The following is a 56809-nucleotide window of genomic DNA, read 5'->3' on the forward strand; positions in this document are numbered from 1 at the left end:
AACGGATCCGGCCGGGGTGACCGGCGGCGGCACGGTCGCGATCGCGGCGAACGCCGCGCGCGTCGTGTGGAGCCCGGAGGGCACCGGCGTGCAGGTGTCGTCGAACAACGGCGGCTCGTGGACGGCGGCGTCGGGCGTTCCGAACGGTGCCCGCGTGGAGGCCGACCGGGTCGACCCGAACCGCTTCTACGCCTTCTCCGGCGGCACCTTCTATGTCAGTGTCAACGGCGGCACGAGCTTCACCGCCGCCGCGACCGGTCTGCCCGCGACCGGCGACGTTCGCTTCGGGGCCGTGCCGGGGATCTCGGGCGACGTGTGGCTGGCGGGTGGCACCGGTGCGGCCTACGGGCTGTGGCATTCGACCAACGCGGGTGCGAGCTTCACGCGAGTGTCCACTGTGGGCGAGGCCGACAACATCGGTTTCGGCAAGGCCGCGCCCGGCAAGACCTACCCGGCGCTGTACAGCAGTGCCGAGATCGGCGGCGTACGCGGCATCTTCCGCTCCGACGACGCCGGGGCGACCTGGACGCGCCTGAACGACGATCAGCACCAGTGGGGCTGGACGGGCGCGGCCATCACCGGTGACCCGCGCGTCTACGGCCGCGTCTACGTCAGTACCAACGGACGCGGGATCATCTACGGCGACGGCGACGGCGGCGGCACGACCGATCCGGACCCCGATCCCGACCCGGTCGGGAACTGCTCGGTCGCCTACGAGATCACCGGACAGTGGCAGGGCGGATTCCAGGGCCGTGTGGTTGTCAAGAACACCGGTACGACGGCGGTCAACGGCTGGACCCTCGGCTGGTCCTTCGGCGCGGGCCAGGTGGTGAGCCAGATGTGGGGTGCGACCGCCGCCCAGTCAGGTGCCGCGGTGACGGCCACCGGCGCATCCTGGAACGCCGTGATAGCACCGGGAACGACCCGTGAGGCGGGCTTCCTGGCGAGCTGGCAGGGGAGCAATCCCGAACCGGGCGCCTTCACCCTCAACGGTTCCGCCTGCGCGGTGACCTGAACCGGGAACCGGGTCCGTCCACGGTGGACGGGCCCGGTCAGGGCAGTTCGGGCAGCCCGGCGGCGTCCAGCGGCCACCCGGGGTTGTACGCGATCTCCCACAGATGTCCGTCGGGATCGGCGAAGTAGCCGGAATAGCCGCCCCACGCGGAGTGCTCCGGCGGCTTGGTGATCCGTCCGCCGGCGGCCTCCACGGCGGCGAAGGAGGCGTCGACCTCCTCGTCGGAGGCGACGTTGATCGCCAGCGCGACACCGCGGTAGGCGGGCGGCCCGCCCGGGTTGTCGACGGCGGCGTCACCGGCCAGCGCGTACACGCCCCACACGGCGAGGATCCCGCCGGCGGTGTTGAAAAACGACACCTCCCCGGGCACCGAGGCGCTGGACAGCGGCCAGCCGAGCGCGCGGTAGAACTCCGTCGACCGTTCGAGGTCGGCGACTCCCAGCGTCGCCAGGCTGATGCGGGCGGGTACGGGCATGGTGCGACACCTCCACGCCCGATCATCGCAGGGCCGCCGGGCGCGCGGGCCGAAACGCCGCGGCGGGCCGGTGGACCCCCGTCGGTCCCACCGGAGCCGCCGCGAGCGAAAACTATCCGGACCCGCGCACACAACCGCGCACATGCGCGAGGGGGCCCTCGCGCGACCCGGGTACCGTCCGAGGGACAAACGCCAGGGGGTGAGGGGATGCGCTTCCACCTGTTCGGTTCCATCGAGGTCCGCGTCGGCGACCGCCCGCTGCCCGTGGGCGGCCCGCGACAACGGGCCGTGCTCGGCGCCCTGCTGCTCACGCCCGGCGTGGTCGTGCCCACCGAGCAGCTCGTTCACCGGGTCTGGGACAACCCGCCGGGGTCGGCCGAGTCGAACGTCCGCACCTACATCGCCCGTCTCCGCAAGGTTCTCGGCGAGCGGCTGTCCACCGACGAGCACGGCTACCGGCTCACCGTCGGGCCCGGCGAACTCGACGCCGCGGTGTTCACCGAACTGGCCGACCGGGCCGAGCGCGCGACCGACTCCGCCGAACGGGCGAGGCTGTACGCCGAGGCCCTCGCACACGCCCGCGACGAACCGCTGCTCGGCGTCGAACTGGAGGCGGCGCTGCGCTCGGCCGCGCTGCGGCTGCGGGAACGGCGGCGCGCGGCCGTGTTCGGCGAGCTCGACGCGCGTCTGGCGGCGGGGGAGCACCACGAGATCACCGGACGGCTGCGGGCCCTGCTCACCGGCGATCCCGCCGACGAGCGGGCCACCGAACTGCTGATGCTCGCCCTGTTCCGCGCCGGACGCCAGATCGAGGCCCTCGACGCCTACACCGCCTTCCGAGCCCGGGCACATCCCGCACCGGGCCTGTCGGCCCTGCACAAACGGATCCTCAACCAGGACCGGACCCTGTCGCTCACACCGGGACGGGCCTCGGTGGAGGCCCACGGCCGCCTGCCCGCCGACCTGCCCGAGTTCACCGGCCGCACCCGGCTGATCGCCCGGGCGCGGGAACTCACCGGGGCCGCACCCGGCAACGCGCCCTTAATCCTTGTGTTCAGCGGCACGGCGGGCGCGGGGAAGACCGCGCTGGCCGTCCACATCGGACACCTGCTCGCCGCCGACGGCGCCGGTGCCGACGGGCACCTCCACGCCGACCTCAACGGCTTCACCGCCGACGCCGCCCCCGCCGACCCGCACACCGTGCTCGGCGCCCTCCTGGCCGTCCTCGGCGTCCCGGCCGCGCGCGTGCCCGGCGAACCCGCCTCCCGGGCGGCCCTCTACCGCGAGCACACCGCCGGGAAACGTCTCCTCCTGCTGCTCGACGACGCCTCCGGCGCCGCGCAGGTCGCACCGCTCGTACCCGCCGGATCCGGCACGATCGTGCTGGTCACCGGCCGCCGCAACCTCCTCCTCGACGGCGCCGCCGACCTCACCGTCGAACCCTTCACCGACGCCGAGGCGAACGCCCTGCTGGCCACGGCCGTCGGCGGCGAACGACTGCGCGCCGAGGACGCCGCCGCCCGCCGGATCACGCGCCACTGCGGCGGCCTGCCCCTCGCGCTCGCGCTGGCCGCGCGACGACTGCGAGCCCGTCCCGAGCGCAGCCTCGCCGGCCTCGCCGGAGGGCTCGAACACGGCGCCCTCGACGACGAACTGTCGGCGGTCTTCGACCTGTCCTACCGCGCCCTCGACCCGGGCCCGCGCAGGCTCTACCGGCTCCTCGGCCCGCCCGCCTGCGAGGACGTCACCGCCGAGACCGCCGCCGCGATCTGCGGCCGCACACCCGCCGAAGCCGACGGCGACCTGGAGGCCCTGCTCGACGACCACCTCCTCACCCAGACCCGCCCCGGCCGCTACCGCATGCATCGCCTCCTGCGCGCCCACGCCGACGCCCTCTGCGCCCGCGAGGACCCGCCCGCGACCGCCCGCTCCGCCGTCGGCCGCCTCCACACCTGGTACCTGCGACACGCGCTCGCCACCGGCGATCCCGCCTGGTTCGCGGCCGAGTACGCCAACCTCCGGGCCCTCACCCGCGCCGCCGGGCCGAACGGTCACCACACCTTCGCCCTCGCGCTCCCGCACGCCCTGCTCCCATGGCTCCGCGACCACCGGCCCGCCGACACCGCCTCACTCCTCGCGCTCGCCCGCCGGGCCGCACTGGCCCTCGGCGACCACGACGGGCTCGCCCGCAGCCTCGTCGAACTCGCCCGCGAACACGCCCGGACGGGACGCGCCGACATCGCCGCCGGACTCCTCGACGAGGCGGCGGCCCTGCGGCACGAGCGCGGAGACACCGCCGGTGCGGCGGAGGCACTCGCGGCGAAAGAGGAACTCGGCCGGGACTCGGCCGCGGTCGGCGGGGACGCCCGCTGATGGAGTTCCGCGTCCTCGGTCCCCTGACCGTCCTGTGCGACGAACGCGAACTCGCACTCGGCGGCCCCCGGCAACGGGCCGTGCTCGCCGCGCTTCTCCTGCGCCCCAACGAGTCCATCACCGCCGAACGGCTCGTCCCGCTGGTCTGGGACCACCCCGTCCCGGCCGCCGAGTCGAACCTGCGCACCTACCTCACGCGCCTCCGCAAGGCCCTCGCCTGCCCACCGGAGCCCGTCGCCCGGCTCGTCCGCGACGAGAACGGCTACCGGCTCACCGTCCACGATGGAGAGTGCGACCGCGAGGTCTTCGCGGGACTCGCCGAACGCGGCGACCGCGCCTTCCGCGAAGGCGACCACGCCACCGCCGCCGACCAGTACCAGCGCGCCCTGGCCCTGTTCCGCGGCGAACCGTTCGGCGGCGTCGCGGCCGAGTCGGCCCTCTCGGCGGCCGCCGTCGCCCTCACCGAACGCCACCGGACCGTCCTGGAACGCCGCATGGAGGCCGGACTCGCCCTCGGCGGCCACCGTGAACTGCTCGGCGAACTCCGCCGCCTGGCGGCCCGCTCACCCGAGCGCGAGACCCTGACCCGCCTGCTCATGCTGGCCCTTCACCGCGACGGCCGCCGCGACGAGGCCCTCGCCGCCTACACGGCGCACCGGGCGAGACTCGACACCGAACTGGGCGTCGAACCCGGCGCCGAACTGTCCACACTGCACGAACGCGTCCGGGACGGCGACCCGTCACTCGACCTGCCCCGGCACGCCGCGACCGGCCCGGTCTCCTCCTTCCGGCAACTCCCACCCGACATCGCCGACTTCACCGGCCGCGAGGCCGAACTCGCGCGGATCGCCCGCGCGGCAGGCGAAGGTGGCGACGGGCCGGTGATCGTGTTCCTCACCGGCATGGGCGGCGTCGGCAAGACCCGCCTGGCCGTGCGGGCCGCCTGGTCGCTGGCCGCCGAGTACCCCGACGGGCAGCTGTTCACCGACCTGCGCGGGCACGACCCCGAGCTTCCGCCCGCCGACCCGGGCGCTGTCCTCGAAGGCTTCCTCGACCTCCTCGGCGTCCACCGCACCGAGATCCCGCGCGGCCTCGACGCCCGCTCCCGGCTGTTCCGCGAGCGCCTCACCGGCAAGCGCGTCGTGCTGGTCCTCGACAACGCCGCCGACGCCGCGGCCGTGCGCCCGCTCCTGCCCGGCGCCGCCGGATGCCTCGTGCTGATCACGTCCCGCCGCGAGGCCGCCGTCGACGGGGCCGTCGCCGTGCCCGTCGGCATGTTCACCGAACGGGAGGCGCTGTCCCTGCTCGGCCGCATCCTCGGTGAGCAACGCGTCGGCGACGAGGCCGACGCCGCCGGGGAACTCGTCGGCCACTGCGGGCGTCTGCCGCTGGCCGTCGCGGTCGCCGCCCACCGCCTGCGCACCCGCCGGACCTGGCGGATGGCCGACCTCGTCGAACGCCTCGGCGGGCGCGGCCTCGGGGAGCTGGCCGTCGGCGACCGCTCGGTCGAGCGGGTGCTCGCGCTGTCCTACGAGGCGCTCGGGCACCGCGAGCGGAGAGTGCTGCGGCTGGTCGGCGCACAACCGGTCCAGGACGCCACGGCCGCCTCGACCGCCGCCCTGTGCGGACTCGACGTCGCCACCGCCGACGGGATTCTGCGTTCCCTGGCCGCCGAGCACCTCCTCGGCGTGATCGCGCCCGGACGGTACCGGCCGCACGACCTCGTGCGCGCCCACATGACCGCGCTGTCGGCGGTCGAGGACACCGCCGGGGACCGCTCGGCGGCCGTCGAGCGGTTGCTCGACTGGTACTCGCGGGCCGCCTACGAGATCGCCGGACGCATGGTCGTCTACCCGGTGCGACTCGTCCGGCCGATCCCGTCGACACCGGTCCCGGTGCCCGAGACGGCCTCCGTCGCCGACGGCGTCGCCTGGTTCGACGTCGAGTACGCCAACCTCTACGCCCTGATCCGCCACGCGGCGGCCGCCGGGCGCCCCGAGCACGCCGTCCAGCTCCCGTTCCTGCTGCGCGTTCACTACACCAACCGCGACCACACCGACGACTGGATCGCGGCCATGGAGATCGCCGTCGACGCCGCCCGCGCCCTCGGCGACCTCGCCGCCGAAGGCCACGCCCGCGTCATCCTCGGCATGATCAACCACAACCTCAGCCGCCTCCGCGCCTCCCGCGAACAGGTCACCATGGCCCTCGACCTGCACCGCCGGGGCGGCGACATCGAAGGCGAGGCCGGCGCGACGATGTCGCTCGGCCACCTCGACCGGGCCGAAGGCCGCTACCGGCAGGCGCTCCAGAACTACGAGCGGGCCCGCGCCCTGTACGTCGCCATCGGGGACCGCGCGTGGGAACTGTCGCTCAGCGGCGCCATGGGCGAGACCCTGCACCAGATGGGCCGCCTCGACCAGGCCATCGACGTGCTCACCGCCACCGCGGCCGTGCAGACCGACCTCGGGTTCGGGAGCGTGGCCTCGACCCTGACCAACCTCGGCGCCGCGCTGCGCGGCGCCGGCCGGGTCGCCGAGGCGGTCGAGACCCTGGAACGTGCGCTCGCCGGTTTCCGCGCCCGCAGCCTCACCCGCGGAGAGGCCGAGGCGCTCGTCCAGCTCGCCAAATGCCGCCGCGACCAGGGCGACACCGAAGCCGCCGGGGAACTCGCCAGGGAGGCGCTGCGGATCGCGCGCGGCCTCGGTGACCGGGCCAAGGAGGTCGACGCGGTGAAGGTCCTCGAAGACCTCACGACGGACGCCGGCGAGGCCTCCTGAGATTCTCCGGAACTTTCTCGCGCCGAAATGTCGAATGCCCGTCGAGGGCCGCGACCACCTGGTGAGCGGCCGGCGAGCGGCGCGCTCGGATACCGAGGAGCGATTCCATGAGCAAGGTGACCACCGACATCGGCATGTCCCTCGACGGCTTCGTCGCCGGCCCGAACCAGAGCGGGGAGAATCCGCTCGGCGAGGGGATCGGCGACAAGCTGCACGCGTGGATGTTCGAACAGGCCGAGGAGAACGCCGCGGAGATCGAGAAGATCACCGACGCGGGCGCGTTCATCATGGGCCGCAACATGTTCGGTCCCGACCGGGGTGACTGGGACCTGGACTGGACCGGCTGGTGGGGCGCCGAGCCGCCCTATCACGCGCCGGTGTTCGTCCTGGCCCACCGTGAGCGCCCGTCCATCACCATGGAGGGCGGGACCGTGTTCCACTTCGTCACCGACGGTGTTCACGCCGCGCTCGACCGGGCCCGCGAAGCCGCCGGTGACCGCGACATCTCCGTCGCCGGAGGCGCGCACACCGTCAACCAGTACCTCGCCGCCGGACTGATCGACGAGTTGCGCGTCCACCTCGCCCCGGTGGTGATCGGTGAGGGCGAACGCCTCCTGGTCGGTGTGGGCGACCCGAAACTCACCCCGGTCTCCGTCGGCGGCACCGACCTCGTCACGCACCTGGTCTACCGCGTCGGCCACTGAGGTGTCCGGGCCCGGCCGCGGCCGGGCCCGGATCGTCACGGTGACAAGGCCCGCGTACGCCGGGTCGTGTACCGATATGCCTCCGAGATGAAGGAACCGGCTGCCGGAATCGCGATCGTCAGGTCCGCGGCCTCCGCCGTGGCGTCCGATCGGCCTCCCGGCGGTCCAGCAAGCGCCCACACACTCAGTCCCGCATCCGCGGATCCTCCGAGGGGTCGGCGTACATGGGCGGCGGGCCGTGCTCGACGGCCTCGGGACGCAGCTCGTAGTGCCAGCGCTCGTTGCGGTAGATCTGGCACAGCCCGTACCCGGCGCCGTTCTCGGCGAGCCACGCGGCCGCTGTGGGCGGCCCGATGTCGACGGCGTGGCCGCGCACGTGGGCGGACTTCTCGGGCGTCGACACCCAGCGGGCGGCCTCCTCCGCCGACCCGTACCTGCCGACCGCCTCGCGAAGCAGCCGGCTCTGGTAGGCGGGGGAGCGCCAGCCGCTGTTGACGAAGAACTCCACGCCCTCACCGGCGGCGTCGGCCGCGGCCAGGCGCAGGGCCGCGAGCAACGGCGGATCGAGGTTGGCCACACCCGGAACCTCGTCGTCGAAGACCGTGGTGCGGTAGGGGACGGCGCCGTCGGCCACACCGAGCCCGCCCCGGTCCTGGATGCGGAGGAGCCGATAGCCGAGGGACTTGGCGACGACGTCGACGACATCGCGCAGCCCCGCTTCGAGAGGCCGGCGGAGCCGGTCGGGCATCACCTGCAGGACAGCTGGTCGAGTCATGTCCCCAGGGAACGCGGCCCGGTGTTGCCGGGGCGTATGTGCTTTTCGGTACGCCGACGATATGCCCCCGCTCGTACCATCGGGATCATGCGTGTGCTGGTAGTCGAGGACGAGCCCTACATGGCCGAGGCCATCCGTGACGGACTGCGGCTGGAGGCGATCGCCGCCGACATCGCCGGAGACGGCGACACCGCGCTGGAACTGCTGAGCGTCAACTCCTACGACATCGCCGTCCTCGACCGCGACATCCCCGGGCCCTCCGGCGACGAGGTCGCCGAGAGCATCGTCGCCTCCGGCAGTGGCATCCCGATCCTGATGCTCACCGCCGCCGACCGGATCGACGACAAGGCCTCCGGCTTCGGGCTCGGCGCCGACGACTACCTCACCAAGCCCTTCGACCTCCAGGAGCTCGTGCTCCGGCTCAGGGCCCTCGATCGCAGGCGCGCCCACAGCCGCCCGCCCGTGCGGGAGATCGCGGGCCTGCGGCTCGACCCCTTCCGCCGCGAGGTCTACCGCGACGGCCGCTACGTCGCCCTTACCCGCAAACAGTTCGCCGTCCTCGAAGTCCTCGTCGCCGCCGAAGGCGGCGTCATCAGCGCCGAGGAGCTGCTGGAACGGGCCTGGGACGAGAACGCCGACCCCTTCACCAACGCCGTCCGCATCACCGTCTCCGCCCTGCGCAAACGGCTCGGCGAACCGTGGCTGATCGGCACGGTGCCCGGCGTCGGGTATCGCATCGACACCGAAGGAGGCGACCGTGGATAGGGGACCGGGCCCGAGCGTCCGCCTGAAACTCACCGTCAGCTACGCGGGCTTCATCATGCTCGCCGGTGGTCTGCTGCTGGCGACCGTGTGGGCGTTCCTCCTGCGCTATGTGCCCGACGTGGCGGACGGCCCGATGATGGGGCCCGACCGCACCGACCTCCAGGCCGCCTTCATCCCCAAGGCCGCGATGGCGATGGCCTTCCTGCTGGTGTTCGGTCTCGCCGGAGGCTGGATCCTGGCCGGCGGCATGCTCGCGCCCCTGCGGCGCATCACCCACGCCACCCGCCTCGCCGCGGACGGCTCGCTCGCGCACCGGATCCACCTGGAGGGCCGCGAGGACGAGTTCCGGGAACTCGCCGACGCCTTCGACACGATGCTCGCCCGGCTGGAGGCGAAGGTCGCCGAGCAGCAGCGCTTCGCCGCCAACGCCTCCCACGAGCTGCGCACGCCGCTGGCGATCACGCAGACGCTCCTCGACGTCGCCCGCAACCACCCGAACCCCGACGCCGGCGAGCTCGTCGAGCGGCTCCACTTCGTCAACACCCGGGCCATCGGTCTCACCGAGGCGCTGCTCCTGCTCAGCCGCGCCGACCAGCGGTCGTTCACACCGGAGCACGTCGACATGTCCCTGCTCGCCGAGGAGGCGACCGAGACGCTCCTGCCGCTCGCGGAGGGACGCGACGTCGTCATCGAGACCTCCGGGGAGGTCGCCCCCACCCTCGGTTCTCCCGCCCTGCTGCTGCAACTGACCACGAACCTCGTGCACAACGCGATCGTGCACAACCGCGCCGACGGCGGTGCGGTGTACGTCAACACCGCCGTCGGGCGTGGTCTCGTCACGCTCACCGTCGAGAACACCGGTGAGAAGGTCACCCCGCACCTGGTCGCGACGCTCACCGAGCCCTTCCAGCGCGGTTCCGAACGGACCCGCAGCGACCACGCGGGTGTGGGCCTCGGCCTGGCGATCGTCAAGAGCATCACCACCGCCCACGGTGGAACCCTCACCCTCACGCCCCGACCGGCCGGCGGGCTCTCGGTGACCGTGACGCTGTCGGCGTTCCGCCCCGACCGGGCCTCATGACCCGCCCGGCCCGCCGAGTTCGCGCAGGAACCGCGACGACCGCTCCGACTGGTCGGCGTATCCCCGGCTCCGGTAGAAACCGTGCGCGTCGTCGCGCCGGTTCGCGCTGGTGACCTCCATGCGCACGCACCCGCGACTCTCGGCGAAGGCCTCCGCCGCGGCCACGAGCCGACCGGCGACGCCTTGACGGCGCGCCCGGTCGGAGACGACCAGGGCCACGATCCGGCCCCAGGAACCGGGGCGTTCGAGGTACGGGCAGACGTGGACGGCGACGACGCCGAGCACCTTCCCGTCGGCCTCGGCCACCAGGGCCGCGCCGGCCGGATCCTCGCTCCACGACTGGATCCGGCTCGCCGTGGCCCCGGGCGCGTCCTGTGGATAGCCCAGCTGGACGAACAGCTCGTTGAGTACGGCGGTATCGCCGATGTGTGCGCGGCGGACGTTCAGCCGATCCCCGGTCACCGGGCCGCCCGGCCGGTGATGGGGAAGTCGAAATAGGTGTCCGGATGCGGTTCGCCGATGAGGGTGTAGTGCCACCATTCGCTCGCGTAGTGGCGGAAACCGCAGTCCTCCATGACGGTGCGCAGGTGGCGGCGGTTCCTCGCCGCGACCGGCGTGATCCCCTCGGCCCCGTGGTGCGAGATCGGGTCCATCAGGTCGTGGTCGCCGCCCATGGCGGCCAGCTCGCCCGTGTCCAGGTGGTAGAGCGTCAGATCGACGGTGCTGCCCCGGGTGTGGCCGGATCTCGGTGCGACGTAACCCTTCTCGACCATCTGGGAGCGCTCGATGCCGGGGTAGTGCCGCCGCTTCTTCCGGCCGTCCTCGGGCTCCAGTGCCCAGCGCAGGAAGCGGTCCACGGCACGCTGCGGGCGGTACACGTCCCACAGGAGGAGGCCGAAGCCGAGGGGCGCGGCCTTCTCCCGCGCCTCGGCCAGGGCCTCGCAGACCGCTTCGGTGCCGACGATCCGGTTCACCTCGTAGCCGTCGACGGGTTTGCCGGTGAAGTTGTCCCAGGTGGCGTACTTGGCGTCCCAGCGGATCCCGGGCACGCGCTCGTCGACGTAGACGAAACCGTCCTTCACCGCGCCGCCACCGCCAGGGTCACCATCCGGTCGATCACGTCGGTCATCGACAGGCCGCTGACGGCCATCATCCGCGGGTAGCGGCTGTAGGGAGTCAGCCCGGGCAGTGTGTTGACCTCGTTGAGGACCACCGAACCGTCGGGCTTGAGGAACATGTCCACTCTCGACAGTCCACGGCAGCCGAGGGCGCGGTAGACGGCCTTCGCGGTCTCCTGGACGAGCGAGCGCGCCTCGGCGGAGATGTCGGCCGGCGCGATCGGCGTGGAGTTCGCGGAGCCGTTCTCCGGGTCGGTCTCCTGGTGGATCCGGAAGATGCCGTGCGACAGGGCGATGCGGTCGGGTTCGCTGGCGAACAGGTCCGCGCCCGCGCCGAGGACGGAGCAGCCGACCTCGCTGCCGATCACCATCTCCTCGATGAGCACCTTGGAGTCGTAGACGCGCGCCTCGGCCATCGCCTCGGGCAGTTGCTCCCCACGGGACACCATGGTGACGCCGAAGGAGGAACCCGAACGGGCCGGTTTGACCACGACGGGAAAGGTGAGGCTCTTCGGATCGGGATTCTCGCCGTCGGCGACGATCCAGAACCGCGGGGTCGCGATGCCGGCGTCGCGGACGGCCAGATAGGCGAGGGACTTGTCCATGCACATCGCCGAACTCTGGACGTCGCAGCCGACATAGGGGATGCCGGACAGTTCCAGCAGACCCTGCATCCCACCGTCCTCGCCGAGTTTGCCGTGCGTCACGGGGAGCACGGCGTCCAGACCGATCGTCTCGTATTTTCCATGATCCAGGACGAGCAGGCCGCGCACGTCACGGTCCGGCGACAGTACGGCCGGGCGGCTGTCGGTCTCCCAGCCGCTCTCCGGGCCGTCGCACAGTTTCCAGGCCCCGTCCTTGGTGATGCCGATCCAGAACGGCTCGTACTTCCCCGTGTCGAGGTGCTCGGCGACATGCCGCGCGGACTTGACGGAGACGGGGTGCTCCTCGGCGGTGCCGCCGAAGACGATGCCGAGCTTCAACCTGGCCATGGGGCGTTTCCTCCTGCGAAGTTCCTGCAATTGATGAGACTGTTCTCGACGGTGTCGCTGAGCGCGTGATCGGTGTAATAGGCGGTGTGCGGGCTGATGAGCACGTTCGGCAGCCGGTGCAGCCGCAGCAGCAGTTCGTTGTCGATGGGGGTGTTCCTGCGATCGGCGTAGAAGATCCCCTCCTCGCCTTCGACGACGTCGAGGGCCGCGCCGCCGAGGGCGCCGCTCTCCAGCGCGGGGATGAGAGCGGCCGTGTCGATGAGCGGACCGCGCCCGGTGTTGACGACGAACGCGCCGCGCCTCATCCCCGCGATACGCCGGCGGTTCAGGAGATGGTGCGTGTCGGCGGTGAGCGGGGTGTGGAGGGTGACGATGTCGCTGAGCCCGAGCAGCTCGTCGAGGGAGACCTGTTCCACCGCGTCCAGCGGACGGTTGTTGTGGACGACGATCCGGCAGCCGAAGCCGCGGAGACGGTCGATGACCGCGCCGCCGATCCGGCCCGCCCCGACGACCCCGACGGTCAGATCGCGCAACTCCCTGCCGCGCACGGCGCCGAGCCGGTAATCGTGGACGTCGGCGCCCCGGACGATCGATCGCGCGTGCCGCACGGCCATGAGCATCAACATCAGCGTGTAGTCGGCGACGCTGTCGGGGGAGTAGCCGACGGTCCCGACGGTGATCCCGACGCTCGCCGCGTAGGCCGCGTCGATGTGGTTGCAGCCGACGCTCCTGGTGGAGACGTACTCCACGCCGGAACGGCCGAGCGCCAGCAGGGCGCGGTTCGAGACGCGGGTCTTGTGATCGACGCTGACGCACCGGTTCCCGAACGCGAGCTCGATGTTCGCCTCGGATATCGGCGCCTCGACGATGCGCGGCCGCACGCCGAAACGCGGTGCCATGGCGCGGAACAGGCCGGCCTCGTCGCGACCGCATCCGTAGACCGTGATCCCCAGCGCCGCCGGTGATCGGGTGCGGAGGGTCGTGGTGCTCGTCGGTTCGCCAAGGCTCATGGCACCAGTGAAGAGGGCGCGGTGTTGCGAGTGCGTATGCCCTTTTCGATACGCCGACGATAAGTTACCGGCGGGTAGCCTATCGCCCGCGTATCGGGAAACGCATACGCCCGCACAACACCGCACGGCCTTGACTGACCCGCATGATCCCGCTCAGCCTCGCCGAGATAGCCGCCGCCGTCGGCGGAACGGTCAGCGGCGACCCCACCGTGACGGTCACCGCCCCCGCCGTCCTCGACGGCCGCCGATCCGAACCCGGCGGTCTCTTCGTCGCCTTCGCCGGCGAACACGCCGACGGCCACGACTTCGCCGGGCAGGCCGGCCGCGCCGGAGCGGCCGCCGTACTCGGCTCACGGCCCACCGCGCTGCCCACCGTCGTCGTCGACGACACGCGGGCCGCCCTGCAGGCGTTCGCCGCCCACGTCCTCGCCCGGCTGCGCCACGACCTGACCGTCGTCGGCGTCACCGGATCCCAGGGCAAGACCAGCACCAAGGACCTGATCGGCGCGGTGCTGGCGAGCACCGCGCCGACCGTCGCCGCCGTCGACTCCTTCAACAACGAGATCGGCGTCCCCATCACCATGCTCCGTACCGAAACGGCCACCCGGCACCTCGTCCTGGAGATGGGAGCGCGCCGGGTCGGCGACATCGCCGCGCTCGCCGAGCTGTCCCCGCCCGACGTCGCCGTCGTTCTCAACGTCGGCCAGGCCCATCTCACCTACTTCGGCTCCCGGGACGCGATCGCCGAGGCCAAGGGTGAACTGGTGCGGGGCATGCGGCCCGGCGGCACCGCCGTCCTCAACGCCGACGATCCGCGGGTGCTCGCGATGCGCGAGTTCGCCGACGGCCGGGTGCTGACCTTCGGCCGGGCCGAGGACGCCGACGTGCGCGTCCTCGACGTGACGCTGGACCGGCTCGGGCGGCCGACCTTCACCCTGCGCACCGTCGACGGCTCGGCCGTCGTCAGCCTGCCGCTCATCGGCGCCCACCAGGCCCACAACGCCTCCGCCGCCGTCGCGGCGGGACTCGCCGCCGGAGTCCCCCTCGACGCCGCCGCGAACGCCCTGGCCACCGCCTCGCTGTCGAAGTGGCGGATGGAACTCGGCGAGCTCCCCGGCGGTGTCACCCTGCTCGACGACACCTACAACGCCAACCCCGATTCCGCCCGCGCCTCCCTTGACGCCCTCGCCGCCATCGCGGGCGCGCGCCGGGTAGCCGTCCTCGGCGACATGCTCGAACTCGGCGAGGACAGCGACGCCGAACACCGCGCCATCGGCGAGTACGCCGCCGCCCGCGCCGACCTCGTGCTGGCCGTCGGGCCGGGAGCGCGGCCGGTCGCCACCGGTGCGGGGGAGAAGGGGACGGCGGTCGCGGGCAACGCGGAGGCCGTGGACTGGCTGCGCGGGTGTCTCACCGCCGGGGACGTGCTGCTGGTCAAGGCGTCTCGTGGGGCGTACCTCGACGAGGTCGTGGCGGGGCTGCGGTAGGCGGGGGCACAGGGCGCGCCTCGCTCAGGGAAGCTGTACGAGGGTCGGACCGAAGCCCGGCCGCGCGGTGACGGTCACCTGCGGCGAGATTCGCACGGTCAGCGAGGCGGGCAGCCCGGTGAGCGGCGAGAGATCGAACCTCCCCGATACGAGATCGATCTCCGTCAGCGCCGGCATCTGCGACACGAAGGCCAGGCGGATCGGGGCGTCGGTCTGCGCGAAGGCGAGGGACAGGTGCTTCAGCTGCTTGAGCATCGGCAGGATGCGGATGAAGTCGGGATCGTCGACCGCCAGGAAGGTGTCGGCGTGCCACGAGCCGACGAGGACCTCGCGGGTGTATTCGAGCGGATCGAACTGCTCGAAGGCCCGGAACAGCTCCATGGCGACGACGTTGCGGGTGTCCTTCTTGAACCGGGCGATCAGCGAGAGCGCCGCGGGATCGCCGATCAGCGCCGCCGCCCGGATCGTCGCGGCGACCTCGTTCTCCTCGATCGGCGTGGACCGGGCCAGCAGGTCCAGCGTGAACGATCCCGTTCTGGCGAGGACGTTGGCGGCCTCCATCGTCTTCGGCGGCAGGAGCGCGGCCGTCGCCTCGCGGACCCGGTGCCGCAGGCGCGGGGAGAGTTCGGGCGAGGTCTCCATGCAGGCCGCCGCCACCAGCCGCAGCGCGTCGCGGTGGAAGTCGCCGTCGCTGCGGTCGAGCAGACCGCTCAGTAGCTCCTCCCGCTGTCTGACACTGGCGTGCCCGGCGGCCATCACGACGACCTCGCTCCAGATGTCGGTGTAGGCGTTGGCGATCAGCACGCCGATGTCATCGTTCTCCACGGCCTGATCGGCGGCCAGGAACTCCTGGAAGGAACGGTGCACGAAGTCGGTGTTGCCTTCGACGGGTTCCCGGATCAGTCCGCTGCGTTCCAGCAGCAGCCGGTACACCGTCTCGGCGTCGGCGCTGATCTGGGCCATCGAGGCGAGCTTCTTCCGGATCCGTTCGCGGACCCGTTCGCTCGGTGCCGAGGCCCGGTCGTTGCGGATGAGCCAGTACGCGAGGTCGCGCAGCAGCACCTTCTTGTCCGTCCGGCTCAAGGTGAGAGTCCCGGTGATGCGGCGCTCGCTGTCCCTTCGCTCCAGCATCATCTGCAACGCGACGTCGTACAGTTCCATGCGGTTCTTCGGCAGTTCGGCGCCCCGATCCCGGTTCAGCGCGCACAGCAGGGCGCACAGCAGCGGATAACCGGCCAGCAGGCGCAGATGCCGGTGTTCTCCGAAGGCCTTCTTGAGCTGTCGTTCGCATTCGTCGAGATCCTGGCGTTCCGAGGTGCGCGTGGACTGGTCGCGCATGGCGTCGTGCCAGCGGCCGATGAAGACGGGCACGTCGGCGCGGCTCATCGGCTCCAGTTCGGCGACGGTGAACTCCTCACCGCCCAGCCACGTCGGGGGCGCGGCCGCCGGCCGGGACGTCACGACATAGCGGGCGCGGGGGAAGGCCGCGACGAGGCTACGCAGCCAGGTACGGGCCTCCTCCCGGCGATCGTCGGCCAGTTCGTCGACGCCGTCGATCAGGACGATCGCCTGCCCCGAGCGAAGTCGCCGGTGGACCCAGTCCCGTGGCATCTCGGCGGCGATGTTGCGGCCGACCTCGTCGAGGAAGAGCTCCGGCGACGGAAGTGAGCCCGCGGCGTGCCGTCGCAGTGGGATGAAGAAGGGGGTCATCCGGTTCCACGGTTCGAGCCTTCCGGAGAAGCTCTGCCGAACGCACTGCACGGCGATCCACTGGAGCAGCGTCGTCTTCCCGAGTCCGGCCTCCCCCCGGATGAACAACCGGTCGGTGGACGCCAGCACCTGGTCCACCCTGGCCAGGCCGGACGGCGCGGTGACACGGTTCGGCAGCCGGAAGTCGCCGGAGACGGTGAGGTTCAGATACGCGACCGAGAGCGAGTAGCGCCTGCTGGACTCCTCAAGCGTCGCCCCGAAGAACTCGACGTGATCGAGCCGGTTGGCGACCAGCTGGCGGTAGTTGAGTTCGAAGTCGTCCTCACCACGGCGGATGGGCACCCTTTCGAGCAGTTTCGCCAGTTCGTCGAGGATCTGCCGGTCCCGTCCCAGGAGTTCGGCGAGCGCGCTCCCACTCGTGGCGATGGGAAGGGCCTGAACGGTTTCGATCAGGTAGGCGCAGGACTGCTTCAGGAGAAGGTCGTAGAGCCCGCCCGCGCCGGACAGTCCGGCACGTTCCTTGCGGGTGGGGTCCTGCTCGCGGAGAAACCTTTCGAGATAACCCGCGTCGAGATCCTGTGCGAACAGGTCCGCCTCGGTGAGCTCGGCGTTGTCGAAGGTGGTGCGCACCGCGTCGACCGCCGCGCGGACCTCGTTGGCGGGCAGATCACGGAATTCCTTGTCGATCAATGGTTCCAGGCGTGCGCTCAGCAGATCGGCGGCCTGTTCCCAGATACGGCGGAAACTGCGCTGTGCACGGCTCTGGGTTAAACGATCTCCGCCGAAGCCGATCAGCGCGGAACTCACTCCGGAGAGGAATTTGTTGTTCCCCATCCATACGTCGCACGCGGTTTTCGCCACGGCCGTTCCCAAGGCGATGAACGCTGTTTCCAGACCTGGCACGGGCACCCCCATCGAAAGTCGAAGTGTACGGCCGGGCCGGACCTTCCCGATCGGCAGGCCTTTCGCGTCGAAGAACGTTCATCGCGACGGAATGCGGGCACCGCGCGATGTCGTCGACAGATTCCTGTGCATTTCCATTTCGTGCTCAGTGACAGTCGAGTGCGGACCCGGCGATGCGCGCGATGACGAACGACGGTCCGCGAGCATGAGGGCGAACCGCGGACGGCCGGTCCCGCGACCGCACACGCCAGCGCATCGCCGGGCACCGACGACCTCGCTCCGGGACGCCGTCGCTGCGATGATCGCTGCGCCCCCCGCGATCCCGAACTCTCACCCCGGGAGTCACCTTGCCCAGACGTCATCGCAAGCGTCATCCCCTCCTCGTCTTCGCGTCCGTCGCCGTCATGGCGGTCGCCACGACCGGTTCCATCCCGACCGTCGAGCAGGCCGCGGCCGAGCCGCCACCGGCGGCGACCGCCGCCGCGCCGGAGCGGCCCGGCGTACCCGACCCGAAGCCCTACGATCCCGTCCCGGTCGCCGACGGGCGGATCGACGCCTCGGCGAAGCCGGACTTCGGCCCCGCCGAGAAGATCGCCGCCGCCTATGAGCGCGGCGAGCTGTCCGACGACGACCTGGTTCGGTACGGCACGTCGGCCGTGGCGGATCCGGCGTCGGTGCCCGCCGGGCTGCGCCCGACCGGTGACCTGGACGTCGACGCGGCGCACTTCGCCCAGTACATCGCCGCCCACGCGGTCGGCGCCTCCGAGGAGGCGCGCGCCGGAATCGCCCCGACCCTGACCGACAGGTCGGGCACCGGCGGCGGCGACCTCGGTGTGGCGGCGAGTCCCGACTGCGGCGGGGCCTCCTACGAGTACCTCGGCGCGAACCTGAAGTGCCGCTTCTACAGCGGCGAGTTCGTCCTCCTCTACAACATCGCCAGTGGTTCGAGCCCCGGCGTGCCGCCGGCGGCGGGAGCCAACGGGCGCCCGCTGGCGATCGTGAACATGGCCAACGCCCTGTCGGTCGCGTTCGACGAGTACCGGGCGATGGGCTATCCGATCACCGTCAAGGACGACAAGCCCTTCGCGGTCGTCGTCGGCATCGAGAGCATCCTCGGGCAGCCGATGGACGCGCCCTTCGTGCTCCCCTTCGGCATCAACCAGCAGCCGACGATGCTCATGCCGCCGGACCCGGGCCAGTACGACTACCTCCCGCGCCACGAGCTGTTCCACGTCTTCCAGTACCAGTTCTGGGACAAGAGCGACGTCACCTGGGACTACCTCTGGGACTTCGTCGGCGGCGAGGAGTTCGGCTCCATGAACTGGTGGCAGGAGGCCACCGCGGAGTGGGCGACGCACCAGACCTACAAGCGCGTCCCCTTCGACCCGCTGGGCCAGGCCGACGACTACGCGCACGGCGTCGGCACCTTCCTGAGCCGGCCCTACGCGGCGATCAACGAGTGGGACGGCCTGGGCAACACGCGCCCGTACGGCGCCTTCCTGTTCCCGCTGTACCTCACCGAACGCACCGGTGCGGCCTTCGTCCGGAACACCTGGGAGAACGTCCGCGACCACGACCACCTGCCGATCGAGGCGATCCGGGCCGCCGCGTCGTCCTACGGCCTGAGCCTCGACGACCTGCTGGTCGGTTTCGCCGTGGCGAACTATCGCCTCAGCGGCGAGCAGTCCGGTCCGCCGCCGAACCCGCACGCCGGTTTCGGTTACGCCGACTCCGACCGGTCGATGTGGCGGGACGAGCTGGAGACCTTCCAGAAACCCGACGGCTCGTACCCGACCGAGGGCGACTCGCTCGGCGGGGCGAGGCCGTGGCGCACCCACGAGAACCTCAAGGTCAACGACCAGGCCTTCGGTTTCGGGCTCGCGCCCGGCGGCGCCCAGTACTACGACTTCGCCGCGCAGAAGAACTACGGCGACCCGAACTGCGGATACTGCGGGACCCTCACGATCGGTCCCAACGGATCCCATCCCGACCTGTCCTACATCGGCCTGGTCTGGGCTCCCACCGGCGCGTCGGGAACGCTGGCGAAGTACCCCAACGCGGCCCGGATCGTCTACCCGAACGCCGACGGCGTCCTCCGCGTCACCGACTTCGCCTGGCCGATGGTCGTCACCCTCGTCGCGGTCCGCACCGACCTGAAGATCCACAGCTCCGACGCGGGCGGCGACTTCCGCACCTACCCCTTCAAGGCCGAGAACCTCATCGCCCTGTCGAACCGCTCGTGCAGCCTGCGCACACCCGAACCGGCCTACGTGGAGGTCAACGCCGCCCCGGAGACGGCCTTCAACGACTACGCCATGACGGCGGCGTTCCCGGAGTGGACCGGCGGCGACTCGACCTACTCGGTCAAGCTGCCCGACGGCCGCATCCTGTGGATCTTCTCCGACACCTTCCTCGGGCCGCTGAAGTCCGACGGCACCAGGCCGATCACCGCACAGCTGATCAACAGCACCTTCGTGATCCAGAACGGGACCAGGTTCACCACCGTCACCGGCGGCAGCAAGTCCTCGCCGACGGCGATCATGCCGCCCTCACAGGCCCTGCACTGGTTCTGGGCCGGGGACGGGATGATCACCGGCTCCGGGAAACTCCAGGTCGTCTACCAGGAGTACAAGAAGGTCAGCGACGACGGTGACGGCGACGGGTACCCCGACAACTGGGGATTCGCCTTCAACCGCAACGTCGTGGCGACGTTCAACCTCGCCAACCTGAGCAGCCCGGAGAGCGTCAAGGCGCTCCCCTCGGCCAGCGGTGTCGCGTGGGCCTCGGCACTCATGCCGTCCTCGCGCAGCGGCGACGGGTACACCTACGTCTACGGCGTGAACGACGCGAAGATCAACAAGAAGATGCGCATCGCCCGCGTCCGGGGCTCCGACCTCGCCTCCGGCCGCTGGCAGTTCTGGACCCCGCGCGGCTGGACCGAGCGGGAGACCGCCGGTGAGGACTCGCTCAACGGGATCGCCAACGAGTACTCGGTCTCGCCGTGGAGCGGGCAGTTCCTGTTGATCAGTCAGGACAGCACCGAGGCGTTCAGCGGCTGGATCAACGGCTACACCTCCTGCAACCCGGCCGGACCCTTCGGGCGGCGCAGTTCGGTGTACCGGATGCCCGAGCCCGGACCGTACGGGTCGTACTGGGACGGCGACATCATCGCCTACAACGCCCACGCCCATCCCGAACTGAGTTCGGGGAACACGTGGGTGATCTCCTACAACGTCAACAGCATGGACACCGGAGTCCATGACGGCGCCGATCACTACCGGGACCCCAGCATCTACCGGCCGAGGTTCATCAAGGTGACCTTCGTCTGACCCGGTCGACGGGCGGCGTCCACATGCGGACGCCGCCCGTCCCTTGTGGAGTGCCCGGTCCGCCCGGGGGCACCCGCCCGGGCGAACACGGGTAACTTCACCCCGAACGGGACGGGGAGTGGGCGATGTTCGAGACGTCGAGGTTCAAGAAGGCCGTCAAGCGCGCCGACGCGATGAATCCGGCCGAGGCGGTGCCGGTCCGGGCGGCCGCGATTCGCGCGCTGGTCGCCGAGCGCCGGGCCAAGGGAATCGGTGGGGTCAAGGGCATCGAGGTGATGGGGCCGCAGTTCCTCGCGATCGCCGACGCGGATCCGGCGGCGGCGGTCGAGCTGATCGAGCGGACCGCGCTGGACTCGCGCGAGAACCGGCGGGCGGTGGTCGCCGAGGAGACCGTGACGGAGGTGCTCCGGCGCTGGCTCGCGGGCGCCGAGCCCGCGCGGATCGCCGAAGGCTGGGAGTCCTGGGAGGCGATCACCCGGATGGGCGGAACCGTGAGGTCGGTCTTTCCCGACGACCTGTGCGAACGGATCGTCGCGATCGCCGGTTCCGGAGCGGTCGAGACGAGCGCGGAGGCGCGCCGGCACGCCGTTCCCAGGATGCTCGACTGGCTGGAGCCGGGGAACCCGGCGCTCGGCGGGCGCGCCGAGGCGCTGGCCGCGATAGGCGGAGGACTCTCGGCCGGCAACTGGATCTGCGTCGCCGGTGACCGCGCCCTCGACGCCGACCTGCCCGGAGCCGCTCTGCGCCTCTACCGGGCGGGGGCGACGAAGGGCTGCTCGGCGGCGGCCGAGCGCGCCGAGGTCGTCGGCGCGCGGATCGCCCGGGAGCGGTTGTTCGGTGGGCACACCCTGGAGGCATCGGACGTCCTGCCCGCCTTCGCGCGGGAGGCCGCCGACCCGGAAGTGCTGTTCCTGCAGGCGATCGTCGCCGCCTTGAACGGGAAATGGCCCGCGCCCCGAGTCGACGCCGCCATCGGCGAGGCGACCGGAGCCGTCCCCGCCGACACGGTCGAGTTCTGGCGGACGGTCGCGCCCCTGGTCGCCGCCGACCGCAACCTCGGACTGCGCGGGGTCACCGTCCCCGCGACGCTGCTCGCGCCACGACTCGGCAAGGCCCTGGCACATTTCGGTGAGCAGGACCCGAGCGCGTCCGCCGCGTACGCCGCGGACATCACGCGCAGGGCCGACGAGATCCGCACCGCCGCAGACCGGGGCGAGGAGGTCACGATGGACATCAAGGTGCTCCTCGCCTTCGATCCGCCGCCACCGCTCCGGCCACGCGAGTTCACTCCCCTGTGGACAGAGGACTAAGGCCCCTCGTCCACCCCAGCACCGACTCCTGGGCCGCCCGGTACCCCTCTCGCACCGCCGGGACCGTCGTCGCCTCGACGCCGGTTGCCTCCACCGGCCAGTCCGGGGCCTCGGCGGCACCGCTCAAGGCCCACGCCGCCTGCCTCGCCGCCCCCAGGGCCACGTACTCGGCGGGAGCCGGGACCGTGACGGGAACGTCGAAGACCGTCCCGGCCACGTGCCGCACGGCCGCCGAGGCCGCCGCGCCCCCGATCAGCCGGACACGGTTCACCGGGACACCGAGACCGCGCAGGGCGTCCAGACCGTCGGCGAGGGCGCAGAGCATGCCCTCGACGGCGGCACGGGCCAGGTTCTCCGGCGTCATGTTCGCGCGGGTCAGGCCCGTGAGGGTGCCGGTGGCGTCGGGCAGGTTCGGGGTGCGCTCGCCGTCCAGGTAGGGCAGGAAGGCCAGGCCCCCGGCGCCCGGCCGGGCCGCCAGGGCCAGTGCCGTCAGCTCCGCGACGGGACGGCCCAGCAGGTTCGTCGTCGCACCCAGCACGCGGGCGGCGTTGAGGGTCGCGACCAGCGGAAGGTGGCGGCCGGTGGCGTCGGCGAAACCGGCGACGGTCCCCGTCGCGTCGGCGGTGGGGGACTCGGCGACGGCGTAGACGGTGCCGGAGGTACCGATGGAGACGACCGCGTCACCGGGGTGGAGCCCCAGGCCGAGCGCGGCGGCGGCGTTGTCGCCGGTGCCCGCCGCGACCCGGATCCCGTCGCCGGTCCGCCCGACGATCTCGGCGGGCGCGGCCACCCGGGGCAGCCCCGGTTCGCGGCCGAGCGCGAGACCGAGCAGGTCGGGCCGCCAGTCCTGTGTGGACGGTGACCAGTAGCCGGTGCCGGAGGCGTCGCCGCGATCGGTCGTGAAGGAACCGGTGAGCCGCCAGGTCAGCCAGTCGTGCGGGAGCAGGACCGTGTTCGTCCGGGCGGCGTGCTCGGGCTCGTTGCGGGCCAGCCAGCGCAGTTTCGTCACGGTGAAGCTCGCGACCGGCACCGAACCGGTCGCCTCGGCCCAGCGGCCGGCGCCGCCCAGCTCGCCGATCAGCTCGACGGCGTCGGGCGCCGAACGGGTGTCGTTCCACAGGATCGCCGGGCGCAGGACCCGGTCGGCGGCGTCCAGGCACACCATCCCGTGCTGCTGACCGCCGACGGCCATCGCCTCGACCCCGTCGAGGAGCCCGGCGGAGGCCTCGGCGAAGGCCTTCCACCAGATCTCCGGGTCGACCTCGGTGGCGTCCGGGTGCGGCGCCGAGCCCGAGCGCACGACGCGCCCGGACGCGGCGTCGCAGACCACGACCTTGGTCGACTGCGTACCGCAGTCGACCCCGGCGACCAGGGTCATGGCCGTGCTCATCGCACGCCCAGGAGGTGCTCCATGGCGAGCTGGTCGAGGTGCTCGAAGGCCATGCCACGCCGGGCCTCCGCCTCCACGTCGAGGGTCTCGGCGCGCAGGGACTCCAGCGACTCACCGGCGCCCATCGTCGGCTCGGACAGCTCGGGGACCCGCGAGGCGGTCAGGGCCTCGGCGACCTCCGGGTCGGCGCGGAACGCGGCCGCCTTCTCGGCCAGGATCAGGTAGTTGCGCATGCACGCCGCCGCCGTCGCCCACACGCCGTCCATGTCCTCGGTGCGCGGGGGCTTGTAGTCGAAGTGGCGCGGACCCGCGTAGCCGCCGGACTCCAGCGCGTCGACGGTCCAGAAGGCACCGCGCAGGTTGCCGGCGCCGAAGCGGAGGTCCTGGTCGAAACGCGGGCCGTGCTGCCCGTTGAGGTCGATGTGGAACAGCTTCCCGTGCCACAGCGCCTGGGTGATGCCGTGCGCGAAGTTCAGCCCCGCCATCTCCTCGTGGCCGACCTCCGGGTTCACACCGACCAGGTCGGGGTCCTCAAGGGACCCGATGAAAGCCAGTGCGTGCCCGATCGTCGGCAGCAGGATGTCCCCGCGCGGCTCGTTCGGCTTCGGTTCCAGGGCGAAGCGCAGATCGTAGCCCTGCTCACGCACGTACGCGGTGAGGATGTTCAGCGCCTCGGCGTAGCGGTCGAAGGCCGCGCGGACGTCCTTGGCGGCACCCGACTCCGCGCCTTCGCGACCGCCCCACAGCACGTAGGTGGGCGCGCCCAGCTCGGCGGCGAGGTCGATGTTGCGGAGGGTCTTGCGCAGGGCGTGGCGGCGGACGGCACGGTCGTTGGCGGTGAAGGCGCCGTCCTTGAAGACCGGGTGGCCGAACAGGTTCGTCGTCGCCGTCGAGACGTACATGCCCGTGTCGTCGAGCGCCGAGCGGAAGGCCGCGAGGGTCTTGTCGCGGGTGGCGTCGTCGGGCACGAGGTCGTCGTCGTGGAAGGACACCGCCGCGGCGCCCAGCTCGGCGAGCCGGTGCACGGCCTCGACCGGGTCGAGCGCCGGCCGCGAGGCCTCGCCGAACATGTCCCGGGCGGTCCAGCCGACCGTCCACAGGCCGAAGGAGAAGCGGTCACCGGGGTTCGGCGGACGAGTCATGAGGGCTCCTTAGTTTGTGGTCTGAACAAAATACCCCGCCTAGAGGGGCGCGGGGTAGAGGCATCTGGGACTAAGAGCTCATGATCGTCCTCGGGGTGGCGCCTTCGCGGGTGACTCGGTGGTAGCCGACGGCCGCCGCTGCGAGGCCCGTGCCCCAGGCGACGTAGGCGAGGTCCGCGAGCCATGTCCCGGCGAGAATGCGGGCGGCTTCAGCGGCGTCACCGGGAACGAGCCGCAGTGCCGTGGCGGCGAGGGCGACGGTGCCGCTGGCGAAGTAGGCGAGGATCAGCACCGAGGCGAGCGCGGCGGGGGCCAGCAGGAGTGGCCGCGGAACCCGGCGGCCCGCGGCGACCGGAACCCAGCGTGGGAAGACGCGGCCCCAGGAGTGGACGAGGGCGAGCGGGAGCAGAAGGCCCGCCGCGGCGAACGGAAGCATCGTCAGCGCACCGGTGAGGGGTGCGTCGGCGAAGGTGATCGACGAGCCGGAAGGCGGCGAGGACTCGAAACCCGCCTGCCAGACCATGCGGACGGCGAACGCGGCCACCACCAGGTAGGCGCTCGCCCAGGCCCAGCGCGGTGGGCGTTCGAGCGCGACGGCCGGTGCCGCGCCGGAGGAGCGGCGGCGGACCGCGGCCACTGTGGACACCGCGAGCAGGGCGGCGCCGGTGAGGCAGCCCACGCGGGAGGCGAAGGGAGCGGCGCTGAACGCGATGCCGGAGCCGGAATAGACCAGGCCGAAGAGGTCGAGGACGAGCCGGTACGGCGCCACCGCGAGCAGGACGGTGGCCGTGGCGCCGAGAGTGATCGAGGCGGGTGTGGGGGAGCGATGCTGCCAGAGCCCCGCCACCGCGGCGGCGGCGCAGAGGGCGGTGGCCGGCGCTCCGGTGAAGGCACCGAGCGCGGTGCCCGGACCGTTCACGACCGACCAGATCTGGACGGAGCCGTAGGCGAGGGCCCAGGCCAGGAGGGGGACGAGGATGCGGATGTCGCGGAAGCGGGTCATGAATCCACGATCACCCGCCGGGGGCCGCCCGCGCGTCTCCCGGAGGCCTTGCGCTTATGGGACCCGAGGGGTGACTTCGGGGCGGGACCTGGCGCGGTCAGCGTGGACGGACGAGGCGGTGGTCGTAAGCCCAGATGACCGCCTGGACGCGGTCGCGGAGGCCGAGTTTGGCCAGGACACGGCCGACGTGGGTCTTGATCGTCCCCTCAGAGAGGTGCAGGCGCCTCCCGATCTCGGCGTTGGAGGCGCCGGTGGCGACCTCCAGGAGCACGTCGCGTTCGCGCTCGGTGAGTGCGGCGGCCGGATCACCGTCGGACGGGGGCACCGGGAGCTCGGCGGCGACGTGTTCGAGGAGGCGGCGGGTCGTCGACGGGGCGAGCACGGCGTCTCCACTGTGGATCGTGCGGATCGCGGCGAGGAGGTCTTCGGGCTCGGCGTCCTTGAGGAGGAAGCCGCTCGCTCCGGCGCGTAGGGCGGCGAAGGCGTACTGGTCGAGGTCATAGGTGGTCAACACGATGACCTTCGGCGGGGTGGGGGCTTCGAGGACACGAGCGGTCGCCTCGACGCCGCTCATGCGCGGCATGCGCACGTCCATGAGGACCACGTCGCAGGGCGTCCGGGCGAGGAGCCGGACGGCCTCGTCGCCGTCCGAGGCTTGGCCGCACACGAGCATGTCGGCCTGCGAGCGGATGACCATGGCGGTGCCGGCGCGGACCAGGGCCTGGTCGTCGACGAGGAAGACGCGGATCACGACGCGCCGCCGTACGGCAGGCGCGCCCGGACACGGAAGCCCGCACCGTGCGGGCCCGCCTCCACGGTGCCGCCGAGCGCGCTGAAGCGGGCGTCCATCCCGCGCAGCCCACGACCGGTGGACGCGACCGGATCGACCGCAGGGGAAGGGGAGCGAAGCCGGATTCTCGCGAGGACCCTCGACAGAGGTCCCGGTCCCTCGACGATGGGGGCGATTTCGGTGCGGGCCATCGGCGGTGGGCGGCCGGTCGCGGTGTCGGTCAGGTGCACTTCGAGCGCTTCGCCGCCCCACTCCAGGTGCAATGTGGATGCCGACGAGTGAGGCGCGTGCCGCAGCGTGTTCGTCAAGGCCTCCTGCGCGAGCCGGTACAGGGCGAGTTCGGCGGCCGGAGTCAGCCCGCGCGGCGTTCCGCGCGATGTCGACTCGACCGCGAGACCCGCCGAGCGGACCCGGTCGAGCAGGGCGGGAAGCTCTCCGAGCGTCGGTTGCGGCGCCCGGGAAACGCTGCCGGGGTCGGGATCCAGGACCCCGAGCAGCCCGCGGGTGTCGGCCAGCGCCGCCTTCGCGGTCTTGGCGATGGTCCCGAGGACCTCGACGGCGGTGTCCGGCTCGGACTCGGCCGCGTAGCGACCGCCGTTGGCCTGGCTGATGATCACGGCCAGGGAGTGCGCGACGACATCGTGCATCTCACCGGCGATCCGCGCGCGTTCGGCCGCCGCGGCGGCGAGGGCGCGCTGCTCCGCCCAGGCGAGCTGAGCCCGCCGCCACAGTCCGAGGCTCCACGCCGCCAGCAGCATCGCCGCCAGGGCGACGAAGACGACGCCCGCGCGCGGGAGCGCGCCCGAGGCGGCCGTCGCCGGGTCCGAGCTCAGGCGCAGCGTCCCGCCGGCGGCGCCGGCGAGCACGATGAGCAGCGCCGTCAGGCTGACCACCCGGCCGCCGTAGGCGCAAGCCGAGTACAGCGCGAAGGGGAACAACAGTGCCGAGGGCAAGGTCACGAACATCCCCGTCGAGGCGGCCAGTCCCGCGAAGGCGGCCGTCACGACGGCGAACGACGGCAGGGGGCGCACTCGCCGCCACGGCATGGCGGCGTGGGCGACGGCCAGCGCGACGCCCGCCGCACCACTTCGCCATGGTCCCGGCCCGGCCACCACGAGCATGGCGACCGACGGCCCACCGAGCAGTGCGGCGAGCAGCGCGGAGACCAGCAGGTCACGGCGTGGCGGTCGGGTCATGAGGCCACAGTATTCGGGGGCGCCGGGCGCGCGCGTCTGCCGAAGGTCTTGATCACCTACGACTCAGGTAGGAGTCCGAGCATCGCCCGCGCGGCCCGGAAGCGGTCGGTGTTGGCGAGCACGTCGGAGCTGTCGGCCGCCTGGTCGATCGTGCCCACGAGGCGACCGACGGGACGGTCGGAGCGGCTGCCGAGCCGCTCCAGCAGCGCGCGCACCTCCGGGTCGGTGATGGCCGGGGCGAGGGCCTCGGTGAAGCGTTCGCCGCCGATCACCCGGATGTCGCGCGTGTGGAAACGATGCGGCTCGGGGTCGACGGCCTCGGCCAGGCCGAGGGCGTTGGTCGCCTCGGCGAGGACCGCCCCGGCGCGCACGAGGGCCGCTTCGCGCGACCGCCAGTCACGCGCGTGCAGGGTCTCGTCGAGGAGCGGCCCGAGCCGCGCGGCGATCGGCAGCGCGCGGAACGCCGTCCCCAGCCACTTGGCGTAAGGCGCCCACCGGCGCTCCACCAGGAACGCCAGTCGCACCAGTTCGCGGGTCAGCCGGGCGCCGAGGATCGCGCTGCCCAGCTCGTCGCCGCGCCCGCCGGTGCGTCCGACGAAGGCCTCCTCCTGCCCGACCCGCAGCCATGCCGCGGCCAGCGCGTAGCGCCACACGTCCTCGGGATACCAGCGCAGCGCGTCCTGCCGGGCCGCGAGGGCGCCGTCGGGGTCGGCGAAGACCGGGCCGTCGGCGAGGGTCGCGAAGCGCTGCGTCGGCGTGAGCAGCCAGTCGGCGAGGCTCATGCCGTCGGCGGGGTCGACGGCCAGTCGCGCGGTGAAGAAGTCGCGAGGCGTGGTGACCTCGACCTGGTGCCCGGCGCTGCCGTCGGTGCGGGCGTAGCGGACGACCAGACCCTCGAACTCCTCGGGCAGGCCGTCGAGCGCGGCTCGCGCGGCGGGGATGTCGTCGGCGGCGACGTAAACCTGGCAGCGCGGACCGAAGTCGTGGTCCGGGGACACGTCGTCGTCGAAGCCGAGGACCTCCGAGCCTTCGCCGAGCAGGGCGGCGGCGTGCGGTATCCCGTTGAGAAGGGGACTGACGACGGAGGCGTGGAAGCGCCTGGAGAGCTCGCGACCTGACATGGCCCCAGGCTAAGCAGGCGCGCAAGCCGTTTTGACCCTTACACACCCGGCAGCCACACGTCCGCGCGCAGCCCGGGCCGCCTCGCACCAGGCCGCGCGTCCCGCAGTGTCACCGAACCCTTGTGCCGCCCCACCAGCTCCCGCACGATCGGCAGACCGAGGCCGGTGCCGCCCTTGTCGCGGCTGCGGGCGTCGTCGAGGCGTGTGAAGCGTTCGAACACGCGGTCGCGGTCATCCTCGGGGATGCCCTCGCCGTCGTCGCACACGCTGATCCGCACGCCCGTACCGTCGGGGTGCAGGGACACCGTCACCTCGGAGACCGCGTGCCGTACGGCGTTGTCGATGAGGTTCCCGATGGCCCGGCGCAGCCCGTCCACGTCGCCGTCCACCCACAGTGGACTCTCGGCGTCGGTGAACTCGACCGGCACGCGGCCGCCGGTGTACCGCTGGGTGATCGCGGTCAGCATGTCGCCGACGTCGATGCGCTCCGAGCGCCGCCGCAGACGGTCGGGATCGTCGGACTTGGCCAGCAGGAGCAGGTCGTCGGTGAGCCGGCCCAGGCGGTCCACATCGGACAGCAGATCCTCCAGGAGGTCGGGCGTCGGCCCGATTCGGGCGGCGACCTCCAGTTCGGTGCGCATGTTGGCGAGGGGGCTGCGCAGCTCGTGGGCGGCGTCGGCGACGAAGGCGCGCTGTCTGGCCCGCGCGTGTTCGAGACGGTCGAGCATGCTGTTGAGCGTCACCGCGAGCCGGTGGATCTCGTCGCTGCCCTTCGGCAGCGGCAGCCGCTCAGCCCCGCGCACCTCCTCGGCGCCCTTGCGCAGCGACTCCACCGGACGTAGCGACATCCCCACCACGTACCAGGTCGCCAGCCCCAGCAGCACGACCATCGACGCGACCATCACCATCAGGCCGATCTTGAAGTAGTGCACGCTGTGCTGCATGTCCTCCAGCGGCACGGCGACCAGGATCGTGTACCCGTTCACCTCGGTGACGTGCACGCGCAGCTTGCCCTCGTAGGTCGACTGGTCGGCCTTGACGGTGATCGGTTCCGCGCTCTGGACGGCCCGCTCGATCTGCTCCGGCCGCAGCACGGGCACGAGCCGGTCGGCGCCCGGCGAGACCCGCATGATCCCACCGTCGGGCGCGAGGACCTGCACGATCGCGGAGTTCCCGACCGGGATTGGGTCGGGCAGTTCGTAGTCGCTGTCGATGAGGTCCTTGACGTCCTGCGCGGTGTTGCCCGCGGCGGCGTCGGCGGAGTTCATCAGCGTGACCTCCAGGACCTTGACCAGCGCGAACCCGCCGACCCCGAGCGTCACCAGCAGCCCCACGATCCCGATGATCACCATCCGGGACCGCAGGGTCAGGCGCTGCGGGGCGCTCATCGCCGGTCGTCCAGATCGGGCACGAGCCGGTAGCCCGCGCCCCGCACGGTCCGCACCGAACGGCGGTCGAAGGGGTGGTCGATCTTCTTGCGCAGGTATCCGATGTAGACCTCGACCACGTTCACGTCGGTGTCGACGGGCGCGCCCCACACGTGGTCGAGCAGTTCCACCTTCGACAGGACCTGGTCGGCGTGTCGCATCAGGTACTCCAGCAGCGTGAACTCCCGGGTCGACAGCGAGATCTCGGTGTCGCCGCGGCGGACCCGCTGCGCCGCCGGGTCGAGGCTCAGGTCCCCGACGCTCAGGATCGCCGGGCGCGCACGCACGCCCCGGCGCAGCAGCGCCCGCAGGCGTGCGAGCAGGACCACGTAGGAGAAGGGCTTGGTCAGGTAGTCGTCGGCGCCGAGGTCGAGGCCGTCGGACTGGTCGTACTCGCCGTCCTTGGCCGACAGCATCAGCACGGGCACCCAGTTGTCGTCCGCACGCAGCCGCCGGATCACCTCATAACCTGACAAGCCGGGCAGCATGACGTCGAGTATGACCGCGTCGTACTCACCGAAACGGGCGGCCTCCAGGCCGGCCTTCCCGTCGTGCACGACGTCGACGGCGAAGCCGTCGGCGGTCAGGCCGCGCGAAAGGGCGGCCGCCATCCGTTCCTCATCCTCGACCACAAGCAAGCGCATGTCACCGACGGTAGACGGCGACCTGGCAGGAAGCTCAGTTCCTCTCAGCACGGTCACAGCGCGGCTCCCGCAGGATCGAGTCAACCGATCGGGGAAGACTGTAGACGCGGCGACCGTGCCGAAGGCCGCGAGGACGGGCCCGGCGACGGTTCGAGGGAAGGAATCAGGGGCGATGAAGAACACAGCGACACTGCGGCGCTGGGCGGTACCGGCGGCCATCGGGGCGGCCGTGATCAGCGTCGGCGTCGGTGCGACGCTGGTGCAGGCCGGGGACGGCGAGTCACTGCCGCCGAAGACGGCGGCCCAACTGCTCACCGACGTGCAGAACGCCCGCATCGACGGGCTCAGCGGCACCGTGGTCACCCGGGCGAGTCTCGGCCTCCCGGCCGGCCTCACCGACGGCGGCGGTGCCCAGATGTCCTCGCTGCTCAGCGGCAGCAAGACCATGCGGGTCTGGTACGGCGGACCGGAGCGGATCCGGGGCGCGATCCTGGGCACCCTCGGCGAGTCGGACTTCATCCGCAACGGCGCCGACGTGTGGACCTGGTCGAGCGAGGAGAACACGGCCACCCACACCACGCTTCCGGCCGACTACGCCGACACCGCGATGTGGCCGCCCAAGGCCATCGCGGGTGAGCCCATCACGCCCGACGAGGCCGCCGAGTCGGTCCTCGCCGCCATCAGCGGCACCACGGAGGTCGCCACCGACGGCACCGCCGAGGTCGCCGGGCGTCCCGCCTACGAACTCGTGCTCAAGCCCAAGGACCCCGCCTCGACGATCGGCGAGATCCGCCTCGCCGTCGACGGCGAGACCAGCCTGCCGCTGCGCACGCAGATCTTCGGCAAGGGACAGACCGACGCGGCCTTCGAGATCGCCTTCGCGCGGGTCATCTTCGAGACGCCGCCCGACGAGCACTTCACCTTCACCCCGCCGCAGGGCGTGGAGATGACCGAGATGGGCGAGCAGGACTGGAACAGCGGGACGAAGGACGAAGGTCAGCCCAAGGACGACGGCACGAAGACCGAAGGCCTTGAGGTCATCGGTGAGGGCTGGACCGCGGTCGTCGAGTTCACCTCGGCCGACATCGGCAAGATCCTCTCCGGTGAACCGGTCGAGGGCGTCGAGGGCGAGAACGCCCCGGACGTCTCGGCGCTCGTGGAGTCCCTGCCGCAGGTCAGCGGCACCTGGGGCAGCGGCCGGGTCTTCACCTCGGCGCTCGTCAACGCGCTGATCACCGACGACGGCCGGATCCTGGTCGGCGCGGTCACCACCGACAAGCTCGTCGAGGTGGCCGGGCGGTGACCGACGCGACCACGGTCGCAGCGGCGCGGGAGCCCGGCTCCCGCGCCGTTCGGACGCGGAAGCTGTCGAAGCGCTACGGGCGGAGGGCGACGGCGGCCCTCGCGGTCGACGGTCTCGACCTTGAGGTCCCGTACGGCGCGGTCTTCGGTTTCCTCGGCCCCAACGGCTGCGGCAAGACGACGACGATCCGGATGCTCCTCGGCCTGATCGAGGCCAGCTCCGGCGAGGCCGAACTCCTCGGTGTGCCGATGCCCGGCGGCGCGCGGACCGCGCTGCCCCGGGTGGGCGCGCTGGTCGAGGGCCCGGCCTTCCATCCCTACCTGTCGGGCGTGGACAACCTGCGGCGGCTCGACGCCGTCGACCGCTCCACCGACCCGGCGACCGTCGACGAGCGCATCGAGTCCGCACTCGACCGGGTGGGCCTGCGTCCCGCGGCCCGCAAGCGCTTCCGGGCCTACTCATTGGGCATGAAGCAGCGCCTGGCGATCGCCGGGGCGCTGCTGCGGCCGCGCGAGCTGCTCATCCTCGACGAACCGACCAACGGCCTCGACCCGCAGGGCACCCGCGAGGTCCGCTCGCTGATCGCCCAGCTGGCCGCCGACGGCGTGACCATCATGCTGTCGACGCATCTGCTCAGCGAGGTCGAGCAGGTGTGCAGCCACGTGGGCGTGATGCACAAGGGCCGCCTGGTCACCCAGTCCCCGATCGAGGACCTCCGCGCGACGGCCGTGCCGCGCGTGCGGGTCGAGACCGTCGCGGCCGAGGACGCCGCACGCGTCCTCACCGGCGCGGGCCTCGACGACGTCGTCGTCGCGGCGGGCGAGGTGACCGCGCTGCTGGGGGAGCACCAGCCGGAGAAACTCGTCGACGCCCTCGTCGGCGACGGCGTGCCCGTGCGCGGCTTCGGCGTCGTCCGCCCCGACCTGGAGGACCTGTTCGTGTCACTGACGGGGGAGGGCTTCGATGTCAGCGGCTGACACCGTGTCCACCGTGGACGGCGGCGCCGACTGGGCGCCCCGCCGCCGTGTCGGCACCCGCTTCCTGCGCTCCGAAATGGGCCTGATCGCCCGCCGCCGCCGCAACCAGGCGGCCCTCGCGGTCCTGGCCGCCATCCCGATCATCATCGCGATCGTCATCGCCGCGACCAGGCCCGCACCCGGCTCCGGGCCGCCGCTGTTCGCCGCGATGCTCGACAACGGCCTGATCACCGTCCTGGCCGGACTGAGCATCGAGCTCGGACTGTTCCTGCCGCTGGCCGTGTCCGTCCTCGCCGGCGACGCCATCGCCGGTGAGGCCAACACCGGGACCCTCCGCTACCTGCTCACCGTCCCCGCCGGACGCGTCCGGCTCCTCGCGGTCAAGTTCGGCGGCGTCGTCGTGGCGACCTTCGTGACCGTCGGCGTCGTCGCCCTCACCGGCGGGATCATGGGCATCGCGCTCTTCGGGACCGGCGACATGGTCACCCTCTCCGGCACGACCCTCCCCTTCGGGGAGGCGCTGGGGCGGGTCGCGCTCGCCGTCGTCTACATCGTGCTGTGCCTGGTCGCGGTCGCCGCGATCGGGCTTTTCGTGTCGACCCTGACCGAGCAGCCGATCGGCGCGGCCGTGGCCATGCTGATGTTCATCATCCTCAGCCAGATCCTTGGCGCCTTCAGCGATCTGGACTGGCTGCACCCGTTCCTGATCACCAACTACTGGTCCGCGTGGGGCGATCTGCTGAGGGATCCGCCCGCCTACGACCAGATGCTCCTCGGGCTGCTGTCGGCCGGGGCGTGGACGGCCTTCGGGTTGTCCGCGGCCTGGGCGCGGCTGACCACGAAGGACATCACCAGCTGACGGCGTGGGGGCGCGCTGCGCGGCACGCCCCCACCCCGTCAGGCGGGCACGGGCACGCGTTCGCGGTCCCCGGCCGGTTCCGGACGCGGAGGTTCACGCCGCAGGAAGCGGGCGGCGACGGCGACACCGATCCACAGCGCCCACACCGCGAAGGCGATGAGCGCCAGCCAGGCCGGGGGGACCGGGATCCACGGCCACATCAGCAGGCTCCTGTCGACGGCGTCCATGAGCGACAGGACGCCGAGCACCCAGGAGGCGGCTCCCAGCCCGCGACGGCCGGCCCGGCGCCAGCAGGCCCCGAGCGTGGCCCAGCCGAGGCCGAGCAGGGTCAGCGCGATGGGCGTGTAGACGGCGACGTCGAGGTAGTGACCGGTCGTCGCGAGGACCGCGCCCACCACGACCGCGGCCGTCGACGACACCGCGGCAGCGCGCAACGGGATCCCGAAGACCCGCGCGGAACCGCGATGGGTCCGCAGGCCCAGCAGGAGCCAGCCCAGCAGGACCGCGAGGACGGTCGCGCCCGTCTTCCACGCGCTCAGGTGGAACTCGATGCGCTGCGTCCCCGAGGCGCCGTACCAGTCGCAGCTCGCCGGGACGTTCTTCGCGCGCTGGTCGAACTCGGCGCAGTGCAGCAGTTTCAGCATCTTCGTCGGGTCGCCGACCGCGCGGTTCGTCGACAGCCACGAGCCGCACGCGGGCAGCGGGATCGGGTCGGAACCGCTCCGGGAGTCCTGCCAGCAGTTGCCCGAGCCCTGGCCGTCCCACCAGAAGTCGCGCGCGTTGGGTCGTTCCTCGCCGGTCGGGGAGACGCCGAGGACGTTGTCCTCGTAGCGGTTGTCGTGGGAGGTGTCGGCCTGTTTGCCGAGCTCGGTCTCGTTGCGGACGAAGGCCGGAACCCACAGCAGCATGAAACCGGCCGCGTCGTGGCCGTAGACGTGGTTGTTCCGGAACATGTTGGTGTTCCCGCCGCCGACGAGCACGCCGGTGCCGACCGGGACGCTCACCGCCGGGCACACCACGCCCTGCTCGTACCCGCGTTCGGCGTACGGCTTGGCGCAGGTGCCGTCGCGGACGTAGCCGGTGTAGTTCTGGTTGTTGTCGTGGATGAGGTTGTTCTCCACGAGGGCGTGGTTCTGCGGCAGGCCCGGGTGGTTGGGGAAGCCCGAGTCGGTGGAGAACCCGGCGGAGTTCTCGTAGAACTCGTTGTCGTGCGTCCAGACCGAGTCCCCGGCGGTGCCGGAGTAGCCGAGCATGTTGTGGTGGCTCTTGCAGCCGCGGATCTCGATGGCGTAGCGGTCGACCTCGTGGCCCTTGCCGTTGTTGATGTCGCTGGCCGAGCCGGGATAGACGCCGGAGTCGCCGTTGCCGTAGGCCTCGCAGCCGTCGTAGAGGCCGTGGTCGGAGCCGAAGGTGAGGAAACCGTACTCGTCGTTCCAGCGGCCGACGACGTCGTCGATGACGAAGCCGTCGGTGGCGAGGATGTAGACGGCGTTGAAGGAGGTCTTCTGCGCGGTGAAGTTGCGCAGGTAGATCCCGTTGGCCATGTCACCGCGGACGGCGTTGAGTTTGGTGTACCCGGCGTCGATGACGACGTCGCCGGGGGCGGCGCCCGTGCCCTCGATCTGGAGGTCACGCTTGCCCATGACGGCGATGAGGTTCTGGTTGTGCGGGCACTGGGCCTGCTGGTCGAAGCTGAGGATCTGGTGGCCGAGGCCCGAGAGGGGCGCGTCGAGGCTCGCGCACGTGCCGGACGGCTCGGGACGGCTGGGCAGTTCCTCGTAGACGCCGGGCAGGATCAGGATCCGCATGCCCGGGGTCCGCACGGCGTCGACGGCGGCCTGCACGTCGCGATGCCCGGAGGTCTTGCACTCCGCGTAGAGCGACTCGTTGCGCGCCTTGAGCTCGGCGGGGAAGGCGGCGACGCGGGCGGCGAAGTCGGCGTCGTCGTCCTTGCAGACGGTCAGGTAAGGGCCGTCGGTGCGGTGGACGGGGACGCTGCCGGTGCCGTCGGGGAAGGTGATGGGCCGTTCCTCGTGCGCCGACGCGGGCGCCGGGGGCACGGCGAGGGTCGTCAGCAACGCCGCACCGAGGGCGAAGGCTAAAACGACACCTCGTGGTGCGGAGCCTTTGGTGAACATGCGGTGAGTCTAGGGAAACTTCACCGCCGAAGGAAAGTACTAGGCGTCGCGCAGCAGCAGGTTTCCCTCGGGGATGACCATCGAGGGCCGTGCCGCGACCGCGGCCTGCCGCAGGCGCAGCGCGCGTTCCTCGTCGATGGCCCGGGCATAGGCGCCGACGGTCTCGGCGGCGATGTCCTCCCAGCCGAAGCGCTCGTCGACCATCGCGCGGGCGGCGGTGGTCAGGCGGCGGGTGAGCAGCTCGTCGGTGAGGACGGTCGAGACGGCGTCGGTCAGGGCCGCCACGTCGCCCGGCGGGAAGGACACGCCGGTGACGCCCGACTCGACGATCTCGCCGAGCCCGCCGACGTCGGAGGCGACGACGGCGGTGCCCGCCGCCGCGGCCTCCAGGGCGACGAGCCCGAAGGGCTCGTAGCGGCTGGGGACGACCAGGCAGTCGGCGGCGGCGTAGAGGGCGGGCAGGTCGTGCCCGCCGACGAAGCCGATGAAGTCGACGGTCTCGTCGGCGTCGGCCTTCACCGCGTGGGCCTTGAGGTCCTCGGCGTGCGGGCCGTCGCCGGCGATGACGACGCGCAGGCCCGGATGCCGCTCACGCAGCACCGGCACGGCGTCGAGGAGGTCCTGGACGCCCTTCTCGAAGACCAGGCGGCCCGCGTAGAGGACCATCGGGCCGCGGGGCGCGTACTTCTCGCGAAGTGCCTTCACCGCGGCCGGGGCCGCCGCGAACGCCGCCGGGTCGACGCCGTTGTGGACCACCTGCGTCTTGGCGGCGGGAAGCTCGAAGAGACGGCTGACCTCCCAGCGCATGTCCGCGGAGCAGACGAGGACGCGGCGGGCCTCGTAGGTGAGCCACCACTCGATGGAGTGGATGCAGCGGTTCAGGTCGGCGGGCAGCCAGCCTCGATGACGCCCCGCCTCGGTCGAGTGCACCGTCGCGACCAGGGGCGCGCGCAGATGGTGCTTGAGCGTGACGGCGGCATGGTTCACGAGCCAGTCGTGGGCGTGCACGACGTCGTACTCCCCGCCGGCGACGAGCGCCGCGCGCACGAGAGCGTGATTGAGCGACATGGTCCACGCCAGAAGCGACTCGGTGGCGAGCGTCAGCAACGGCGGATCCTGCGGCGCCCGAACGATCCGGACACCGTCGACGACCTCGTCCAGCGCGGCCGGACTCCCGTCGGCGTGCTCCCCGTAGCGCGTCACGACGGTGACCTCGTGCCCCCCGCGCGCCAGCGCGGTGGCCAGGGCGTGCACGTGGCGGCCGAGACCGCCGACGAGGACGGGCGGGTACTCCCAGGAGAACATGAGGATCTTCAGTGAGCTGCGCACGGGCGGATTGTCGCAGAAAGCTACTCGTGGGTATGCGGCGGTGTGGGGAATGGGCGCCCTCCGGCCCGGCGTACCGCTACCGGAACGCCGGATACCCGCCCTCCCCGCCCCACACCCCCCACCGCTGGCGCAACGCCCCCTCCAGCTCGCCGAACCACGCCGCCAAGCCCGGCAGCGGCGCCCCCACCGGTCCGGCGGCGACGGCGAGCTGGTCGAGCAGCTGGCCGCGTCGGCGGAAGCCCATGGGATGCGGGACGACGGCGGCGTCGAGTCTCGGGAGGCGCACGGCACGCAGCACGACCCAGGCGGCGCAGCCGACGGCCATGTCGAACTCGTCGGCGTCGAAGACCTCGCGGTAGGCGGCCACGACGTCGGCCGTGACGTCCGCCGGGAGCGTCGACCAGCAGGCGCAGGCAGGGAAGGGCAGGAGGAGCGAGGCCAGGTCGAGGGCCGTGTGGCGGAAGGCGGCGCCGTCGAAGTCGAGGAGGCGGACACGGCCGTCGGCGCCGATCCGGCAGTTCTGCGGGCAGGCGTCGCCGTTGCTGAAGGCGAGGCGCTCGCCGGGGTCGGCGAGCGCGGCCATGACGCGCGACCAGTCGGCCTCGGCGTCGGCTCCGGGGCGGGGGAGGTCGCCGAGGTGGACGTTGAGCTTCCGCCAGCTCTCCGGCAGGCGGTGGCGCGCCAGGCTCGTCCGGTCGAAGGACGGGTCCCCGTCGCCGCGGATCGCGTAGTACTCGCCGTCGCGGCCGACGGTGTCGGCGTGCATGCGGCCGAGCGCGAGCGCGAAGGCGCGCAGCCCGTCGGCGGCGGCGTCCGGGTCGTCGCCGAGAAGGAGCAGGTCAAGCGAGGTGCCCGCGCCGAGGTCTTCCATGACGACGAGGTCGGCGGTGGCGCCGAGGAGGTTCGGGCCGTGCCCGCCGCCGACGCGGCTCAGGAACGCCAGCGCCGCCGCCTCGTTGCGCAGGTACGTGGAGGCGCTGAGGTCGTCGCCGCGATGCGTCTTGACCACGGCCGTGCCGGGTGGCCCGTCGAGTCGGACCCGCCACAGGTGGGCGTGGTCCTCCGACCAGCGCCCGCCGACGTCGCGGCCGGTCAGTGGTTCGGCGGCGGTCACCCGCACGGGCGTCGCGAGGGAGAGGAGTTCGCCGACGGCGTCGTGATCCACCCGCTACTTCCCCCCGTCTTCCTCCTTCTTCTTCAGTTTCCGCGCGAGTTCCGCCAGGAACTCCGGGTCGTCGTCGGGGGCCTTCTGCCCGCCGCTCGCCGCGGGCGGCGGCAGGTGCGGGCCGGGCCGCGTTTCGGCGCGCGGGCGGCCTGTCGCGAACCACATGACGGCGCCGACGACGGGCACCAGCAGGATCGCGAGTGCCCAGGCGAAGCGGGGCAGGCGCCGTGGGGGGCGTTCGCCGCCGAGGCAGTCGGCGAGCGCCGAGATGACCAGTACGACGTAGATGATGAACAGAACGAGCAGACCGCGGATCACCGGTCGTCACCACCTTCGTCGGTGTCGGGGAACTCCACACCGAGTTCGCCGCCTGCCAACAGTTTGTCAACCCACGCGTCGATGCGCACGCTCACCTCGTCGGCGGTTCCGGTGGCGTCGACGAAGGTGAAGTCGCGCGACTCGGGTAGTTCGCGGTAGGCGGCGTCGAGGGCGCGGAGACGGTCGACGGGTTCGTCGTCGATGCCGCGGACGGCGACGCGCTCGCTGGCCAGCTCCGGTGGCATTTCGAGGAAGAGGGTGAGTGCGGGCCGGGGGATGCCGTTCATGGCCTTGCGCACCCATGGTTCGACTTCGGGGCAGAGCATGCGGGTGCGGGCGTATTGGCAGTAGCTGTAGCGGTCGGCGATGAGCAGGTCGGAGCGGAGGCTCCAGCTGAGGTTGAGTCTTCTCATGGCGGCTTCGGCGCGCATGGCGGTGCGGGGGCCGAGCAGGGCGACGGAGTCTCCCCGGCCGAGTCGTTTGGCGACGTTGGACAGGACACGGCGGCCGCTTGCGGCAAGGTGGTAGTCGGCGGGGATCCCACGCTCGACCAGCCGGCTGGTCAGCCGACGCGCCTGCGTGGTTTTCCCGGCGCCGTCGATACCGACAAGAGCGATGACGGCCCCTGGGGGCTGGGAGTCGTCCACCTGTTAAAGGGTAGAGCCTCCGCGCGCCCCGCTCGAATATCGCGGAGGGGCACGGTCGGCGGGCTGGGGGTGGGGGCGCTTCGGGGTGCCGTGGTGGCTGTGGGGACGGCGACGGCGGGCCGCGCTGTGAGCGCGGACACGTGTCGCGGCTTCGGCGCGGCGGGTACCGGGCGCGCAGCCCGCAGCCCACGCCGTGCGCGTGAGTACGGGTCGCGGCTCCCGCGCGCCGGGGCTACGGCTTCGCCGGTGCTCCCTGGCGGGAAGAGAGCGCGGATGGCGTGCCGCAGCCACGCGTGAGGGCGAACACTCCTCGCGGCTTTCGGGCGCCGTGGACGCGGCGCAGTCGCTCCGCCAGGGGCGAGTCTCGCCCGCCCGCCCGCCGACGCCGGGGACCCGGCATGGGCGGCGGGTGCAGGCCACACCGGGCCCAGGCTTCGCCGGGGTGGACCGGGGGTTGGCTCGTGAGCGTGAGTCTCGCTTCGCTCGCCCACCCAGGCCGGGAACCCGGCCGCGTTTCCGCACCCGCGCCGGGGACCCGGCACCGGCGGCGGGCCGCAGCCCGATCCCATGCCTGGCAGGCGGTTTCGTTCGCGCCGCCCAAACCAGCACAGGCTCTTAAAACCTCACCCACCCAAGGCCGGGAACCCAGACACGGCCCCCGCGAGCGCGAGCTCCACTGCACGACCCACGCACGCCGGGAACCCGGCCGCAGCGCCTCCTCGATCGGCGAGTCTCGCTCCGCTCGCTCGCCCAACACCGGGAGTCCCACCGCAGTGGCTCCGCCAGGGGCGAGCCTCGCTTCGCTCGCCCGCCCGCGCCGGGAACCCGGCCGCGTTTCCGCATCCTGGCCGGGGACCCGGCACCGGCGGCGGGCCGCAGCCCGATCCCATACCCCTCAGGCGGTCTCGTTCGCGCCGCCCAAACAAACACAGGCCCTTAAAACCTCACCCACCCAAGACCGGGAACCCGGCCGCAGCCCTCCCGCCAGGAGCGAGCCTCGCTTCGCTCGCCCACCCACGCCGGGAACTCAGCCGCGTTTCCGCACCCGCGCCGGGGACCCGGCACCGGCGGCGGGCCGCAGCCCGATCCCATACCCGCAAGGCGGTCTCGTTCGCGCCGCCCAAACAAGCACAGGCCCTTCAAGTTCACCCACCAACACCGGGAACCCAAGTCACCGGCCCGCCAAGCGCGAGCGGCGCTTCGCCTGCCGCCAGCGCCTGTGACGCGGCCTCGTGAGCGCGAGTCTCGCCCGCCCAAGCCAGGAACCCAGGGCGCGGCCCCGCGAGCGCGAGTCCTCGCTCGCCCCCGCCCACCGGGAACCCGGCCGCACCCCCCCCGCCTTCAACACAAGCTCGCTTCGCTCGCGAGCGCGAGTCCTCGCTTCGCCCTCACCCCGCCACACCTACTCGCCAGTAACTTCCCGGGTAGCATGATGTCCCTGACCCGGTGTGCCACTCTCGGTCAGTCCGCGCGAGGATGGGCACTGAACGATCGCTAAGTAGGCTGAATTCAGGAGGTATCCGGCTCGATGAACATCGTTGTCCTGGTCAAGCAGGTACCGGACTCCGGCGCTGAGCGTTCGCTCGCCGGTGACGGGAACACCGTGGATCGCACCGGTGGCACCAACGTCATCAACGAAATGGACGAATACGCCATCGAGGAGGCCCTGCGCCTCAAGGACGAGACCGGCGGGCAGGTGACTCTCCTCACCGTCGGCCCCGACCACGCGCTCGAATCGGTCCGTAAGGCCCTGTCCATGGGCCCCGACGCCGCCGTTCATGTCAGCGACGAGGCGATCGCCGGCTCCGACGCGCTCGGCACCGCCAAGGTCCTGGCCGCCGCGCTCGGCACGCTTGAGTACGACCTGATCCTCTCCGGCGCCGAGTCCACCGACGGCGGTGTGCAGGTCATGCCGCACATGCTGGCCGAGCTGCTGGACATCGCCGCCCTCACCGGCGCGCGCAAGCTCACCGCCGACGGCGACGGCTTCCTCGTCGAGCGCCAGACCGAGGACGGCTACGAGGTCGTCCGCGCCTCCGGCAAGGCCATCGTGTCCGTCTGGGACACGATCAACACCCCGCGCTACCCGTCCCTCAAGGGGATCATGGCGGCCAAGCGCAAGCCCGTCACCGCCGTGACGCTCGCCGAGCTGGGTGTGCCGGCCGGCGAGGTGGGCGCCGCCGGCGCCGCCACCACCGTGCTGTCGGCCGAACCGCGTCCCGTGCGCGGTGCCGGTCAGCGCGTCGAGGACACCGGGGACGGCGGCGAGAAGCTCGTCGAATACCTGGCCGCCGAGAAGTTCGTGTAGGGAAGAGGGAAGAGCGATATGGCTGAGGTTTTCGTCGTAGTCGACGCACAAGGTGACACCGTCCGCAAGGTCACCCTCGAAATGCTGACCATGGCCCGTGCCCTCGGCGAGCCGTCCGCGATCGTGCTGGGCGCCCCCGGCACCGCGGCACCGCTCGTGGAGACCCTCGGGCAGTACGGCGCGCAGAAGGTCTACACCGCCGAACACGCCGACCTTGCCGACTACCTGGTCGCCGGCAAGGCCGAGGTGCTCGCCGGACTGGTCGCCGAGAAGTCGCCGGCCGCCGTGCTCCTGTCCAGCGGACAGGAAGGCAAGGAGATCGCCGGCCGTCTCGCGGTCAAGCTCGGCAACGGCCTGCTCACCGACGTGTCCGGCCTCGAAGCCGACGGCACCGCGACGCAGAACGTCTTCGCCGGCTCGTGGATCGTCAAGTCCCAGGTCACCAAGGGGATCCCGCTGGTGACCGTGCGACCGAACTCGCTGACCCCGGAGGCGGCCGCGGCCACCCCCGAGCAGGTCGCCGTCGAGGTCGCGGTGTCCGACAAGGCCAAGAAGGTCGCCGTCGTCGAGCGCGTCGCCGAGCAGAAGGGCAGCCGCCCCGAGCTCACCGAGGCGTCCATCGTCGTCTCCGGCGGCCGCGGTGTCGGCAGTTCGGAGAACTTCGCGCTCGTCGAGGAGCTCGCCGACCTGCTGGGCGGTGCCGTCGGTGCCTCCCGCGCGGCCACCGACGCCGGTTTCTACCCGCACAAGTTCCAGGTCGGCCAGACCGGCTCGACCGTCTCCCCGCAGCTGTACATCGCCCTCGGCATCTCCGGCGCGATCCAGCACCGGGCGGGCATGCAGACCGCGAAGACCATCGTCGCGGTCAACAAGGACGACGAGGCGCCGATCTTCGAGCTCGCCGACTTCGGTGTCGTCGGGGACCTCTTCAAGGTCGTTCCCCAGGCCGTCGAGGGCATTAAGCAGCGCCGGTAACCCCGCCGCTGACGGCTTTTGATCTACCCGCGAGGGGTGCGCTATCTTGAGCGCACCCCTTGTTTTGTAGGGACTCACCAATAAGCATTGGAGGAGTGCCGCATGGCCACTCAGTCCGCAGTGGTCGGCCGCCGGGTGCTGGCCGACCTCATCCCCGCCTCCGCGAAGGCGACCACCCTCGCCCGCGACCCGGTGCTCGTTCTCGGCGGCGCCGGGCTCGTCGGGCTCTCCGCCCAGGTCGCCGTCGAGATCCCCGCGATCTCCCCGGTCCCCTTCGTGGCCACGACGCTCACCGCCCTCCTCCTCGGCGCCGCCTACGGCCCGGTGCGCGCCGCCCTGACCTTCTCGCTGTACCTGCTCGCGGGCATGGCGGGCGTCCCCTGGTTCACCGACGGGAACTCCGGCACCGGCATCGCCTCCCTCGGTTACGTCATCGGCTTCCTCGCCGCCGGCGTCGTCGTCGGCGAACTCGCCCGGCGCGGCGGCGACCGCACGCCACTGCGCACCATCGGCACGATGATCGTCGGCAACCTGGCCATCTACGCCTTCGGCGTGCCCTACCTGATCGCCGCGACGGGGATGAGCCTGTCCGACGGCCTCTACAAGGGGGCCGCGGTGTTCCTCGTCGGCGACCTCATCAAGCTCGCCATCGCCGCCGCGCTGCTGCCCGGCGCGTGGGCCCTGGTGAAGAAGTTCCGCGACGCGTAGAAGCCCTGCTCGTTCGGGCGGCGCGAACGAAACCGTCCGACGGGCATGGGATCGGGCTCGGCCCGCCGCCGGTGCCGGGTTCCCGGCGTAGGCGGACGAAGCGAGACCCGCCCCCACGGCATGGCGACAAGCCGTGGGGGCGGGCGCTATTCTCTGGCGGCGCGAACGAAACCGCCTAACACGCCGGTACGACGGGACTGTCGCTCCCGGTGTCGACCCAGGCGTCGGACACGTAGTTCCCGTCCGGCAGCCGGTCCCAGACCGTGCTCGTGTTGTTCCACGGCCCCGTCATCGAGTCGCCGTTGACGTAGCAGACCAGTGTCACCACCTCACCGCTCGGCGCCGCCCGCACCACCGTCGCGTTCGCCCGCGGCCCGGTGCGGATGTTGACCGTCCCGTTCGGGTTGTGGACCGGAGCCTGCACACCCGTCCCGGGCGTGCCGGGACCGTAGTTGGTCAGGCAGCAGTCGGAGTTGTACAACCGCGTCGACCCGCGCACGGCGTAACCCTGGTAGGCCTGCGACTGCGCGTACCAGGTCCAGCCGCCGATCTCCTTGCCGTTGACGCCGACCGCCGTGTTCCCCTGCCACAGCGTCCAGTGCACGTGATCGCCGTTGGCGCGGCCGCCGCACGGCAGCTGCTCGCCGATCTCACCGATGTAGGCGCCCATCGCGACCTGGGAACCGTCGGCGACGGTGGTCTGGTTGTAGGTGTGGTAGTAACCGGTCGTCCAGCCGTTGTCGTGGATGACCTTGATGTACGGCGTGCTCGTCCCGCAGAAGCGGTACAGCCGGCCCGACTGCGCCGCCCGCACGGAACGGTCGCCGCCGTAGAAGTCGATCGCGTTGTACGGCGTCGACGTGCCCGAGTCGCCGTGCACGCCCCAATGCCGCCAGCTGCCGCCGTTGGCCTTCCACGGCAGTGCCAGACCGGTCGCGGCCAGCGTCGTGGCGCCCTGCGGAACCGAGGTCGCCGCGAGCGTCGCGCGTTCGCCGTCGCCCATGATCTCGGCGGGGGCCTCGCCCGCGGCCCGGGCGAACTCGGGGGAGCCTTCGAGCGCGACCTGCCAGCGCCCGTTCACGCGGTGCCCGAAGAACAGGGCGGTGACCGGTCCACTGTGGGTGGTCGACGGGACCTTGAAGGCCGCGCCGCCGAAGACCCAGGAGCCGTCGGCCGAGGTGCGGTTCGACTCCACGAGCGCCGACAGCGGCGCGGCGGGGGCCAGTTCGTAGATGTCGCGCGCCTCGGCGCCCTTGGCGGCCGACAGGGCGTCGGTCACCGTGCGGTCGAGGCTCGGGGCGGCCTCGGCGGGACCGGCGAAGGCGACCGTGGCGGCCGCCGTCGCGAAGGCGAGGCAGGCGGTTAAGAGTGGCCGGAGTTTGCGTTTCATGATGTCGCTCCTGATGCCGGGAGGGGGTGGGCTGGAAGTGATCGAGACGCTAGACCACCAGCTCAGCAGGACACCAGGTAAAGAAATTCACCTAACCCGCGATCTTCGCCGGAGCGTGCGGAAGCGGGCATGGTGAAGGCGTGTGCCCGCGTGGCGGGCACACGCTCCGACGTGACTATGGGCATTCAGCGTCCCGGCCGGCGGCCGGGACGCCTTGCCATTTGTGGCCGGCCCGGTTAGGGCCAGTCCCAGCCGATGCCGATGGCGCCGGGCTGCACGTTCGTCTCCACCAGCTGGACGGTGTGCCGTGCCGACAGCGCCAGGTCGCCGGTCTCGTGCCGGTTCTTGGCGAGCTTCGCCTGCGCGAAGCTGTAGCACCGGGCGGGCAGGGCCGCCGGATCGAAGCGGACCTGCAGGATGAACTGGTCGACGGGCGCGCGGAAGCCCCGGCCGTGGCCGGTGGTCTCCGCGGTGGCGTCGTTGACCTCGTAGCTGAACAGATGGGTCTCGCCTTCGGCGAGGTGCTGGCCGAACATCAGCTCGGCGAGCAGGATGGGTCGCTGATCGTGCCGAACCACACGGCCGATCTCGCAGTCGCGTCCCGCCAGGACGCGGACCCGGTCGATCTCGCAGCCCGGGTCTCCCCGGTAGGCCGCGACGTAACGGTCGATGCCGCCGCGCCTGGCCCGGACCAGGAGGGCGGTGACGAGTCGGGACTCCCTGCGTTCGGCGTCGATGTAGACGGTGACCTGTTCGCTCAGGACGTCCACCCGGTGTTCCCGGGCGGCGGGGAACTCGTCGCACAGCTCGCGCATGGCCGCGCCGCCGCCGAGTACCACTTCCGGCCGCTCACGTTCGGCGCGGATGGTGCGGGGGCCGCGGGCCCGGCGTGGGCCGAGCAGCGAGACGAGTGCGTTCGCCGGGACTCCGAGGATCTCCTCGAGGACCCCGACGGCCGCTATCGAATTGGGTTTCTCCGGTTGCGTTCGGCCGTGCTGCCAGTAGCTGAGACTCGTGGTCGATACTCGCAGCCCGCGTTCGGCCAGCCTGTGTTGCAGGCGGTCAAGACCGAGGCCACGGGCGTCGATGGCGGCCCTCAGGGCCACATGGAACGGACCGTGTCTTAGTACCTCGGCCAGCGGATGTGTCTGGTCGGTTCGTGTTGCCGTCGCCATGGGCAACATCGTGTCCGTTCTGAGGCTCGGGCGCAATCCCCGGCGGCCGTCCCGGCGCCCCGGTTGGCCACGGCCGCCGTTCGCGCCTCGGTAGGCTGTGCATGCCATGGCCTACCTTGATCACGCCGCCACGACCCCGATGCTGCCCGACGCGCTCGAAGCGTATGTGGCGGCAGCCGCGCATCTCGGCAACGCCTCGGCGCTGCACGCGGCGGGCAGGGGCGCGCGGCGCCTCGTCGAGGAGGCGCGCGAGTCGGTGGCCGCCGATCTCGGCGCCCGGCCCAGCGAGGTGATCTTCACCGGGGGCGGTACCGAAAGCGACAACCTCGCAGTTAAGGGCATGTTCTGGGGGCGTGGGGATGCCGAACCGGGTCGGCGGCGGGTGCTGTGCTCCGAGATCGAGCACCACGCGGTACTCGACGCCGTGGAGTGGCTGGAGCGTCACGAAGGGGCCACCGTGAGCTGGCTCCCGGTCGACGCGGCGGGCCGGATCAGGATGGACGTGCTCGCGGGGGTCCTCGCCGAGCACGGCGACGAGATCGCGCTCGTGACGGCGATGTGGGCCAACAACGAGGTCGGCACGGTCCAGCCAATCAGTGAAATGTCGGCCGTGTGCGATGAACAGGGCATACCCCTGCATACCGACGCGATCCAGGCGGTGGGCCAGGTTCCGGTGTCCTTCGCCGACTCGGGCGCGTCGGCGCTGACGGTGACCGGTCACAAGCTCGGCGGGCCCGCCGGTGTCGGCGTTCTCCTACTGGGCCGGGACGTCCCGGTGACCCCGTTGATGCACGGCGGCGGGCAGGAGCGCGACGTGCGCTCGGGCACCCTCGACGTGCCCGGAGTGGTGTCCTTCGCCGCGGCCCTGCGGGTCGCCGTCGCCGAGCAGGCCGCCACCGCCGAACGCCTCACCCTGCTGCGCGACGACCTGATCGCGCGGGTGCGGCACGCCGTCCCCGACGCGATCCTCAACGGCGACCCGGTGAACCGGCTCCCGGGCAACGCCCACCTGTCCTTCCCCGGCTGCGAGGGCGACGCGATCCTCATGCTCCTCGACGCCGCCGGTGTGCAATGCGCCACGGGTTCGGCGTGCAACGCCGGTGTGGCCCAGCCCTCGCACGTGCTGCTCGCGATGGGCGCCGACGAGACCCTCGCGAGGTCCACGCTGCGCTTCAGCCTCGGCCACACCTCCACGCAGGAGGACGTCGACGAGCTCATCGCGGCCCTCCCGACGGCCGTCGAGCGGGCGCGGGCTGCGTCGGCGACATAGGGCATATGGGTGGCGGGCCTTCGGGGACGTAACCTCTACGGGTGAGCATGAAGGTACTGGCCGCCATGTCGGGCGGAGTGGACTCGGCGGTGGCCGCAGCACGTGCGGCCGAGGCCGGGCACGACGTCACCGGCGTGCACCTGGCGTTGTCGCGCAACCCGCAGACCTACCGGACGGGTGCGCGAGGCTGCTGCACCCTGGAGGACTCCCGCGACGCCCGGCGGGCCGCCGACGTCATCGGCATCCCCTTCTACGTGTGGGACATGGCCGAGCGCTTCCACGAGGACGTCGTCGACGACTTCGTCGCCGAGTACGCCGCCGGCCGCACGCCCAACCCGTGCCTGCGCTGCAACGAGAAGATCAAGTTCGCCGCGGTCCTCGACCGGGCCGTCGCGCTGGGCTTCGACGCCGTCGTCACCGGTCACCACGCCCGTATCGACGCCGGTGTGCTGCGCCGGTCGGTGGACATGGGCAAGGACCAGTCCTACGTGCTGGCCGTGCTCAACAGCGAGCAGCTGTCGCGGGCGATCTTCCCGCTGGGTGACATCACCAAGGAGCAGGTCCGCGCCGAGGCCGCCGAGCGCGGCCTCGCCGTCGCCGACAAGCCCGACAGCCACGACATCTGCTTCATCGCCGACGGCGACACCCGCGGCTTCCTCACCGAGCGGATCGGCGCCAAGCCCGGCGACATCGTCGACGGGGAGTCCGGCGAGGTCCTCGGCGAGCACAACGGCGCCTTCGCCTACACCGTCGGGCAGCGGCACGGTCTCGGCCTGACGCGCCCGGCGTCCGACGGGAAGCCAAGGTACGTGCTGTCGATCACGCCGGTGTCGAACACGGTGACCGTCGGGCCGCGCGAGGCCCTTGAGGTCACGATCGTGCGCGGGAAGCGGCCGATCTGGACCGACGGCGTGGCGCGGACCGAGCCGATCGAGTGCGAGGTCCAGCTGCGCGCGCACGGCGAGGTGCACGCGGCGACGCTCGTCGCCGACGGCGACGAGGTCACCGCCCACCTGCGCGCCCCCGCGCGGGGTGTGTCGGCGGGACAGGCCATGGTCGCCTACCTCCCCGACGGTGGTGGCGACGTCGTCCTGGCGAGCGCGACCATCACGGGAGCCGAGCGTGGCTGACCGGCCCGCACTGCCGCCGGGAGCGGCGAGTGGCATCGGTTCCCTGCCGGGCACCGACGTCGTCGAGGCGACCCGGATCGTGCTCGGTGAGCTGCCGGACCTGCCGCATCTGCCCGAACTGCCCGCGCGCGGGCCGGGCGCCGACATCATCGGCCGGTCGGCGGCGCTGCTGGCGGAGTTCCCCGTCGAGCTGTACACCGCCCGCTGGCAGACCTGTGACCGTCCCGGCCGCGATCTGCGCCGGGCGCTCGACTTCCTCGACCGGGACCTCGACACCCTGACCGAGCAGGCCGACGGGTACGCCGGTGTGCTGAAGGTCCAGTCGGCCGGGCCGTGGACGCTCGCCGCGAGCGTCCAGCGGCCGCTCGGCGGCGCCATCCTGCGCGACCCGGGTGCCGTGCGCGACCTCACCGCGTCGCTCACCGAGGGCCTGCGCGAACACGTCGCCGACCTCGCCCGCAGGATCCCCGGCGCCACCGTGATCCTGCAGCTCGACGAGCCCTCGCTGTCCGCCGTGCTCGCCGGTGCCGTCCCGACCGAGTCGGGCCTGGCGCGCTACCGGCCCGTCGAGGCGACCGTCGTCGCCGAACGCCTCCGTGGACTGATCGGCGCACTGCCCGTACCCGTGGTCGTCCACAGCTGCGCGCCGGACGTGCCGGTAGCCCTGCTCGCCGAGACCGGCGCGGCTGGGGTCGCGCTGGACATGTCGCTGCTCGACCTGGACAAGGCCGAGACGCTCGACCCCCTCGGCGAGGCACTCGACGGCGGTTTCTGGCTCTTCGCCGGCAGCGACGCCCGAGACCCCGGCACGGCCGCACGCGAACTGTGGCGACGGCTCGGGCTCACGCCCGCGAAGCTGCCGCAGCAGGTCGTGGTCACGCCGTCGTGCGGTCTGGCCCGGCGGACGCCGGTGGAGGCGCGACGGGCGCTCGACGCCTGCCGTGAGGCGGGGCGGCGGTTGCGGGAGGATCCGGAGGGGTAGGCGCCCCGCGGACGTGAGTGGCGCGGGTGGCACCGGCCGGTCCACTATGGATGCTTCGGGGTGGTGTCGACCGGGGGTGGCTGATGTCGATCGCTCGGACGGAGATGTCCGTCGCGCGGGTGCTGAACGAGGACGGACGGTCGGTGGGCGCGGCGTTCCTCGCGGCTGGTGGACACGTCATCACGTGCGCTCATGTGGCTGTGCGACCTCGCCCGCGCGGATCCCGCGTCCGTCGAGGCACCGGGCACCGCCTTGAGCACGCACTTCGGGAGAATGTACCGGGCCGGATCCGGCCTTCTAGGCGTCTCCCGGAAACGACCTCCCCCGCGGCACCCTCACCCTCCTCCCCATCCCGTCCTCCGGCGCCTTGCCACCGGCCTCCGCCAGCCGCCGCCATCGTCGTGCCCGCCACGACTTCCCGCGTGCCTCGGCCAGCTCCGCCAGCCGGCGAGCCGCCCAGGCGTCCCCGCCCCGGGCGGCGTGCGCCCAGAGCGCCTCGCCGTCGGCGTGACGCCTCAGCCGGTGGTACATCGTCCCCAGGGCGCAGGCCGCGCTGACGCTGCCCGCCGCGGCGGCCGCGCGGAGCAAGGGTTCGGCGTCGGCGTCCTGCCCGGCGTCGGCGAGGCGTTCCCCGAGGGTCGCCTGGGCCTGGGGGAGGCCCGCCGTCACAGCCTTGCGCAGCCACACCGTCGCCATGGCGTCTTCACCGCGTCGCTCGTAGAGCCCGGCGAGGGCGTGCTGGGCTTCGGGCATGCCTTTGCGGGCGGCGAGCAGCCATGGGGGTTCGGCTTTGGCGTGCTCGCCCTTGCGTTCGTAGAACAGGCCGAGGTTGTAGGCGGCTTCCAGGTCGCCGTTCATGGCGGCGTCACGGAAGAGGCTTTCGGCCAGTTCCACGTCGCCGTCGGCGAGGCGCGCCCGGGCGTCGCGGGGGTGGCGGGGAGCGGCGACGGGGTGGGTGCGCAGGTACTTCGCGGCCTCGTCGTCGCCCGCGGCGGCGGCCCTGGTGAACCTGTCGCGGGCCTCCGCGACGTCGCCGCGGTGGTAGGCGCGCACACCGGCCCCGCGCAGGCCGACGGCGCTGCCGTGGTCGGCGGCGTGCCGCCACCAGCGTTCGGCGGCGGCCATGTCGTCGCGGAGTTCGGCGTCGTGGGCGAGGTTCTCGGCAGCGAGGACGGCGCCCGCGTCGACCGCCCGCAGCCACAGCGACCGGGCCGTCTCCATGTCGCCGGCGCCGGCGCGGAGGATGCCGAGATCGTTGAGGCCGTGGGCGTGCCCGAGCGCGGCGGCCTCGGTCAGCAGCCGCTCGTACTCGGCGGCGTCGCCGCGTTTCCCGGCCCGGCGCGCGGCCTCCATGACGGCGTCTCCATCGTCCATCCGTCCATTGTGGCTAGACGGCGGCCCCGAGCGATACCGGTGACATGAACGTGTTGCGCACGCCCTGCGTCAGCGGCCCGCGTTCGGCCTCGCGCACGACGTTCAGCGCGGAGGCGCCGACCGCCGCCGCCAGCCGTTCCGCCGCGGCCTCGATCGCGTCCCAGTGCCTTCCCGCCGCCGCGAACGGCGCCGCCCGGATCGTCAGCCGCTCCGGCAGCCCGTCCTAGTCGCCCTGCCACACACCGGCGGCCTCGCCCTCGGCGAGGATCATCGACGTCGCGTTGCCGACCGGGTCGATGACCTGGCCGTGACGGTCGGGCGCGACGATCCGGCGGCGGTCCTTGTGGCCCATCGGGTAGGCATCCCACATGGGCAGCAGCCGGACGCCGCTGAGTGGCGCCGCGTCCTCCAGTTCGGGCAGGTCGGCCGACAGCACCAGCGCCTCGGCGTCGCCGTCGGGGTACTGGAGCCGGACGGGCGTCGTCTCCCCGGCGAGCGCGGCCAGCGCGGCCTTCGTCTCGCCAGCGGTCCATCCGGCCCACCAGCGCAGGTCCGCCGGTGTCGCCGGGCCGAGGACCGACAGGTAGCGACGGGCCAGATCCGTTCGCGCGGCCGCTTCGCCGAGTTCGGCGACGGGCTCGCCGACCCAGTCGCTCCAGCGCGCGTAGCCGTAGCCGTCGCTGCGCCAGGACCCGCGCGGGCGGGTGCGCACCAGCCGCGTCTCCCGTGTCATGAGCGCCACGACGAGCCGCAGGTGCTCCTCGTCGAGTTCGGCGCGGATCTCGGCCACCGACATGGGTTCGCGACCGGTCATGACGGCCTCGACGCGGTTCGCCGCGGCCTCGTAGTCGGCGTACTCGGCTCCCATCTGCCGCAGGACCGTCGGCACGCCTTTCGGTCCGGGTCTCGCGGCGGCCAGGAACATCGGCAGCTCGCCGACGGGCTGCACGTAGGCCATCTGCCGCTGCGCGCGCAGCCGCACGACGGCGCGGGTGTCGTAGAGCTCGCGGTCGAGGTCGGCGAGGACGAAACCCTCGATCCGCGCGGCGAGCGAGAGGTAGCAGGTGGGGGAGGAGCCGTAGACGCCGCCGGTACCGAGGACGGCTTCGGTGACCGAGGCGAAACCCGGCCCGCCCAGGCCCTGTCGTCGCGCGCCGAAGGCGCGCAGGCGGTCGAGGGTGATGAGCGGGCCGGTCGTCGTCATGTCGGCAGACTAGCGGCGAGTGTGACGGCCGGGCGGGGTCGCCGCGACAGGATGGGGAACAGGCACGCGGCGAGCACGAGCGCGGCGAGCCACGCGAACCAGTCGCCGAGCAGCCCGTACACGGTCGTGGTCCCGGCGGTGTCGACGGAGACGACGATCGCCGTTCCGCCGGATTCGCTGACGCGGCCGTAGGGGTCGCTGATCGTCGCCAATCCCTGTTCGGCGGCGCGGACGACGCTCAGGCCCTGCTCGATGCCGCGCATGGCCGCGCTGCGGCTGTGCAGCCATTCGTCGTAGTCGGCGCCGAAGTCGAGCGCCGGGGCGAGCAGGACGGTCGCGCCGGCGGCACGGTAGTCGGCGGCGAGGCGCGGGAAGTCGAGGTCCTTGCACACGACCAGGCCCCACGGTGTGCCCGGGACGAAGGCCGGTTCCTCGCCGGGGGTGAGCTCGGGTTCGCCCGCCGGGGCGTCGGTCTCCAGGCCGGGGATCATGTGGTGCTTGCGGTAGGCGGTCGGCGTGCCTCCGTCGGCGGGCAGGTGGATCGCGACGTTGTAGGTGGCGCCGTCCTGGCCGAGGGCGGCGCCGACGACGAGGTCGACGCGGGCGTCGACGGCCATCGCGCTCCAGGTCGCGAGGAACTCCGCCGCATCGGTCTCGCGCACCCAGAAGATCTTCTCGGGCAGCACGACGATCTCCGCCCCGGCGTCCGCGACCGCGGGCAGCGCCGCCCGGTAGGCCTCGACGAGCGCCGGCGCTTCCGGTGCCTCGTAAGGCATCACGGGCCAGGGAGCATCGATCGACAGCGCGGCCATCGCCACCGTGTCACGCGGTTCCGGCGCGGTCGCCAGGCGCACGACGCCGTAGCCGACGGGCACGGCGACCAGGACCAGCGCCACGAGCGCGGTCGTTCGCCGCGATCGCCGCGACAGTCCCGGCGCGAGCGTGGCGGCGATCGCCGCGGGCACCAGGAGCACCAGGAAGGTCAGGCCCCACACGCCCGTCACCGACGCGGTCTGCGCGACCGGAGGCAGGTCGGACTGCGTGTAGGCCAGTGACCAGTACGCCCCGTGCGGCATCGCCAGGCTGAACAGGTACTCCAGCGTCACCCACACCGCCGGGACCGACAGCGCGGCGAACACCGGGAGTCCCTTGTGGACGAGAGACCGGAACAGCCAGGCGGCGAGGCCGAACACCAGCGCCGTGCCCACGAAGAGACCGAGCACCAGCGGCACCGGCATGCCGATCTCGCCGGCGTAGTAGGTCCACAGCGGCAGCTGTCCGCCGAGCCAGGCCAGCGCGCCCGCGGCGAAGGCGAGCAGGGGGCCGGTGCGGCTTGCCACGAGCAGCACCGGGAGCGGTGCCAGCCAGGTGATCGCGGCGACGGGCGTCAGCCCCGAACCGAGTGTCCACAGTAGAGCCGAGACGAGGGTCGCGACGGCGGTGGCGGCGAGTCTTCTAGTCGCGGAGTCCATGGAGGATCCTTTCCAGGCTGTGGTGGCACAGCTCCCGGAACTCGCCGTCGGGCAGGCCGATGCGCCCGCCGAGGTGCAGTCCGATGAGTCCGTGCAGGTGAGCGGTGATGGTGAGGCCGACCAGCCACGGGTCGTCGGCGCGCAGGAGCCCGTCGCGCATCTGCGCCTCGACGGCGCGCACCACGAGGTTGAAGGTCGGTGAGCCCCCCGCGCGCAGTTCGCCGAACTCGCGGGCTCCCGGGCGCTGCTCGGTGAACAGGAACGTGTAGATCCGCGGCTCGGCGAGGGCGAAGTCGAGCATGCGGTCGAGGCCGACGGTGAAGGTCCGCCCGGGCGCCTCGTCGGGGAATCCCGACCAGCGCTCGGCGAGCTCGGCGAAGTATCCGTCGGCGAGGTGGGCGAGCAGCGCTTCGCGGCTCGGGTAGTGGCGATAGACGGCCATCGCGGACATGCCGATCTTGCCGCCGATGCGGCGCATGGTGACCGCCGCGCTGCCGTCCTGGCTGAGGAGTTCCTTTGCGGCGTCGGCGATGCGGCTCGCGGTGTCGGTCATGTTTACAGCGTAAACAGATTTCCTCCCGAGCGCCACTTAGGGGTAGATCCGGGATCACCCTTGGGGGGTAAGTCCGGGGTGTGAGGGGGCTTTTCCCCACTGTGCGAAAGCCCTCCGGGCCGCAGGCTCATAGTCATGACCTGGCCCATCCTCAGCGCCCTCGCCGGCGCGTTCTGTCTCGCCTTCGGCGCGGCGCTCCAAGAACGCGTCGCGGTCGGCGCTCCCGAGGGCGGACGCCTGCGGCTCCTGGCGACGCTGGCCCGCAGCCCGCGCTGGATCGCCGGAGCGGCCGCCTCCGTGGCGGGCGTCGGGCTGCACCTGCTCGCGCTGTCCTCGGCGCCGCTGTCGCTGGTGCAGCCGCTCGGCGTCAGCGGGCTCCTCTTCGCCGTCGTGACCGCCGCGTTCCTGGCCCGGCGGCGCGTCCTGGCCGCCGAGGTCACCGGCGCCCTGTTCGTGACGCTCGGCCTCGGCGCGCTCGTCCTGGCCATGCCGCACCGCGCGGAGGCCGAACCCCGTCTCGCCTCCGCCACCGCACTGGCCCTGTGCGCGGTCGCCGCCGGGACCGTCCTCATCGGACTCGCCGTCGCCGGGCGACTCCGTCCCGCCGGGCGCGCCCTGCTGCTGGCCGGTGTCGCGGGGATCTCCTTCGGTGCCGTCTCGGCCTTCGCCCGCGTCCTGGGCGCCGCCGCCAAGGAAGACCCCGGCGCCCTCCTGCACTGGCACACCGCGGCCGCCGCCGGGCTGGCCGTTCTCGGCGGACTCGCCGTCCAGCACGCCTACCGCTCCGGCCGCTTCACGCTCGCCTTCGCCACGCTCCTGCTCGCCGACCCCGTCGCCGCCGCCGCGATCGGCCTCGCCTTCCTCGGCGAGCCCTTCCCGGCCGGAGACCTCGGCCTGGTCTGGCTCCTGTCATCCGCCGCGCTGATCCTGCCCGGCGTCGTCCTGCTCGCCCGCACCCGGCGTCCCGCCGGTTCGGAACTTCCCCAGGGAGAACGCAATGTCGCTGCTCGCGCTTGAACCGATCAACCGCTCACCGGTCCACACCGTCCGCCGCTCCCGCGTCCTCATCGCCACCGACACCTTCATGCCCGACGTGAACGGCGCCGCCTACTTCACCTTCCGCCTGGCCACCGGCCTCGCCGAGCGCGGCAACGACGTGCACGTCGTCTGCCCCTCCGACTTCGGACCATCCACTGTGGATTACCGCGACGGGATCACCGTCCACCGACTGCGATCACGGCCCATCCCGCTCCACCCGGAGATGAGATTCACCGCCCCACTGGGCCTGACCGACACCATCGCCGACCTCATCGACCGCGTCGACCCCGATGTCGTGCACGCCCAGGGCCACTTCACCGTGGGCCGCGCGACCATCCGCGCGGCCCGCCGCACCGGCGTCCCCGTCGTGGCCACCAACCACTTCATGCCCGACAACCTGCTCCACCACATCCCTGTCCCCGCCCGCCTGCGCGACCGCGTCGCCGCCTACGGCTGGCGCGACGCCGCCCGTGTCTTCTCCCGCGCCGACTACGTCACCACCCCCACCGAGATCGCCGCGCGACTGTTCGCCGCCAAGGGCTACACCGGTCACGTCGAAGCCGTCTCCTGCGGCATCGACCTGCACCGGTTCACCCCTGGCCGCGTCGGCCGCCACAGCGCCCGTGAGCGCCTCGGCCTGTCCGACCGCCCGACCATCGCCTTCGTCGGCCGCCTCGACGAGGAGAAGCGCCTCCACGAGGCCGTCGAGGCCGTCGCCGCCCTCCGCCGGTCCGAGGTGGACGTCCAGCTCGTCCTCGCCGGCACCGGCCCCTGCCGCGACCGGCTCGCCGACCGCGCCGCCGAACTCGGCATCGCCGCCGACGTGCGCTTCCCCGGCTTCGTCCCCGACGCCGACCTGCCGCTCGTCTACACCGCCGCCGACGTGTTCGTCATGCCCGGCGTCGCCGAACTCCAGAGCATCGCGACGCTGGAGGCCATGGCCAGCGGCCTGCCCGTCGTGGCCGCCGACGCCGTCGCCCTCCCGCATCTCGTCCGCGACGGCGACAACGGATTCCTGTACCGGCCCGGCGACGTCACCGAGCTGACCGGGCACCTCCGCGCGCTGCTCGCCGACGACCTGGCCCGCCGCCGGATGGGCCACCACAGCCGCTCGATCGCCACCGGGCACGACCACCAGCGCTCGCTCGCCCGCTTCGAGGAGATCTACGCCTCGCTCTCGCTGCGGGTGAACCGATGACCGCCGGAATGTGGGAGACCCGTCCGGTCCCGCGCGTCGCGACCCGGGTCCGCCCGGTCGCGGCTCCGCGAGCCTGGACGGCGCGCGACATCGCCACCTGGGCGCCGCCCCGCGCGGGCATCGCCGCCTGTTTCGTCGCGATGCTCTGCATGGGCTACCTGCACCTCGCCCCCACCCACGTCGACGCGCTCAGCCAGCCGGTGAGCAGTTACGTCGGCGTCGGCGGGGGATGGCTCTTCACGATCGGCGTCACGGCGATGGCCGCGGCCTGCTTCGCGGTCGCGGGGGTCCGGATCGCCATGCGGTGGGCCGGGCTCATGCGGGCCGTGTTCGTCATCGGCGGACTGGCGTTCCTGGCCGCCGCGATCTTCCCCACCGACGTCGGCGACGTGCCGATGACCATGTCGGCGCAGATCCACCGCTACGCGGCGGCGGTCGGCATGGGCGCGATCCCGGTCGGCGGGCTGCTGCTGGCGCTGTGCCTGCCGAAGTCGACGCCGGCCGACGCCGACGAGTACACGCGCAGGTCCACCGGCGTGGCCCGGCGGATCCTGCCACTGGTCGTCATCAGCGCGACCCTGCTGACCATCACCGCGACCGGCACCTTCCTGCCCGACTTCATGCACGGCGGCGACTGGCGCGGCGTCCCGCAGCGGGCGCTGCTGTTCACCGAGATCATCCTGGTGCTGGTCATCGCGTTCCTCGCCCTGGCGCGGGAACGGGCCGCGGCCGGCGGCCGCGACGCGGTCAGCCGCT

General features: G+C 72.2%; 49 protein-coding genes (3 of these 49 only partly in view). 22 read left to right on the forward strand and 27 right to left on the reverse strand.

Annotated features, from left to right (window positions below):
• Positions 1–1015: the end of a cellulose-binding domain-containing protein gene (locus tag HNR73_RS00915; protein ID WP_184785257.1), read on the forward strand. 1643 nt of this gene lie to the left of the window's left edge; the window shows 1015 of its 2658 coding nt (coding positions 1644–2658); its start codon lies beyond the left edge, outside the window; the stop codon is at positions 1013–1015.
• A 37-nt stretch (positions 1016–1052) separates the two neighbouring features.
• On the opposite strand, the gene HNR73_RS00920 is transcribed toward HNR73_RS00915, so the two are convergent.
• Positions 1053–1490: a VOC family protein gene (locus HNR73_RS00920; protein ID WP_184785258.1), complete on the reverse strand. Its 438-nt coding sequence runs from the start codon at positions 1488–1490 to the stop codon at positions 1053–1055.
• A gap of 207 nt (positions 1491–1697) precedes the next feature.
• On the opposite strand from HNR73_RS00920, the gene HNR73_RS00925 reads away from it, so the two are divergent.
• The 3 genes from HNR73_RS00925 to HNR73_RS00935 all read left to right on the forward strand — a co-directional run bounded on the left by HNR73_RS00925 (position 1698) and on the right by HNR73_RS00935 (position 7347).
• The gene (locus tag HNR73_RS00925; RefSeq protein WP_184785259.1) at positions 1698–3863 is read left to right on the forward strand and encodes an AfsR/SARP family transcriptional regulator; all 2166 of its coding nucleotides are present in this window, start codon (positions 1698–1700) and stop codon (positions 3861–3863) included.
• Positions 3863–6643, forward strand: coding sequence for an AfsR/SARP family transcriptional regulator (locus tag HNR73_RS00930; protein WP_184785260.1), 2781 nt, complete (start codon positions 3863–3865; stop codon positions 6641–6643). The genes HNR73_RS00925 and HNR73_RS00930 overlap by 1 nt, the downstream gene beginning before the upstream one ends.
• A gap of 107 nt (positions 6644–6750) precedes the next feature.
• Positions 6751–7347 (forward strand): dihydrofolate reductase family protein, encoded by a 597-nt coding sequence (locus HNR73_RS00935; protein ID WP_184785261.1) that lies wholly within the window; start codon positions 6751–6753, stop codon positions 7345–7347.
• A gap of 184 nt (positions 7348–7531) precedes the next feature.
• Here HNR73_RS00935 and HNR73_RS00940 read toward each other — a convergent pair whose 3' ends face one another.
• Positions 7532–8122, reverse strand: a complete 591-nt coding sequence (locus HNR73_RS00940) for a M15 family metallopeptidase (RefSeq protein ID WP_203686596.1) — start codon at positions 8120–8122, stop codon at positions 7532–7534.
• An 87-nt stretch (positions 8123–8209) separates the two neighbouring features.
• On the opposite strand from HNR73_RS00940, the gene HNR73_RS00945 reads away from it, so the two are divergent.
• Positions 8210–8887, forward strand: coding sequence for a response regulator transcription factor (locus tag HNR73_RS00945; protein ID WP_184785262.1), 678 nt, complete (start codon positions 8210–8212; stop codon positions 8885–8887).
• Positions 8880–9968 carry a sensor histidine kinase gene (locus tag HNR73_RS00950; RefSeq protein ID WP_184785263.1) on the forward strand — a complete coding sequence of 363 codons (1089 nt, stop codon included), beginning with the start codon at positions 8880–8882 and terminating at the stop codon, positions 9966–9968. The genes HNR73_RS00945 and HNR73_RS00950 overlap by 8 nt, the downstream gene beginning before the upstream one ends.
• On the opposite strand, the gene HNR73_RS00955 is transcribed toward HNR73_RS00950, so the two are convergent.
• Genes HNR73_RS00955 through HNR73_RS00970 form a run of 4 tightly spaced genes read right to left on the reverse strand, consistent with a single transcriptional unit; the run spans position 9963 to position 13088 of the window.
• Positions 9963–10430, reverse strand: coding sequence for a GNAT family N-acetyltransferase (locus tag HNR73_RS00955; protein ID WP_203686598.1), 468 nt, complete (start codon positions 10428–10430; stop codon positions 9963–9965). The two genes, HNR73_RS00950 and HNR73_RS00955, sit on opposite strands and share 6 nt — an antisense overlap.
• The gene (gene vanX / locus HNR73_RS00960; RefSeq protein ID WP_184785265.1) at positions 10427–11050 is read right to left on the reverse strand and encodes a D-Ala-D-Ala dipeptidase VanX; all 624 of its coding nucleotides are present in this window, start codon (positions 11048–11050) and stop codon (positions 10427–10429) included. The genes HNR73_RS00955 and vanX overlap by 4 nt, the downstream gene beginning before the upstream one ends.
• Positions 11047–12078, reverse strand: coding sequence for a D-alanine--(R)-lactate ligase (vanA, locus tag HNR73_RS00965; RefSeq protein ID WP_184785266.1), 1032 nt, complete (start codon positions 12076–12078; stop codon positions 11047–11049). Before vanA ends, vanX begins: the two co-directional genes overlap by 4 nt.
• Positions 12066–13088 (reverse strand): D-isomer specific 2-hydroxyacid dehydrogenase family protein, encoded by a 1023-nt coding sequence (locus tag HNR73_RS00970; RefSeq protein ID WP_184785267.1) that lies wholly within the window; start codon positions 13086–13088, stop codon positions 12066–12068. Before HNR73_RS00970 ends, vanA begins: the two co-directional genes overlap by 13 nt.
• A 143-nt stretch (positions 13089–13231) precedes the next feature.
• Between HNR73_RS00970 and HNR73_RS00975 the strand changes: the two genes are divergently transcribed.
• Entirely contained in the window at positions 13232–14575 is a 1344-nt protein-coding gene (locus HNR73_RS00975; protein WP_184785268.1) for a UDP-N-acetylmuramoyl-tripeptide--D-alanyl-D-alanine ligase, read from the forward strand.
• A 24-nt stretch (positions 14576–14599) separates the two neighbouring features.
• On the opposite strand, the gene HNR73_RS00980 is transcribed toward HNR73_RS00975, so the two are convergent.
• On the reverse strand, positions 14600–17200 hold the full coding sequence (locus HNR73_RS00980; RefSeq protein WP_373316627.1) for an NACHT domain-containing protein: 2601 nt from the start codon (positions 17198–17200) through the stop codon (positions 14600–14602).
• A 335-nt stretch (positions 17201–17535) separates the two neighbouring features.
• Here HNR73_RS00980 and HNR73_RS00985 point away from each other — a divergent pair, with 335 nt between their 5' ends.
• Positions 17536–20517 carry a DUF5005 domain-containing protein gene (locus HNR73_RS00985; protein WP_239122241.1) on the forward strand — a complete coding sequence of 994 codons (2982 nt, stop codon included), beginning with the start codon at positions 17536–17538 and terminating at the stop codon, positions 20515–20517.
• Between the two features lie 125 nt (positions 20518–20642).
• Positions 20643–21827, forward strand: a complete 1185-nt coding sequence (locus HNR73_RS00990) for a hypothetical protein (RefSeq protein ID WP_184785270.1) — start codon at positions 20643–20645, stop codon at positions 21825–21827.
• On the opposite strand, the gene xylB is transcribed toward HNR73_RS00990, so the two are convergent.
• From xylB to HNR73_RS01030, 8 genes are all read right to left on the reverse strand, one after another.
• On the reverse strand, positions 21802–23205 hold the full coding sequence (gene xylB / locus HNR73_RS00995; RefSeq protein ID WP_184785271.1) for a xylulokinase: 1404 nt from the start codon (positions 23203–23205) through the stop codon (positions 21802–21804). The two genes, HNR73_RS00990 and xylB, sit on opposite strands and share 26 nt — an antisense overlap.
• An 8-nt stretch (positions 23206–23213) precedes the next feature.
• Positions 23214–24359 (reverse strand): xylose isomerase, encoded by a 1146-nt coding sequence (gene xylA / locus HNR73_RS01000; protein WP_184785272.1) that lies wholly within the window; start codon positions 24357–24359, stop codon positions 23214–23216.
• 70 nt (positions 24360–24429) lie between these two features.
• The gene (locus HNR73_RS01005) at positions 24430–25362 is read right to left on the reverse strand and encodes a hypothetical protein (RefSeq protein ID WP_184785273.1); all 933 of its coding nucleotides are present in this window, start codon (positions 25360–25362) and stop codon (positions 24430–24432) included.
• 97 nt (positions 25363–25459) lie between these two features.
• A complete protein-coding gene (locus HNR73_RS01010; protein WP_184785274.1) occupies positions 25460–26113 on the reverse strand; it encodes a response regulator in 654 nt (217 codons plus the stop codon).
• Complete coding sequence (locus HNR73_RS40570; RefSeq protein ID WP_184785275.1) at positions 26110–27348, reverse strand: sensor histidine kinase; 1239 nt, start codon at positions 27346–27348, stop codon at positions 26110–26112. The genes HNR73_RS01010 and HNR73_RS40570 overlap by 4 nt, the downstream gene beginning before the upstream one ends.
• Before the next feature lie 56 nt (positions 27349–27404).
• Positions 27405–28469 carry a DUF4037 domain-containing protein gene (locus HNR73_RS01020; RefSeq protein ID WP_184785276.1) on the reverse strand — a complete coding sequence of 355 codons (1065 nt, stop codon included), beginning with the start codon at positions 28467–28469 and terminating at the stop codon, positions 27405–27407.
• 38 nt (positions 28470–28507) lie between these two features.
• Positions 28508–29818 carry a sensor histidine kinase gene (locus HNR73_RS01025; RefSeq protein WP_184785705.1) on the reverse strand — a complete coding sequence of 437 codons (1311 nt, stop codon included), beginning with the start codon at positions 29816–29818 and terminating at the stop codon, positions 28508–28510.
• 35 nt (positions 29819–29853) lie between these two features.
• Positions 29854–30540, reverse strand: coding sequence for a response regulator transcription factor (locus tag HNR73_RS01030; protein WP_184785277.1), 687 nt, complete (start codon positions 30538–30540; stop codon positions 29854–29856).
• 172 nt (positions 30541–30712) lie between these two features.
• On the opposite strand from HNR73_RS01030, the gene HNR73_RS01035 reads away from it, so the two are divergent.
• From HNR73_RS01035 to HNR73_RS01045, 3 genes are read left to right on the forward strand one after another with little or no spacing between them, the layout of a single operon-like run.
• Positions 30713–31843 carry a LolA family protein gene (locus HNR73_RS01035; RefSeq protein ID WP_184785278.1) on the forward strand — a complete coding sequence of 377 codons (1131 nt, stop codon included), beginning with the start codon at positions 30713–30715 and terminating at the stop codon, positions 31841–31843.
• Complete coding sequence (locus HNR73_RS01040; protein WP_184785279.1) at positions 31840–32820, forward strand: ABC transporter ATP-binding protein; 981 nt, start codon at positions 31840–31842, stop codon at positions 32818–32820. The genes HNR73_RS01035 and HNR73_RS01040 overlap by 4 nt, the downstream gene beginning before the upstream one ends.
• Entirely contained in the window at positions 32807–33679 is an 873-nt protein-coding gene (locus HNR73_RS01045) for an ABC transporter permease (protein WP_184785280.1), read from the forward strand. The genes HNR73_RS01040 and HNR73_RS01045 overlap by 14 nt, the downstream gene beginning before the upstream one ends.
• A 38-nt stretch (positions 33680–33717) precedes the next feature.
• Here the strand turns inward: HNR73_RS01045 and HNR73_RS01050 are convergent, their stop codons facing one another.
• The 5 genes from HNR73_RS01050 to HNR73_RS01070 form a co-directional block, all read right to left on the reverse strand.
• Entirely contained in the window at positions 33718–35817 is a 2100-nt protein-coding gene (locus HNR73_RS01050) for a right-handed parallel beta-helix repeat-containing protein (protein ID WP_184785281.1), read from the reverse strand.
• Positions 35818–35856: 39 nt separating this feature from the next.
• Positions 35857–37146, reverse strand: coding sequence for a glycosyltransferase family 4 protein (locus tag HNR73_RS01055; RefSeq protein ID WP_239122242.1), 1290 nt, complete (start codon positions 37144–37146; stop codon positions 35857–35859).
• Between the two features lie 76 nt (positions 37147–37222).
• Positions 37223–38311, reverse strand: coding sequence for an aminoglycoside phosphotransferase family protein (locus HNR73_RS01060; protein ID WP_184785282.1), 1089 nt, complete (start codon positions 38309–38311; stop codon positions 37223–37225).
• Positions 38312–38314: 3 nt separating this feature from the next.
• Positions 38315–38629, reverse strand: a complete 315-nt coding sequence (locus HNR73_RS01065) for a PLD nuclease N-terminal domain-containing protein (protein WP_184785283.1) — start codon at positions 38627–38629, stop codon at positions 38315–38317.
• Entirely contained in the window at positions 38626–39276 is a 651-nt protein-coding gene (locus HNR73_RS01070; protein ID WP_184785284.1) for a dTMP kinase, read from the reverse strand. Before HNR73_RS01070 ends, HNR73_RS01065 begins: the two co-directional genes overlap by 4 nt.
• Positions 39277–40804: 1528 nt before the next feature.
• On the opposite strand from HNR73_RS01070, the gene HNR73_RS01075 reads away from it, so the two are divergent.
• The 3 genes from HNR73_RS01075 to HNR73_RS01085 all read left to right on the forward strand — a co-directional run bounded on the left by HNR73_RS01075 (position 40805) and on the right by HNR73_RS01085 (position 43267).
• On the forward strand, positions 40805–41584 hold the full coding sequence (locus HNR73_RS01075; protein ID WP_184785285.1) for an electron transfer flavoprotein subunit beta/FixA family protein: 780 nt from the start codon (positions 40805–40807) through the stop codon (positions 41582–41584).
• A gap of 18 nt (positions 41585–41602) precedes the next feature.
• Positions 41603–42559, forward strand: a complete 957-nt coding sequence (locus HNR73_RS01080; protein ID WP_184785286.1) for an electron transfer flavoprotein subunit alpha/FixB family protein — start codon at positions 41603–41605, stop codon at positions 42557–42559.
• A gap of 102 nt (positions 42560–42661) precedes the next feature.
• Entirely contained in the window at positions 42662–43267 is a 606-nt protein-coding gene (locus HNR73_RS01085) for a biotin transporter BioY (RefSeq protein ID WP_184785287.1), read from the forward strand.
• A gap of 175 nt (positions 43268–43442) precedes the next feature.
• On the opposite strand, the gene HNR73_RS01090 is transcribed toward HNR73_RS01085, so the two are convergent.
• The gene (locus HNR73_RS01090; RefSeq protein WP_184785288.1) at positions 43443–44657 is read right to left on the reverse strand and encodes a M23 family metallopeptidase; all 1215 of its coding nucleotides are present in this window, start codon (positions 44655–44657) and stop codon (positions 43443–43445) included.
• Between the two features lie 236 nt (positions 44658–44893).
• Complete coding sequence (locus HNR73_RS01095) at positions 44894–45832, reverse strand: hypothetical protein (protein ID WP_184785289.1); 939 nt, start codon at positions 45830–45832, stop codon at positions 44894–44896.
• Between the two features lie 106 nt (positions 45833–45938).
• Between HNR73_RS01095 and HNR73_RS01100 the strand changes: the two genes are divergently transcribed.
• The 3 genes from HNR73_RS01100 to HNR73_RS01110 are packed head-to-tail and all read left to right on the forward strand — an operon-like array spanning position 45939 to position 49214.
• On the forward strand, positions 45939–47102 hold the full coding sequence (locus tag HNR73_RS01100) for a cysteine desulfurase family protein (protein WP_184785290.1): 1164 nt from the start codon (positions 45939–45941) through the stop codon (positions 47100–47102).
• A gap of 47 nt (positions 47103–47149) precedes the next feature.
• Positions 47150–48232, forward strand: coding sequence for a tRNA 2-thiouridine(34) synthase MnmA (mnmA, locus tag HNR73_RS01105; RefSeq protein ID WP_184785707.1), 1083 nt, complete (start codon positions 47150–47152; stop codon positions 48230–48232).
• The gene (locus tag HNR73_RS01110; protein WP_184785291.1) at positions 48225–49214 is read left to right on the forward strand and encodes a uroporphyrinogen decarboxylase/cobalamine-independent methonine synthase family protein; all 990 of its coding nucleotides are present in this window, start codon (positions 48225–48227) and stop codon (positions 49212–49214) included. The genes mnmA and HNR73_RS01110 overlap by 8 nt, the downstream gene beginning before the upstream one ends.
• Positions 49215–49511: 297 nt before the next feature.
• On the opposite strand, the gene HNR73_RS01115 is transcribed toward HNR73_RS01110, so the two are convergent.
• Positions 49512–50588, reverse strand: coding sequence for a tetratricopeptide repeat protein (locus HNR73_RS01115; RefSeq protein WP_184785292.1), 1077 nt, complete (start codon positions 50586–50588; stop codon positions 49512–49514).
• Positions 50589–50632: 44 nt separating this feature from the next.
• Here HNR73_RS01115 and HNR73_RS01120 point away from each other — a divergent pair, with 44 nt between their 5' ends.
• Positions 50633–50815, forward strand: a complete 183-nt coding sequence (locus HNR73_RS01120) for a hypothetical protein (RefSeq protein ID WP_184785293.1) — start codon at positions 50633–50635, stop codon at positions 50813–50815.
• Here HNR73_RS01120 and HNR73_RS01125 read toward each other — a convergent pair.
• The 3 genes from HNR73_RS01125 to HNR73_RS01135 are packed head-to-tail and all read right to left on the reverse strand — an operon-like array spanning position 50812 to position 53817.
• The gene (locus HNR73_RS01125; protein ID WP_184785294.1) at positions 50812–51792 is read right to left on the reverse strand and encodes a DNA glycosylase AlkZ-like family protein; all 981 of its coding nucleotides are present in this window, start codon (positions 51790–51792) and stop codon (positions 50812–50814) included. The two genes, HNR73_RS01120 and HNR73_RS01125, sit on opposite strands and share 4 nt — an antisense overlap.
• Positions 51789–53264, reverse strand: a complete 1476-nt coding sequence (locus HNR73_RS01130; protein WP_184785295.1) for a nitrilase-related carbon-nitrogen hydrolase — start codon at positions 53262–53264, stop codon at positions 51789–51791. Before HNR73_RS01130 ends, HNR73_RS01125 begins: the two co-directional genes overlap by 4 nt.
• A complete protein-coding gene (locus HNR73_RS01135) occupies positions 53248–53817 on the reverse strand; it encodes a TetR/AcrR family transcriptional regulator (protein ID WP_184785296.1) in 570 nt (189 codons plus the stop codon). The genes HNR73_RS01130 and HNR73_RS01135 overlap by 17 nt, the downstream gene beginning before the upstream one ends.
• A gap of 135 nt (positions 53818–53952) precedes the next feature.
• Between HNR73_RS01135 and HNR73_RS01140 the strand changes: the two genes are divergently transcribed.
• The 3 genes in view from HNR73_RS01140 to HNR73_RS01150 are tightly spaced (each overlapping or abutting the next) and all read left to right on the forward strand, a layout consistent with a single transcriptional unit that may run on beyond the window.
• Positions 53953–54834, forward strand: coding sequence for a DMT family transporter (locus tag HNR73_RS01140; RefSeq protein WP_184785297.1), 882 nt, complete (start codon positions 53953–53955; stop codon positions 54832–54834).
• Positions 54815–56053 carry a glycosyltransferase gene (locus HNR73_RS01145; RefSeq protein ID WP_184785298.1) on the forward strand — a complete coding sequence of 413 codons (1239 nt, stop codon included), beginning with the start codon at positions 54815–54817 and terminating at the stop codon, positions 56051–56053. Before HNR73_RS01140 ends, HNR73_RS01145 begins: the two co-directional genes overlap by 20 nt.
• Positions 56050–56809, forward strand: partial view of a DUF998 domain-containing protein gene (locus HNR73_RS01150; protein ID WP_184785299.1) — the 5' portion only. The gene runs 5 nt beyond the window's last position; only the first 760 of its 765 coding nucleotides appear in the window; it begins with the start codon at positions 56050–56052; its stop codon lies beyond the right edge, outside the window. Before HNR73_RS01145 ends, HNR73_RS01150 begins: the two co-directional genes overlap by 4 nt.
• Positions 56801–56809, reverse strand: partial view of an RNB domain-containing ribonuclease gene (locus HNR73_RS01155; protein ID WP_184785300.1) — the 3' portion only. The gene runs 1809 nt beyond the window's last position; the window shows 9 of its 1818 coding nt (coding positions 1810–1818); its start codon lies off the right edge, out of view; it ends in the stop codon at positions 56801–56803. The two genes, HNR73_RS01150 and HNR73_RS01155, sit on opposite strands and share 14 nt — an antisense overlap.

This window comes from Phytomonospora endophytica, assembly GCF_014202425.1.
Taxonomy (GTDB): Bacteria; Actinomycetota; Actinomycetes; order Mycobacteriales; family Micromonosporaceae; genus Phytomonospora; species Phytomonospora endophytica.

What these genes read in the sequence shown, in the direction of transcription:
- HNR73_RS01045 (WP_184785280.1), top strand. Translation starts at nt 32,807, where the DNA reads ATGTCAGCGGCTGACACCGTGTCCACCGTGGACGGCGGCGCCGACTGG.
- HNR73_RS01035 (WP_184785278.1), top strand. Translation starts at nt 30,713, where the DNA reads ATGAAGAACACAGCGACACTGCGGCGCTGGGCGGTACCGGCGGCCATC.
- xylB (WP_184785271.1), bottom strand. Translation starts at nt 23,205, where the DNA reads ATGACCCTGGTCGCCGGGGTCGACTGCGGTACGCAGTCGACCAAGGTC.
- vanA (WP_184785266.1), bottom strand. Translation starts at nt 12,078, where the DNA reads ATGGCCAGGTTGAAGCTCGGCATCGTCTTCGGCGGCACCGCCGAGGAG.
- HNR73_RS01030 (WP_184785277.1), bottom strand. Translation starts at nt 30,540, where the DNA reads ATGCGCTTGCTTGTGGTCGAGGATGAGGAACGGATGGCGGCCGCCCTT.
- HNR73_RS00975 (WP_184785268.1), top strand. Translation starts at nt 13,232, where the DNA reads ATGATCCCGCTCAGCCTCGCCGAGATAGCCGCCGCCGTCGGCGGAACG.
- HNR73_RS00920 (WP_184785258.1), bottom strand. Translation starts at nt 1,490, where the DNA reads ATGCCCGTACCCGCCCGCATCAGCCTGGCGACGCTGGGAGTCGCCGAC.
- HNR73_RS01145 (WP_184785298.1), top strand. Translation starts at nt 54,815, where the DNA reads ATGTCGCTGCTCGCGCTTGAACCGATCAACCGCTCACCGGTCCACACC.
- HNR73_RS00925 (WP_184785259.1), top strand. Translation starts at nt 1,698, where the DNA reads ATGCGCTTCCACCTGTTCGGTTCCATCGAGGTCCGCGTCGGCGACCGC.
- HNR73_RS01125 (WP_184785294.1), bottom strand. Translation starts at nt 51,792, where the DNA reads ATGACGACGACCGGCCCGCTCATCACCCTCGACCGCCTGCGCGCCTTC.
- xylA (WP_184785272.1), bottom strand. Translation starts at nt 24,359, where the DNA reads ATGACTCGTCCGCCGAACCCCGGTGACCGCTTCTCCTTCGGCCTGTGG.
- HNR73_RS40570 (WP_184785275.1), bottom strand. Translation starts at nt 27,348, where the DNA reads ATGACCCGACCGCCACGCCGTGACCTGCTGGTCTCCGCGCTGCTCGCC.
- HNR73_RS01100 (WP_184785290.1), top strand. Translation starts at nt 45,939, where the DNA reads ATGGCCTACCTTGATCACGCCGCCACGACCCCGATGCTGCCCGACGCG.
- HNR73_RS01005 (WP_184785273.1), bottom strand. Translation starts at nt 25,362, where the DNA reads ATGACCCGCTTCCGCGACATCCGCATCCTCGTCCCCCTCCTGGCCTGG.
- HNR73_RS01090 (WP_184785288.1), bottom strand. Translation starts at nt 44,657, where the DNA reads ATGAAACGCAAACTCCGGCCACTCTTAACCGCCTGCCTCGCCTTCGCG.
- HNR73_RS00930 (WP_184785260.1), top strand. Translation starts at nt 3,863, where the DNA reads ATGGAGTTCCGCGTCCTCGGTCCCCTGACCGTCCTGTGCGACGAACGC.
- HNR73_RS00945 (WP_184785262.1), top strand. Translation starts at nt 8,210, where the DNA reads ATGCGTGTGCTGGTAGTCGAGGACGAGCCCTACATGGCCGAGGCCATC.
- HNR73_RS01130 (WP_184785295.1), bottom strand. Translation starts at nt 53,264, where the DNA reads ATGGACTCCGCGACTAGAAGACTCGCCGCCACCGCCGTCGCGACCCTC.
- HNR73_RS01095 (WP_184785289.1), bottom strand. Translation starts at nt 45,832, where the DNA reads ATGGCGACGGCAACACGAACCGACCAGACACATCCGCTGGCCGAGGTA.
- HNR73_RS01120 (WP_184785293.1), top strand. Translation starts at nt 50,633, where the DNA reads ATGAACGTGTTGCGCACGCCCTGCGTCAGCGGCCCGCGTTCGGCCTCG.
- HNR73_RS01115 (WP_184785292.1), bottom strand. Translation starts at nt 50,588, where the DNA reads ATGGACGATGGAGACGCCGTCATGGAGGCCGCGCGCCGGGCCGGGAAA.
- HNR73_RS01135 (WP_184785296.1), bottom strand. Translation starts at nt 53,817, where the DNA reads ATGACCGACACCGCGAGCCGCATCGCCGACGCCGCAAAGGAACTCCTC.
- HNR73_RS01085 (WP_184785287.1), top strand. Translation starts at nt 42,662, where the DNA reads ATGGCCACTCAGTCCGCAGTGGTCGGCCGCCGGGTGCTGGCCGACCTC.
- HNR73_RS01140 (WP_184785297.1), top strand. Translation starts at nt 53,953, where the DNA reads ATGACCTGGCCCATCCTCAGCGCCCTCGCCGGCGCGTTCTGTCTCGCC.
- HNR73_RS00970 (WP_184785267.1), bottom strand. Translation starts at nt 13,088, where the DNA reads ATGAGCCTTGGCGAACCGACGAGCACCACGACCCTCCGCACCCGATCA.
- HNR73_RS00935 (WP_184785261.1), top strand. Translation starts at nt 6,751, where the DNA reads ATGAGCAAGGTGACCACCGACATCGGCATGTCCCTCGACGGCTTCGTC.
- HNR73_RS00980 (WP_373316627.1), bottom strand. Translation starts at nt 17,200, where the DNA reads ATGGGGGTGCCCGTGCCAGGTCTGGAAACAGCGTTCATCGCCTTGGGA.
- HNR73_RS01050 (WP_184785281.1), bottom strand. Translation starts at nt 35,817, where the DNA reads ATGTTCACCAAAGGCTCCGCACCACGAGGTGTCGTTTTAGCCTTCGCC.
- HNR73_RS01075 (WP_184785285.1), top strand. Translation starts at nt 40,805, where the DNA reads ATGAACATCGTTGTCCTGGTCAAGCAGGTACCGGACTCCGGCGCTGAG.
- mnmA (WP_184785707.1), top strand. Translation starts at nt 47,150, where the DNA reads ATGAAGGTACTGGCCGCCATGTCGGGCGGAGTGGACTCGGCGGTGGCC.
- HNR73_RS01020 (WP_184785276.1), bottom strand. Translation starts at nt 28,469, where the DNA reads ATGTCAGGTCGCGAGCTCTCCAGGCGCTTCCACGCCTCCGTCGTCAGT.
- HNR73_RS00940 (WP_203686596.1), bottom strand. Translation starts at nt 8,122, where the DNA reads ATGACTCGACCAGCTGTCCTGCAGGTGATGCCCGACCGGCTCCGCCGG.
- HNR73_RS01080 (WP_184785286.1), top strand. Translation starts at nt 41,603, where the DNA reads ATGGCTGAGGTTTTCGTCGTAGTCGACGCACAAGGTGACACCGTCCGC.
- HNR73_RS00990 (WP_184785270.1), top strand. Translation starts at nt 20,643, where the DNA reads ATGTTCGAGACGTCGAGGTTCAAGAAGGCCGTCAAGCGCGCCGACGCG.